42 protein-coding genes are annotated in these 43,860 nt (G+C 65.7%); 8 read left to right on the top strand and 34 right to left on the bottom strand.

All coding sequences use genetic code 11. From position 1 onward, the window contains the following. Nucleotides 1-281 precede the first annotated feature (281 nt). Entirely contained in the window at nucleotides 282-1,553 is a 1,272-nt protein-coding gene (locus tag GXP34_06685) for a type II restriction endonuclease (GenBank protein ID NOY55658.1), read from the top strand. Nucleotides 1,554-1,682: 129 nt separating this feature from the next. Here GXP34_06685 and GXP34_06680 read toward each other — a convergent pair whose 3' ends face one another. Together GXP34_06680 and GXP34_06675 are read right to left on the bottom strand one after the other, a co-directional pair. Continuing rightward, nucleotides 1,683-2,102 carry a PIN domain-containing protein gene (locus tag GXP34_06680; protein NOY55657.1) on the bottom strand — a complete coding sequence of 140 codons (420 nt, stop codon included), beginning with the start codon at nucleotides 2,100-2,102 and terminating at the stop codon, nucleotides 1,683-1,685. Next, nucleotides 2,099-2,329 carry a ribbon-helix-helix protein, CopG family gene (locus GXP34_06675; GenBank protein ID NOY55656.1) on the bottom strand — a complete coding sequence of 77 codons (231 nt, stop codon included), beginning with the start codon at nucleotides 2,327-2,329 and terminating at the stop codon, nucleotides 2,099-2,101. Before GXP34_06675 ends, GXP34_06680 begins: the two co-directional genes overlap by 4 nt. A gap of 164 nt (nucleotides 2,330-2,493) precedes the next feature. On the opposite strand from GXP34_06675, the gene GXP34_06670 reads away from it, so the two are divergent. Then, on the top strand, nucleotides 2,494-3,126 hold the full coding sequence (locus GXP34_06670; GenBank protein NOY55655.1) for a tyrosine-type recombinase/integrase: 633 nt from the start codon (nucleotides 2,494-2,496) through the stop codon (nucleotides 3,124-3,126). A 211-nt stretch (nucleotides 3,127-3,337) separates the two neighbouring features. Here GXP34_06670 and GXP34_06665 read toward each other — a convergent pair whose 3' ends face one another. The 8 genes from GXP34_06665 to GXP34_06630 form a co-directional block, all read right to left on the bottom strand. Beyond that, nucleotides 3,338-3,808, bottom strand: coding sequence for a MarR family transcriptional regulator (locus GXP34_06665; protein NOY55654.1), 471 nt, complete (start codon nucleotides 3,806-3,808; stop codon nucleotides 3,338-3,340). A gap of 140 nt (nucleotides 3,809-3,948) precedes the next feature. After that, on the bottom strand, nucleotides 3,949-4,761 hold the full coding sequence (locus GXP34_06660; GenBank protein ID NOY55653.1) for an HAD-IIA family hydrolase: 813 nt from the start codon (nucleotides 4,759-4,761) through the stop codon (nucleotides 3,949-3,951). Next, complete coding sequence (locus GXP34_06655) at nucleotides 4,754-6,199, bottom strand: aldehyde dehydrogenase (GenBank protein NOY55652.1); 1,446 nt, start codon at nucleotides 6,197-6,199, stop codon at nucleotides 4,754-4,756. Before GXP34_06655 ends, GXP34_06660 begins: the two co-directional genes overlap by 8 nt. Further along, complete coding sequence (locus GXP34_06650; GenBank protein ID NOY55651.1) at nucleotides 6,200-6,970, bottom strand: ABC transporter ATP-binding protein; 771 nt, start codon at nucleotides 6,968-6,970, stop codon at nucleotides 6,200-6,202. It abuts the gene before it with no gap. Continuing rightward, nucleotides 6,967-8,718 (bottom strand): ATP-binding cassette domain-containing protein, encoded by a 1,752-nt coding sequence (locus GXP34_06645; protein NOY55650.1) that lies wholly within the window; start codon nucleotides 8,716-8,718, stop codon nucleotides 6,967-6,969. Before GXP34_06645 ends, GXP34_06650 begins: the two co-directional genes overlap by 4 nt. Further along, complete coding sequence (locus GXP34_06640) at nucleotides 8,715-9,572, bottom strand: branched-chain amino acid ABC transporter permease (GenBank protein ID NOY55649.1); 858 nt, start codon at nucleotides 9,570-9,572, stop codon at nucleotides 8,715-8,717. Before GXP34_06640 ends, GXP34_06645 begins: the two co-directional genes overlap by 4 nt. A gap of 68 nt (nucleotides 9,573-9,640) precedes the next feature. Further along, nucleotides 9,641-10,924, bottom strand: coding sequence for an ABC transporter substrate-binding protein (locus GXP34_06635; GenBank protein NOY55648.1), 1,284 nt, complete (start codon nucleotides 10,922-10,924; stop codon nucleotides 9,641-9,643). Between the two features lie 138 nt (nucleotides 10,925-11,062). After that, nucleotides 11,063-12,781: a PEP-utilizing protein mobile subunit gene (locus GXP34_06630; protein ID NOY55647.1), complete on the bottom strand. Its 1,719-nt coding sequence runs from the start codon at nucleotides 12,779-12,781 to the stop codon at nucleotides 11,063-11,065. Nucleotides 12,782-12,882: 101 nt separating this feature from the next. On the opposite strand from GXP34_06630, the gene GXP34_06625 reads away from it, so the two are divergent. Continuing rightward, nucleotides 12,883-13,317 (top strand): VOC family protein, encoded by a 435-nt coding sequence (locus tag GXP34_06625; protein ID NOY55646.1) that lies wholly within the window; start codon nucleotides 12,883-12,885, stop codon nucleotides 13,315-13,317. Here GXP34_06625 and GXP34_06620 read toward each other — a convergent pair whose 3' ends face one another. The 13 genes from GXP34_06620 to GXP34_06560 form a co-directional block, all read right to left on the bottom strand. After that, nucleotides 13,318-14,136, bottom strand: coding sequence for an HAD hydrolase-like protein (locus tag GXP34_06620; protein NOY55645.1), 819 nt, complete (start codon nucleotides 14,134-14,136; stop codon nucleotides 13,318-13,320). It abuts the gene before it with no gap. Then, a complete protein-coding gene (locus GXP34_06615) occupies nucleotides 14,129-15,202 on the bottom strand; it encodes a pyruvate kinase (GenBank protein ID NOY55644.1) in 1,074 nt (357 codons plus the stop codon). Before GXP34_06615 ends, GXP34_06620 begins: the two co-directional genes overlap by 8 nt. Nucleotides 15,203-15,218: 16 nt before the next feature. Continuing rightward, nucleotides 15,219-16,022 carry an SDR family oxidoreductase gene (locus GXP34_06610; protein ID NOY55643.1) on the bottom strand — a complete coding sequence of 268 codons (804 nt, stop codon included), beginning with the start codon at nucleotides 16,020-16,022 and terminating at the stop codon, nucleotides 15,219-15,221. Beyond that, nucleotides 16,019-16,258: a hypothetical protein gene (locus GXP34_06605; protein ID NOY55642.1), complete on the bottom strand. Its 240-nt coding sequence runs from the start codon at nucleotides 16,256-16,258 to the stop codon at nucleotides 16,019-16,021. The genes GXP34_06610 and GXP34_06605 overlap by 4 nt, the downstream gene beginning before the upstream one ends. Continuing rightward, nucleotides 16,255-17,292 (bottom strand): thiamine pyrophosphate-dependent dehydrogenase E1 component subunit alpha, encoded by a 1,038-nt coding sequence (locus GXP34_06600; GenBank protein ID NOY55641.1) that lies wholly within the window; start codon nucleotides 17,290-17,292, stop codon nucleotides 16,255-16,257. The genes GXP34_06605 and GXP34_06600 overlap by 4 nt, the downstream gene beginning before the upstream one ends. Then, nucleotides 17,292-18,311: an alpha-ketoacid dehydrogenase subunit beta gene (locus tag GXP34_06595; protein NOY55640.1), complete on the bottom strand. Its 1,020-nt coding sequence runs from the start codon at nucleotides 18,309-18,311 to the stop codon at nucleotides 17,292-17,294. Before GXP34_06595 ends, GXP34_06600 begins: the two co-directional genes overlap by 1 nt. A 7-nt stretch (nucleotides 18,312-18,318) precedes the next feature. After that, complete coding sequence (locus tag GXP34_06590; GenBank protein NOY55639.1) at nucleotides 18,319-19,503, bottom strand: beta-lactamase family protein; 1,185 nt, start codon at nucleotides 19,501-19,503, stop codon at nucleotides 18,319-18,321. Between the two features lie 408 nt (nucleotides 19,504-19,911). Next, the gene (locus GXP34_06585) at nucleotides 19,912-20,853 is read right to left on the bottom strand and encodes a DNA-processing protein DprA (protein NOY55638.1); all 942 of its coding nucleotides are present in this window, start codon (nucleotides 20,851-20,853) and stop codon (nucleotides 19,912-19,914) included. 5 nt (nucleotides 20,854-20,858) lie between these two features. After that, on the bottom strand, nucleotides 20,859-22,922 hold the full coding sequence (locus tag GXP34_06580; GenBank protein NOY55637.1) for an ATP-dependent DNA helicase RecQ: 2,064 nt from the start codon (nucleotides 22,920-22,922) through the stop codon (nucleotides 20,859-20,861). A gap of 149 nt (nucleotides 22,923-23,071) precedes the next feature. Further along, a complete protein-coding gene (iolB, locus tag GXP34_06575) occupies nucleotides 23,072-23,941 on the bottom strand; it encodes a 5-deoxy-glucuronate isomerase (GenBank protein NOY55636.1) in 870 nt (289 codons plus the stop codon). Further along, nucleotides 23,904-24,251 (bottom strand): hypothetical protein, encoded by a 348-nt coding sequence (locus GXP34_06570; protein NOY55635.1) that lies wholly within the window; start codon nucleotides 24,249-24,251, stop codon nucleotides 23,904-23,906. The genes iolB and GXP34_06570 overlap by 38 nt, the downstream gene beginning before the upstream one ends. Beyond that, nucleotides 24,248-25,303 (bottom strand): 5-dehydro-2-deoxygluconokinase, encoded by a 1,056-nt coding sequence (gene iolC, locus GXP34_06565; GenBank protein NOY55634.1) that lies wholly within the window; start codon nucleotides 25,301-25,303, stop codon nucleotides 24,248-24,250. The genes GXP34_06570 and iolC overlap by 4 nt, the downstream gene beginning before the upstream one ends. Continuing rightward, entirely contained in the window at nucleotides 25,252-26,256 is a 1,005-nt protein-coding gene (locus tag GXP34_06560; GenBank protein NOY55633.1) for a TIM barrel protein, read from the bottom strand. The genes iolC and GXP34_06560 overlap by 52 nt, the downstream gene beginning before the upstream one ends. A gap of 512 nt (nucleotides 26,257-26,768) precedes the next feature. On the opposite strand from GXP34_06560, the gene iolD reads away from it, so the two are divergent. The 5 genes from iolD to GXP34_06535 all read left to right on the top strand — a co-directional run bounded on the left by iolD (nucleotide 26,769) and on the right by GXP34_06535 (nucleotide 32,419). After that, nucleotides 26,769-28,619, top strand: coding sequence for a 3D-(3,5/4)-trihydroxycyclohexane-1,2-dione acylhydrolase (decyclizing) (iolD, locus tag GXP34_06555; protein ID NOY55632.1), 1,851 nt, complete (start codon nucleotides 26,769-26,771; stop codon nucleotides 28,617-28,619). Nucleotides 28,620-28,751: 132 nt separating this feature from the next. Then, nucleotides 28,752-29,753, top strand: a complete 1,002-nt coding sequence (locus GXP34_06550) for a LacI family transcriptional regulator (GenBank protein NOY55631.1) — start codon at nucleotides 28,752-28,754, stop codon at nucleotides 29,751-29,753. 23 nt (nucleotides 29,754-29,776) lie between these two features. Beyond that, on the top strand, nucleotides 29,777-31,270 hold the full coding sequence (locus tag GXP34_06545) for a CoA-acylating methylmalonate-semialdehyde dehydrogenase (protein NOY55630.1): 1,494 nt from the start codon (nucleotides 29,777-29,779) through the stop codon (nucleotides 31,268-31,270). Nucleotides 31,271-31,296: 26 nt separating this feature from the next. After that, a complete protein-coding gene (locus GXP34_06540) occupies nucleotides 31,297-31,563 on the top strand; it encodes a hypothetical protein (protein NOY55629.1) in 267 nt (88 codons plus the stop codon). A gap of 25 nt (nucleotides 31,564-31,588) precedes the next feature. After that, nucleotides 31,589-32,419 (top strand): inositol monophosphatase, encoded by an 831-nt coding sequence (locus GXP34_06535; GenBank protein NOY55628.1) that lies wholly within the window; start codon nucleotides 31,589-31,591, stop codon nucleotides 32,417-32,419. A 100-nt stretch (nucleotides 32,420-32,519) separates the two neighbouring features. Here the strand turns inward: GXP34_06535 and GXP34_06530 are convergent, their stop codons facing one another. The 11 genes from GXP34_06530 to GXP34_06480 form a co-directional block, all read right to left on the bottom strand. Continuing rightward, nucleotides 32,520-33,551 (bottom strand): alpha-ketoacid dehydrogenase subunit beta, encoded by a 1,032-nt coding sequence (locus tag GXP34_06530; protein NOY55627.1) that lies wholly within the window; start codon nucleotides 33,549-33,551, stop codon nucleotides 32,520-32,522. 10 nt (nucleotides 33,552-33,561) lie between these two features. Then, on the bottom strand, nucleotides 33,562-34,482 hold the full coding sequence (locus GXP34_06525; GenBank protein ID NOY55626.1) for a thiamine pyrophosphate-dependent dehydrogenase E1 component subunit alpha: 921 nt from the start codon (nucleotides 34,480-34,482) through the stop codon (nucleotides 33,562-33,564). 129 nt (nucleotides 34,483-34,611) lie between these two features. Continuing rightward, on the bottom strand, nucleotides 34,612-35,379 hold the full coding sequence (locus tag GXP34_06520; GenBank protein NOY55625.1) for a hypothetical protein: 768 nt from the start codon (nucleotides 35,377-35,379) through the stop codon (nucleotides 34,612-34,614). Next, nucleotides 35,376-36,479 carry a hypothetical protein gene (locus tag GXP34_06515; protein NOY55624.1) on the bottom strand — a complete coding sequence of 368 codons (1,104 nt, stop codon included), beginning with the start codon at nucleotides 36,477-36,479 and terminating at the stop codon, nucleotides 35,376-35,378. The genes GXP34_06520 and GXP34_06515 overlap by 4 nt, the downstream gene beginning before the upstream one ends. A 13-nt stretch (nucleotides 36,480-36,492) precedes the next feature. Next, the gene (locus GXP34_06510) at nucleotides 36,493-37,458 is read right to left on the bottom strand and encodes a hypothetical protein (protein NOY55623.1); all 966 of its coding nucleotides are present in this window, start codon (nucleotides 37,456-37,458) and stop codon (nucleotides 36,493-36,495) included. Further along, nucleotides 37,455-38,567, bottom strand: coding sequence for an ABC transporter ATP-binding protein (locus GXP34_06505; protein NOY55622.1), 1,113 nt, complete (start codon nucleotides 38,565-38,567; stop codon nucleotides 37,455-37,457). The genes GXP34_06510 and GXP34_06505 overlap by 4 nt, the downstream gene beginning before the upstream one ends. After that, complete coding sequence (locus GXP34_06500; protein NOY55621.1) at nucleotides 38,564-39,448, bottom strand: ABC transporter permease subunit; 885 nt, start codon at nucleotides 39,446-39,448, stop codon at nucleotides 38,564-38,566. Before GXP34_06500 ends, GXP34_06505 begins: the two co-directional genes overlap by 4 nt. A gap of 4 nt (nucleotides 39,449-39,452) precedes the next feature. Continuing rightward, nucleotides 39,453-40,307: an ABC transporter permease subunit gene (locus GXP34_06495; protein ID NOY55620.1), complete on the bottom strand. Its 855-nt coding sequence runs from the start codon at nucleotides 40,305-40,307 to the stop codon at nucleotides 39,453-39,455. 96 nt (nucleotides 40,308-40,403) lie between these two features. Then, nucleotides 40,404-41,756, bottom strand: coding sequence for an ABC transporter substrate-binding protein (locus GXP34_06490; protein NOY55619.1), 1,353 nt, complete (start codon nucleotides 41,754-41,756; stop codon nucleotides 40,404-40,406). A 136-nt stretch (nucleotides 41,757-41,892) separates the two neighbouring features. Continuing rightward, nucleotides 41,893-43,341 carry a hypothetical protein gene (locus GXP34_06485; GenBank protein ID NOY55618.1) on the bottom strand — a complete coding sequence of 483 codons (1,449 nt, stop codon included), beginning with the start codon at nucleotides 43,339-43,341 and terminating at the stop codon, nucleotides 41,893-41,895. Beyond that, a partial coding sequence (locus GXP34_06480; protein NOY55617.1) for a dihydroxyacetone kinase subunit L occupies nucleotides 43,328-43,860 on the bottom strand: 533 nt, incomplete at its 5' end. The genes GXP34_06485 and GXP34_06480, both read right to left, overlap by 14 nt.

Below are 43,860 nucleotides of genomic sequence, written 5' to 3'. Positions count from 1 at the left end.
CCGTCCGAAGCCCGACGCTGCAAACCACCCAAGCGAAGACAGCGGCGACTGTCGCGACAAGATGCGACATACCCAGAGAGTGCCGCCGACACGGACCGGGAAAGCACGGCATCAAGGGCTCCGCCTTCTGCCACGACGAAGGACCCGGCACTCGAATGGATGGACACGTTCACGGTCATAAGGCGGACGGGCGGTGTACTCTCCGACTGGCATCTGCCATGCCATTTCATGGTTCGTAGAGGAGCAAGTTGAACGACCCGACCGACCCGCCACTCTCCGAGATCGACCCCCTTCGGCGTCTCCTCACTCGTTGGCGAGAGGACCCGCTGGGCACCTACCGCACCTGGTTCCTCTGGGAAGAGCGGCTGAAGAACTTCCGTTCCATCGGGCAGGGCATTTCCGCCGTGGTCGACGAGATCGAAGCAGGCACGTTCGGGAACGTCTACAAGGGCTCCTCGCTCGAAACGGTCGTGAAGTCCATCGCCGAACAGAGGCAGATCTTCCGGGGCGCCGACCACGCCTTCCTCTGGAAACCGAAACTACGTATCCCCGACATCTACGAGAATCGCGCGAACCAGCTCGCTTTCGGCCGGTTCCTCCAGACGTGCGCCTGCTGCTCCGGCGAGGAGTCGGAGGTCCTTGGGGCCATCCGGACCCTGGATCGCGCAGCGATCAAGGGTCTCGGTCCCGCCGCCTCCAACATCCTCTACTTTCTCCACCCGACCGTGGTCCCGCCTTTCAATACCGCGATCGTGAAGGGCTACAACGCCGTGACCGGGGCGAAAGTGAGGATGGGCCGCTGGGACGGGTACCTTGCCATGCGCCTCGGCATCCTGGAGCTGAATTCGAAGTACAGGGATCTTCTCTCCAACGACCTCGGGGCGATCGGCGGTTTCTTGTTCGATGTCGGCTCCGGGAGGTATCCGCCACCGCCGCGCGAGTTGGATGACGCGGCGCGTGCTCGATGGGAGGAGGACCTCGCCCGGGTCCGTGCCGAGTCGGACCGCGCCGACCGCGCGATTCAGGCCGCCCACGAGGAGGACCTCACCCATACCGAGATCCAGGGATGGCTACGGGATCTGGGGAAAGCCGTGGGATTCGACGTGTGGATCGCCGCCAACGACGTGAACCGTCACTACGACGGAGGGCGCCTGGCCGACGGCTGCCTCGAATGCCTCCCGAACGCGTTGGAGGAGACGCCGTCATTCGATGCGATCCGGCTGATCGACGTGCTCTGGGTCGACTCGACGACCGGCCGCGTCGTAGCCGCCTTCGAGGTCGAGCATACGACCTCGATCTACTCCGGGATCCTGCGGATGTCGGACCTGGCGCTCGGCCTGAAACACGACCGGCTGTCGCTGTTCCTGGTCGCCCCCGATTCCCGCGAGGCTGCAGCTCGGGACCAGTTGAAGCGTCCCGCCTTCAGCCACGTGGTCGATGTGTTGGACGTTCACTTCATCGCCTACAGCGAGCTGAAGAAGAACCGCGAGGCCATTGCCCGATTCGGACAGGGCATGAAACCGATCGAGGCGATCGCCCGCAGACCTTGGTGACGGGTGACCTCCGCGTCCTGCGCGGGTTCTCTGCCGCTGCTGCGACCACAGGTGCGGCGTCGATGGACAGCAACAGCCCGCGCCCATCGACACTCGATGACCGACATCACGATCTCCGGTGCAGCGGTTTCAAGCGTCGGCCGGCAGCAGCCGGAACGGCTTCCCCGCCCTGCCCGTCACCGTCCGGAACCGTCGGTGGTCCAGCGTGAGGATCCGATCGGTGTCGAACCGGTCGGCGAGCACAACCAACGAAGCATCCGTGAGGCCGAGACCAAGATCTGCGTACCGTGCGATCACCTCGCTCGCCGCAGCCACGTCGGCAGATCCGAAGGAGGCGAGCGTGTACGCGCCGGCAGCGACGTCGGCGAGCAGGCGCTGCTCGATGTCGACGCCGGCCCTGCCCGCAACGAAGTAGCCCAGCTCGGCCAAGACGAAGGGTGACAGCACAAGGGGACCGTCGGCTGCCTCGAGCGCAGCGCGGGCGCTCGCATGGTCCCGCTGGTCGGGGAACGGCGCGGCGAGCACACCGCTGGTTTCGAGGATGATCACGACCGCCCGAATCCCTCGGCGAGCAGCTCATCGACCCGTTCGGCGATCGTCGGATCGCCCAGCCCCGCCTCGGACAGGGGGACCGTCGGTCGGGGACGCTCCCGCATGGCCGGCGCGTCCGCCAACGCCTCGCGGATCACGTCGGCCTCGGTCCGCCGCTCCCGGCGAGCGACCTGCTCGAGGCGCCGCTTCAGATCCTCAGGGAGGTAGATCGTCGTATGTTTCATGCCATACGCTGTGCCATACCCATGCTGCGAGTGTCGGCCGCCCACGACGTGCCCCCGCGAACATACGCCCACACGATCGACCCACCGGTCTGGAGTTTCGCGATCTGGTGTCTACGGCCGACCGGCGCGGCGGTTCTGTCACACCCGTGCCATACCGTGTCGGCATGCGGTCCGAGTTCTCCCAACTGCGCAAAGGTCGGACGCCCGCCAACAAGGGCAAGACCTACCCGGCCGAGATCCTCACGCCCGACGAGATGCGGGCGCTCCTCGCCCAAATCCCGACGACCTCATCCCTGGGACTTCGCAACAGGGCACTGATCACGCTCCTCTACCGAACGGGCCTGCGTCACGCCGAAGCCCTCGACCTGCGGCCCAAGGACGTCGACCTCGCCGCAGGATCGGTCACCGTCCTTCACGGCAAGGGTGATCGTCGCCGAACCGTCGGCATCGACTCCGGTGGAGGCCGGATCGTCCAAGCGTGGCTCGAACGCCGGGCCTCACTCGGATTCGGAGCCGAGCAGACACTCTTCTGCACGTTGCAGGGGCGCCACCTGCACCATTCCTACCTGCGCACGCTCCTGTGCCGACTCGCCGAAGCCGCCGGAATCACCAAGCGGGTTCATCCGCACGGTTTCCGCCACACGCACGCCTACGAGCTGGCCATGGAAGGCGTCGAGATGCCGATCATTCAGCGTCAGCTCGGCCACGCGTCGCTCGCCACCACCGACCGGTACCTCAACCACATCGCCCCGAGACAGGTCATCGAGGCGATCAACAAACGAGAGTGGTCACCGTGACCGGCTGCACGCGGCACTTGGTCGGCACGCCCGTCTTGCCGGCGGCGAACCCTGCGCCCGCGAGACGCTCGGCCCCGCCCCTTCGTCTCATCAGTCGGTGTGTCCCGATCGCGTTGGGCCGGGGGCCAACCGAGCCGGACCGGCCGGCCTACGCAGTCTCGTGCAGCATCGGATGCTCACGCGTGCGGATGTCCGCCGCGTCGGTCCGAGGTCACACAGAAGTCGCGCGGGCGTTGTTTTCGGCCTCGATGAGTTTGTCGATGGCGTCGTAGAGGTTTGCCCACTCTTCCGGTTCGAGGGCTGCCTGTAACTGAACGTAGACGTCACGCACGAGCGGCACCACATCGTCTTTGAGCGCCCGCCCGCTCTCGGTCAGGCAAACGTGCACGCGTCGTCGGTCCTTGTGCGACCGCCGCCGTTCGACCCTGCCATCGCGCTCGAGCCGGTCGACGATCCCAACGAGCACCGTGGGCACGATGAGCGTTCGCTCGGCAATCGAGGTGAGGTTCTGGCCGTCCTCGTCCCACAGGACCCGGAGAACACGCCACTGGGGTTGGGTGATGTTGAACTTGGCGAAGATCTCCCGGAACGGGGGAAGGACCGCGTCCAGTGCCCGGTAGAACATCATCGGAACCGAGCGCTCGAAACCCCGCTCGAGTGGGTCATATTCTTGATTCATCATGGTGTGTTGATTATTCCTACTGTGATTGTTATTGCCACAATAATATTAGACCACAGGAACTACCAACACCGTCGCCGTCAACCGTCCCGGACGGCAGCCACACCGGCAGCCGAAACGGTGACGAGCACCGGCCGGATCTCTCACATCTCGACGTCGTCGAGCGTGCGTGCGACATACGTGGGCCCTCCTCCCCCCGTCATCGCCTGGGCCTGGTGGTCGCTGGAGGCACCGGTGAGCACCAGCAGCGAGTCCCAACCGTTGCTGTCTGCCATGACGATGTCGACCTCGATGGTGTCTCCGACCACCAGCACCGGATCGACGAGGTCGAGACGACGCTTGACGACATCGCTGAAGAGTCGACCCGGTTTCCCGGTGATCGTCACCGGCATGCCGGAGCCCTCCCGGAGTCGACGGACGATGCCGGCCGCTCCCGACACCAACCCGTTCGAGGTGGGCAACGATCCGACTCCCGACGTCGCGAAGACCGGAACCGCGTTGCTGATCAGGCCGACCGCAGCGGCGATCGACTCCCGGGAGGCTCCCGGCCACATTCCGACAACGAGTGCATCCGGATCGTGGATCGGCCCCGCGAGAAGGTCTCCGACCTGCACCCCCGCCCGGGAGAGTTGCGACCGGAACTCGTCTGAGCCGATGGCGGCCACCTTCTTCATCCCTCTGGAGCGGAGAACTTCCACCATCACGTCCACGGTGGTTATCAGTTCATCCGGTTTCGCTTCGACCTGGACCTGGTGGAGGACGTCCAAGCACCACTCCCGGGATCGATAGGACATGTTGGTGAGAAAGCCGACTCGATGCCCCGCTCGGCGCGCCTCCTCCACAAAGGCGGGGACGCCCGGAAGCGCCTTGCCGTCGATGTATACGGTGCCGTCGAGATCGAACAGGACGGTCCGGTAACGGCCGGCTCCGAGAAGTGCCACGGCGGACTCAGACAAACCGGGCACCGTGAACATTGATGACCTGAGTTCGCGTAAAGAATTCGACGGCGGTCTCGCCTTGCTCGGCCGGACCGAACCCGGAATCACCCCACCCGACGAAGGGAACGTGGGGGGCGACCCCGCCTGACGCATTCACATGGACCATGCCCGCCTCGAGGGAATCCGCCGCGGCGAGGGCATCGTCGATCTCGGGAGAGAACACGGCATGGGAGAGCCCGAACGGGGTGGCGTTGGCCAGTCGGAAGGCTTCGTCCCGAGTATCCGCCCGATACAGGCTCAAGACGGGACCGAAGATCTCCTCGCACGCCAGATCGTCGTCCGGATCCAGATTGGAGACAATCGCCGGCGCCACGAAATGGCCATGCTCCCAAACCTCGTCCTCGACCGTACGGTCCGCCGTGACGATCGTGGCACCTGCCCCCACCAGCCGCTCCAGCCCGGCGAGGACATCACGCCGGGCCGCGGCGCTCACCAGCGGGCCCATGTCGGAGTTCGGGTCCATCCCCGGTCCGACGCGCCACCTGCCGGCTTCTGCCACCAACGCGTCCTCGATTCCCGCGACCCGACCGGCGATGATGACACGCCGGATTCCGGTGCAGCGCTGACCCGATCCCGCCAGCGCTCCCTTGATGATCTCGGCCGCCACCTGGGCAACGTCGACGCCGTCGAACACGATCGCCGCGTTGTTCCCCCCCATCTCGAGCTGCACTCTGGTGTCGAGCCCGCCGAGGCGCGCTTGGATGGTGCGTCCGGCCGTGGTGGAACCGGTGAATGTCAACGCCTTGATACCGGGAGCACCGATGAGGCTCCCTGCCGCGGCCTTGCCGGAGGCCACCACCATGTTGAGTACACCGGGGGGAAGACCGGCGTCGTGGAACGCTTCTGTCAAGTTGATGGCGGTCAGGGGTGTCAGTGAAGAAGGCTTCCAGACGACGGTGTTGCCGTGGGCCAGCGCCGGCCCGATCTTCCATGCGGGAACCAGCATCGGGAAGTTGAACGGTGAGATCACCGCCACCGGTCCCACCGGTCGGCGCCGCGTCACGGTCAACGCCCCCGGCCGGATCGGAGCGAGCACCTCACCTTGGGCCCGGAGGGCTTGACCGGCGTGGTATTCGAGGGTGGCGGCGGACCGGATGACCTCTCCGCCGGCTTCGCGGAGCGTCTTGCCCTCCTCCGAGACCAGTTCGGCCGCGATCCTTTCCGCCCGTTCGCGCAGCAGCCGGGCGGCCGTCGACAGGTAGCCGGCGCGCTCCTGAGGGGACGTCACCTGCCAGGAGACCGCCGCCTGGGCGGCTGCGACCGCATTTCGGAGATCATCGGGCGATCCGGTCATGACCGTCGCGACGACAACACGAGCATCCGCGGGATCACGAATCTCGACCGGCGGCCCCGATCCCGCCCAGTCCCCGGCGATGAAGACACCTCGACGCTCCACTCACGCACCCCCAGTCGACCGGGACCCGACCCGACCCGAGTCGGCGTCGAAACCGGCATCGGCGGAGAGCGCCACCGGGGAGATTCCCAGGTAGGCGGTGTGGAGTATCTCCGGATGTTCGATGAGAGTTCGGCAGGGACCCTCGTACTCGATCGTGCCCTTGTTGAGGACGTACGCCCGATCGCCCACCTCGAGGGCCAGCGAGGCGAACTGCTCGACCAGGAGCACCGCCATGCCGTCGTCGGCCAGGCGGCGCACCGCCGCCATCAGCCGGAGCACGATAACCGGGGCAAGCCCGAAGGAGATCTCGTCGAGGAGCAGGACCCGGGGTTGCAGCGAGAGAGCTCGGGCGACAACCAGCATCTGCTGCTCGCCGCCGCTCAACAAACCGGCCGGAGTCCTCCGTCGATCGTGAAGCTCCGGAAACATCGCCAAGGCTTCGAGCGCCCGCCCTCGGGGAGCCGCCACCATGACGTTCTCTTCGGCGGTGAGGGCGGGAAAGACCGCTTTCCCCTGCTCGACATAGGCGAGTCCCAACCGGGCTCGCTGGTAGGGCCGGCTCTGGGTGATCTCGAGCCCGGACAGGGTCACCCGGCCCCCGGCCACCGGAATTGCCCCGGCGATCCCGTCGAGGGTGGTCGACTTGCCGGCACCGTTGTTCCCGAGGAGAACGGCGATCGATCCTTCGCACACTTCGAGCCCCACCCCCCGGACGACCGGGAATCCTCCCCGGTCCACGTGAAGATCCTCGACCCGGAGCAGAGCGCTCATGGCGCCACCCCGACTTTTCCGAGGAACGCGCTCATCACCTCGGGAGATGAGAAGACTTCCGCGGGTGGGCCCTGGGCGATCACCTTCCCGAAATCCAGCACGGTGACATAGTCACAGGCGGCGTGGACGACTTCCACATCGTGCTCGATCAGGAGAACGGAACAGCCGAACAGCTCCGGGAGCGAGGCAATGCTCCTGGCGAGCCGGGCCGATTCCGCCTCACCGAGACCCGCCGCCGGTTCGTCCAGGAGGACCAGTTTCGGACTTGCGACAAAACAGGCCGCGGCCTCCACCAGGCGGCGAGTCGGCATGTCGATCTCCTCGATACGCACCGATCGGCCGGGGCAGCCGAGCGCGTCGATGACCCGATCGAGGTCGGCGTCGGTGGCGCTCCCGTTCGAGCCGAGGCGAAGGTACTGCTCGACCGTCAGCCCCGGAATCGCCCTTCCCTGTTGAAACGTGCGTCGCAAACCGCTCCTCGCGCGGGAGTGTGCAGGGAGGCCATTCAGTGAGCGTCCCCCGAGCATGACCACACCGTGTTCGCCGCGAACGAACCCGGTCACTACATCGACCAGCGTAGATTTTCCCGCCCCGTTTGGCCCAATCAGGCCGACGACAGATTCGGCCGGCACGGTGAGGCTCACGCCGTCGAGTGCTCGCACCGCCCCGAACCTCACGCTCAGGCCCTCGATCGTCAGCTCCGGCGGCCGTGCCGCGCCGACCGGACCGTCCTGCACCGGCACGATGACACCGGCTGGTGCCGGCTCCCCGGCCACCGCCTCTTCCCGTGTTGCGGCACCTCGCCAGGTTCGCATGCGCCGGCGAAGCTGCCCGCTGATCCCGTCCCCTCCCCGGCGAAGAATATCGATGGCGCCGATGGCGAACAGGATCGGAACCACGTCCAGCGGAATGCTCCAGTTCCGGAAGAGCTCGGGAACGACTGTCGCGAACAACCCCGCCATGACCGCACCCTCGAGATAGTCGGCCCCGACCATGACTGCGACCGTGAAGATGACGAGCGAGTCGAGCACCTCGAAGCTCCGCAAGCTGACGGTGCCGTTCTGACCGACAAGGAGACCTCCGGCAACTCCGGCGATGAATGCCCCCACCGCGAAGGCGATCAGCTTGGAGAGGGGAACGTTCAAACCCAACGCCGCCGCCGCACGCTCGCTGTGGCGCACGGCACGCCAGGCGAGACCGACCGGCCTCTTCCGCATCGCGTTCAGGGCGACAAAGATCACGACCAGAACGGCCACCGCCAGCAGGAAGTACCCGTTCTCACTGGCGAACAGCTCGGGGCGTCGGACGGGTTGGTTGCTCAGCGATCCGGGGAACTCGATCTGGCGGAGCACCACCGTGCTCGCCACGGCGAAACTCATGGTGACGACGGCCAGGTGTATCCCCCGGAGACGAAGGGACAGCAGGCCGATCACCAACCCGACCGGCACCGCGGCGATTCCGCCGATCAACAACAAGGCCAGAAACGGGATCCCGGTATGAACGTTCAGCCACCCGATCGTCCAGGCTCCAATTGCCGCAAACGTGAGCTGGCAGAGTGATACCAGCCCGGCGCTGCCGTAGACCACGCCGACACTCGCCGCGACGAGCGCGCTGACCACCGCCCCGATGAACAGGTACGTCCAGAACTCCGGAAGCCAGATCACGAACCCGACGGCGGCCACTCCCAGGGCCAGGCCGATGGGATGCGTCGGCCGGATCGGCACGCGGGCAGACAGTGATCCGATCATCGAGCCTCATCCCAGATCGCCCGGCGCTGGGTCCACAGCAACAGCGCGACGATCACGACGAACGGAAGCGCGCTGCGGTACGTCGCGAGCGGCCTCACGCGTATCACCAGCGCCTCGAACACACCCAGGGTGATCCCACCGACGGCGATCCAGGTGAACGACCGGAAGCCACCTATCAGGGCAGCGGCGAACGCCGGAATCACGAGGAGACCGAGTGAGGTCATGTCCGCCTGCCGGGTCGGGGCCGCCAGGGTGAGGGCGAACGCCGCGACGAACCCGGAGAAGGCCCAGGCCCCGACGAGCAGGCCCCGCACCGGCACACCGAGACCCTCGGCCGTCGCCGCCCGAACGCTCAGTGCCTGGTACTTGAGGCCGAGACGGGTGCGAGTCAACACGGCGTTGATCCCAACCGCAAGCCCGAGGGCAAGAGCCGCCGACACGAGGTTCGAGGTCGGCAGGACGACACCTCCGACAGTGATGTTCGATCCTCCGAACAGCGGGGGAAAGGCCCGCGGTTGGTCTCCGAAGATACGAAACGCCACGGCGAACAGCCCGATCGCCATGGCGATCGTGACGACCGAACGCGAGATCTCGTCGTGGTCGGAGAAGAGAAAGGCTGCCACGACGCCCAGCAGCCCGGAAACGATGCCACCAACGATCATCCCGACGAGGACGGCCACCCCGAGACCGACGCCGGCGCCGTTGATCGCCACGACGGTGAACGCCCCGAAGGCACCGGTGACGGCGGCCGCAAAGTTGAGCGTGCCCGTCATCCGATACAGCAGGACGACGGTCACCCCGATGAGGGCATAGGCTCCCCCTGACGGAATGCCGGATATGGCAGCATCAAACATGCTGGAGCACTTCTCCGTGCCGGTCCGGGGAGGGCCGGTTCAACGCCGGCCCTCCCCGGTCCACCGGCTCAGGATTCATCCGGTAGTACGACGAACTCGTCGGTAACCGTCACCCACTCGCCATCGACGAGCTGAACGAACTTCGACGCGTAGTTCGGGTTGTGCTTCTCGGCATCGCCGAACACGAACGGAACGCCGAGCATCGGATGCTCGAACGGCTTCATCGTCAGCAACGCCTGCTCGATCTTGGAGCGTTGCGTCGCCGTGTCGTCGTCGGCGGTGATGCCGGCGCTCTCGATGACGTCGATCGCGATCAAGCCTGCCAGGTACCCGCCCTCGGCGAACGAGGTGAGCGGGACGTCCGCGGATTCCATGAGTCCGCGCCAATCGGCCAGTGCCGGAGAGTCGACCTCGGTGAACGGCTCGAACTCCGAGTTGGCGTACGTCGGTGTGGCCGGATTCGGGATGGCTTCGGCCACCCCCGACGTGTACGCCGACGTGAAGTGCACCGAATCGAACGTGGCGCCCTGGGTGGCCACGGCCTGGTCCCAGGCGATGGCGGTGAAGTCGAGGCCGCCTTCGAACACAGCCGTACAGCCGGTGTCCATGGCCTTGACCACATACGGAGTCAGGTCGTCGCCGGGCGGGTAGAGGTCGAGAGACGCCAGCGTCTTGCCGGTGATCGCCTCCCAACGGGCCACCGCGGCCGCTCGGGCTTCGGCGCCCGAGCCGGTGTCGAACTGGACGTAACAGATCTTGTCATGACCGAGGATCTCGGACGTGAAATAGAGCGATACCACCAGGCCCAGCCAGGGACCGGTGTTGACCGGGGCGATGTTCCGGGATGCAAAACACCCTTCGTCGACGCCGGTTCCCGGGATCGAGTAGACACCGTTCTCGGCGTAGTAGGCGCCGTCCACGATGCAATCGAGCAGGCTGGCACCCCCCGCCACGAGTACCACGCCGTCTTGGGACACGATCTTGCGAGCCGCCTGGGTGGCGATTGCCGGGTCGGCTGCGTCGTCCTCGATGATGTACTCGATGTCGAAGGCGCGTGCCGGATCATCGTTGTACCGATCGAATACCGCCGCAGCCGCCGCCGAGGCCTCCGGGAACGGAAACGGCCCGGTCAGGCTGTTGACGGAGCCGATCTTGACGGTCGGCAGCTCGACCGGCGCCGCAGCGGCCGTCTCGGCAGTCGATTCGGTAGTTGCGGCGGTGGTGTCGGTTGCGGCGGTGGTGTCGGTTGCGGCAGTGGTATCGGTGGATCCGGTGCTCTCGGCGGCTCCTCCGCAGGCCGCCGCCACCAGCACGAATACCAGCAGCAGAGCCCATTTCGCGGGTCGTTTCATGGCTCGCCTCCTCCAAGACGGGTACAACATGTATCTATCCTACACATATCACTGTCATGATGATGGTCCATATAGGAATCATTTTGTTTCGCCCACGAAATCGTCGCGAAAGATCTCATGTCACTGCCGGCGTATTCGTCAGGCGCGTTCGATGATCCGCACCACTCCGGCGGTGCCGTCGACTTCGACGAGATCACCATCACCGAGGGCCTGGGTCGCCACCGCACATCCGGTGACTGCCGGGATCCGGTACTCGCGACTGACGATGGCCGCGTGGGTCAGGCTTCCACCGGTGTCACAGACACAGCCGGCGATCTTTCCGAAGGCCGGAGTCCAGTTGGGGGACGTGGCCTCACACACGAGAACCTCTCCCTCCTCGATCCGATGGAGTTCCTGGGCGCTGTGGAGCACCCGCACCCTTCCCCGCACCTTGCCGGGGGCGGCGGGTATCCCGACCAGCTCCGAGACGTCGCTCCCGTCCGCATCCAGGGCGGCGAAGAAGGCGTCCCCCATGCCGTAGATCTCCGCCACCACCGGATCGGTGATGGTCTCGGGCACGGTGCCGAGTATCTTCGGCATCTCGGCCCGCTTGGCGATCGAATCGGCGTAGAACGTGCGGCGGGCCGCAACCAGATCCGCCAGCTCGCTCCACCGGCGTCGACCCGCCGCCAGCTCGTGCAGCTCCTGAACGAACAAATAGAACGCATCGTCGGGATCGGGAGCACCGGCGGCGGTGACCACCGCCATCGCCAGACGCCGGTAGGGAATGTGGGCGCGCAGGTCGATGTAGTAGTTGTGCTCTTCGTTCCACCAGACGAAGTTGACCGCCCGAACCGCGGCCAGGGCCCCGTCGAAGACCTCCCGCTCTTCGACGGTGAGCCGATCGCGCGTCTCCGCCACGAGCTGCTCACGCTCGGCGATCGTCGCTTCCCGCGCCGCGTCGAAGTCGAACCGTTCCTCGGCGCCGAGGAAGGTCTTGATCGTACCGAGCGGCGGGGTGGGATCCTCGATCCACGGGGCAAGCATCGGGTTGACGATGCCCTCGATCCGCCACCCGTCCCGCTGGAGGAACTCGTTGAACTCCGCCAGCCAGGTCGCGGCAGCCGGGTCCGCCTCGAGAGCCGCCTTCAGCTCTTCCGCCTCGTGCGCGGCGAAGATCGAATCGATCCCCTCCTCGCGGGCCCGGTCGGCGAGGTTCCACAACTCGCGGTCGACCGCCATGATCTTGGTGTCTTCGCCCTGGAGAAACGCCGGAGCCTGGCTGGCGTCGATCCCGAGCTCGGCGCACACCCCGAGGAAGCCGGCGTAGTTCGCCAGCAGCGGGTACATCAGCTCGAAGTGGATCTCCCATGCCCGCTCGAGGAAGTCGTATGCCTCAGTGAGGTAGGCGGCCAGCTCGGCGGGGTCGAGCGAGTCGACGTCGAGCGACTCGAACCGCTCCAGCCCGGCTTTCAGCTCCTCCACCGCCGCCGCCCAGTCGTCCGGAAAGGAGGCGATCATGGCGGGGATGGACTTCATCGCTCGCTTGGCTCGCTCACCGATGAGCCACGGAGAGGTGACGGGCACCTCGCTGGCATATGAGTGAACCCCGGCCATCCGTACCGTCAAGCCACGACCCGGTGGCAGCGGGATGCGCTCCGCAACGATCTGGGTGAGCTTGGCGCCCACCTCGAGGAGCCCGAAGGAGAGCGGGCAGAAACCGTAGGGATGATGGAAGTCGAGGATCCAGAACCCTGCTTCATCCTCCTTTCGGAACGGGCCGATCGCGTCAAAGACCTTGATACCTGGTTCGAGATCTCGCCACCCCGGGTACCACTCCGGATCAACAAACTCGTCGACGGGCACGACTTTCGGCATCCGCAGCCTCCTTCCGAGGGCTCTATCGACTACATGCCATAGTAATCATGTAGGATCATATCATTTCTATAGCAACACTGTCGGAAGGAAAGCAGAACACGATGGAATTCGAAGGCCCGTATCACATCGGGGTCGGAGTCGAGGATCTGGAAGCGGCCATGGCCGACCTCGAAGACTTCGGCATACGGTGGACGCCGATCCAAACCAGGAACCGACCGATGATGAGCCCCGACGGCCCCTTCGACGCCGAACTGCGCTTCGTCTACTCGCTCGAAGGCCCGCCCCACATCGAGCTGGTGGACGCCCCCGCCGGAGGCAAGCTGGCGCCCACGACCTGGCATCTCGGCTACTGGGTGCAGGATCTCCCCGCCGCCACCCGGCACATGGTCGATCGGGGGGCCACCGTCACCCTGCGTTACGAGGGCCCCGAAGACCGGCCCACGAGCTTCGTGTACGTCACGCTCCCGTCGGGAGTCACCCTCGAGCTCGTCGACGCGGCGCGACGCGACGCCCTCCGGGAGATGCTCGGAGCCTGATCACGCCTCGAGGGTGTCGGCCACCGCGGCCAGCCCGGCCGCGGTGAAGCGGGCCGTCGACGCGGCGATGCGCTCCGGCGTCCCCGCTCCGGTGGCGACCAGCAGACAGTCCCAGCCGTTGGCGTGCGCAAACACGAGATCGACATCGGGGTTGTCCCCGATCATCAAGAAGGGGCCTTCGCCCCCGAGCCGGTTCCCGACCGCGGCCACCATCGGCGGGTGCGGTTTGCCGCAGATCCGGACCCGGGCCCCGGGCACCATCTCCCGGAGTGCGGCGAGAAACGGTCCCCCGCCCGGACCGAGGCCGTCTGCCAGCGGAAAGTACCGCTCATCCGATGGGAAGAGGAGCTCCAGGCCGGCGTCGACCAGCCGGTAGATCCAGGTCAACGATTCGTAGGAGAACAACTGCTCTCCGGTGACCGCGTATACGATCGGCCCGGACACGCCGGTGAGTGGGAACTCCTCGGGCGCCGCGACGACGATCCCGGCCGCAGCCAGCGCCACCGGCAGGCCCGGTCCCCCCGCCGCCACCAGCGGTTGATTCGAGCCTTTGGCTTCCAAGGCGATGCTGTCGCCCGAATTCACGATGTCGTGGGGCTCGATCGACCACCCGGCCGCAGCCAGTTCGCCGACGACCTGCTCCTTCGGCCAGGAACCGTTGGTGACGAATACCAGCGGCACCCCGAGGTCGGCGACGATCTCGGCGAACCGCACCGCTCCGTCGAGGAGCCGGCCGCCCCGAAGCACGACACCGTCCAGATCACACAGGATGCCCCGATACCCGGCGATGTCGGCTCGGCCGATCGGGCGATCAACCATCCTCGGAACGGCTCAACACGGTACGGCGAGCGATCGAGGCGACATCGAAGCCCAGCCGAGCCCGGGACGGTGCCGGAGCGTGGACGGTCTCCGGCCGGGTCTGCACGATCACGACCGGCTCACCAACCCGCCGGTAGCGCCCGATCACCCATTCGACGTCGACCGGGTAGCCGTAGTGCGCCTCGATCTCGAGGACCGCGTCGACGATGGTGTCCAGTTCCTCCTCGTCCAGGACGCGCCGGTTCGCCAGGCGGCTCGGCATCGGCACCTGCACCACCCTCCCCTGGGAATAGTCGAAACTGGAGACCACGACCTTGGTGTGCTCCTGATAGGTGAGCACCCTCCGGTCGCTCTTGCCGATCTCGACATGATCCGGGGTCACCAAACCTTGAACGACCGCTTCGCCCCATCCCCAGTTCGCCTCGATGACCATCCTGTCGCGCTTGCCGCTGACCGGGTGGATCGAGAACGCCACTCCCGACGAGCGGGCGTGGATCAGCTCGATGATCCCCACGGCCATCGGACTCGACGCGTGGTCCAGGTCATGGTGCAACCGGTACGAGACGGCTCGACCGTTGTACAAGCTGGCCCAGCAGACCTTCACCGCGTCGAGAACGTCCCCGACGCCGCTCACTCCGAGAACCGTCTCGAACTGCCCGGCGAACGAGGCCTCTGCCCCGTCCTCACCGGTTGCGGAGCTGCGCACCGCCACCGGAACGTTGAGATCACGGCATTCATCCGACAACAGCTCGTACGCCTCCTCGACGGCGGCGCCGATGATGGGCGGGATCGGCGCCGCGTGGAACGCCCGGCGGATGGACTCGGCGGCCGCTTCCACCTGGTCGATATCATCGGGATCGTCAACCTCGCCGAGGAATCTCTCGATGGCGTTGCGAAGCCCCGTTTCGCGTATGAACTGCAGGTAGGCATGGGTGGTGAGCGCGAAACCCCTGGGAACCTTCACTCCCAGCGTCCGCAGAGACCCGAGCTTGGCGATCTTCGACCCGGCGACTCCCACCCCATCCTCGCCGAGGTCGGCGATCCAGACGATCAAGGCATCGGTCATGGGCGATTCCCCTCCTCTAGCCACCGGCATACCTCGCCGTTATGCCACCGTCGGGATGCAGCAGGGAGCCCGTCAGGTAGCGTGCGTCGTCGCTCGCCAGAAAGAGGACGGTGAGCGCAACGTCTTCGGGCTCTCCCAGTCGCCCGATCGGGATTCGTGACTTCCATTCGGTGAACCAGTCTTCGGCGACACCACCACGGAGCCGGGCGGCATCGTCCAGCATCGGCGTCCGAATATACCCGGGGCCGACGGCATTCACCCGCACTCCGTGAGGAGCGGTCTCGAGTGCCAGGGCCTTGGTCAGCATCCACACCGCAGCCTTCGATACCGAGTAGACCCCGGCAGTCGGGATCTTTGCGGCCACCGAGGCCAGCGTCACGATCGAACCGGGTCGTGAGGCATCGATCATCCGCCGGGCACCCTCACGGATGGTGAAGAACACGCCGTTGAGGTTGATGTCGAGAACGAACTGCCACTGTTCCGTATCCAGGTCCACCAGGGAGCCGAGACCGGCATGATCGGGGTGGCCGGCCACTCCCGCGGCAGCCACCACGCAATCGGGAACTCCGAGTTCGCCGGCGGCGGTCTCGAACACGTCACGGACCGCCTTCTCGTCGGCGACGTCGGCCAGGGCGATCAGCGCCCGCCGACCCGTCCGGCGTATGTCCTCGGCCACGGGCAGAGCCTGGGAATAGCGATCGGGGTGCTCGACCACCACGACGTCGGCACCCTCACGGGCCAAGAGCCGGGCGGTGGCGGCCCCGATGCCGGACCCACCTCCGGTGATCAGGGCGATGCGGCCTGTCATCCGATCACTCATGCGGCCTCGATCCTGACCAACGGGTCCCCCACCGTCAGCTCGTCATCGATCGCGGCAAGCAGCTCGACCACTTTCCCCGCCACGGGGGCGGGAAGCTCGCTCGTTGCCTTGTCGGTCTCGAGTTCGGCAAGCACCTGACCCACCTCGACGACGTCGCCGGGAGCGCAACACCACTCGAGGAGTACCGCCCGCTCGGCGAGTTCACCGAGCTTGGGCAGCTTGACGGTCACCATCATGCGTCCACCTCCTTCGGATACACGTAGCGGAACATCGCCGCGGTGTCCGGCTCGGGACTGGCGAATGCGAACTCCACCGCGGCTTCGACCCGCTGCTCGCCGCGGGCCCGGATCTCGTCGATGCCGGCAGCATCCAGCAGACCCTCGGTGACGAGTCGCTCACCCAGGATCGTGATCGGATCACGTGCCAGCCATTCCTCCAACTCGCCTTCGGGCCGGTAGACGGCCCGATCGGTGCGGTTGTGTCCCTGGTAGCGGTACGTCTTTGCCTCCACGAGCGTTGGACCGCCGCCTCGGCGAGCCCGGTCGATCGCCTCTTCGATGGCCGCGGCGACCGCATCGACGTCCTGACCATCCACATGGAGCCAGGGCATCGCATACGACTCGGCCCGCTTGGCGATGATGGTGATCGGCGTGGTCTTGTCATACCGCGAGTACTCGCCGTAATGGTTGTTCTCACACACGAACACCGCCGGCACTTTCCACACCGACGCCAGGTTGAGACCTTCGTGAAACGCCCCGATGTTGGCGGCACCGTCCCCGAACACCGAGATCGCCACGGCGTCGCTCCCCGTCACCTGAATGGCCATGGCGTTCCCGACGGTCACCGGGATGCCGGCGCCCATGAGGGTCACCGTGTACAGCAGGCCGATCGTCGTGTCGGTGAGATGGGCGGACCCACCGGTCCCGCCCACTGCGCCGTCGCTCTTCCCCATTATCTCGGCGATGATCGCCTCGGGTGACATCCCGAGAGCCATTCCCAGCCCATGGGCGCGGTGGGAGCCGACCACCAGGTCCGTCGGACGGGCCGCGGCCGCGATGCCGACGGCGACCGCTTCCTGCCCGTCACACGAGTGGGTGGTGCCCCAGGCGTGTCCCTCCGTCAGCAGGTCTCTGATGCGTTGCTCCACCAGGCGAATCTCGACCATACGCTCGTATCGGGCGACCCGGTCGGACCGCACCGCTTCCCTCCGCTCGAGGGCCGATGAACCATCGAACGTGCTGCTCGGCCCCGTCTTGGCGATGATGGCCATCAGCTCGCCTCCCCTCGCTCGGTTTGCCACCACAAGGGCGGCACCTGGTCGGTGTCGAGGAATCGCTCCACGGCCGGTCCCACCCAGGTCGGCGACGGGAAGTACATCTCGGTCTCGAGCCGCCGGGCGAAAGGAACCGGAACGTCCGGGCTGGTGATGCGGAAGATGGGTGCCCTCATCTCTCCGAACAGCTCGACGCCGACGGTTGCGGCCACGGTGTTGCTCCAGCCGCCGGTGTGGGGGCCTTCTTCCACGATCACGAGCCGGCCCGTCTTGCGCACCGATGTACAAACGAGATCCTCGTCCCACGGCCGGATCGACCGGAGGTCGATCACCTCCAGCGAGGCTGCCGATTCATCGGCCACCCGTGTCCCGACATCGACGGTCGGTCCGAGCGTGACCACGGTGGCGTCGCTCCCGGAGCGAACGACCTCGCCGCGGCCGAGGGGGATGATGGCGTCGTCTCCGGGCTCGAAGTCCTCTCGTTTCCCGTAGAGCATCTTTGGCTCGAGCATCACCACCGGAGCGTCATCGCGGATGGCGGCTCGTAACAACCCGTAGGCGGTCCGGGGGCTCGATACCGCCGCCACCTTCAGTCCCGGCGCCTGCAGGAACCAGGACTCCAGCGTGCGGGAGTGGGTCGCTCCCATGCCCCGACCGGATCCCACCGTGGTTCTGATGACCAGCGGGGCAGTGACCGATCCGTTGGAGAGGTAGTGCATGAACGCGCCCTGGGTGACGATCGGGTCCAGGGCCAGCCCGATGAAGTCGACGAACATGATCTCGGCCACCGGCCGCAGCCCGGCGGCGGCGGCTCCGACGGCCGCTCCGGCGATCGCCAGCTCCGAGATCGGGGTGTTTCGCACCCGCATGGGACCGAACTCGTCGAGCAGTCCCACGCTCGTCTTGAAGACGCCGCCGGCCTCGGCCACGTCTTCCCCGAACACGACCACGGACGGGTCGGCTCGCATCTCGTCGGCCAACGCCCGGGCGATGGCCTGGTTCATCCGCATCTTCATGGTCGGTTCACCTCTCGGCCTCCAGGCTTTCGTAGACGGCATCCACCAGGGCCCGCGACCGTTCGTCCGTGTCGAGCGCCGGAACCATCTGGGTCATCACATATGCGAAGCTCACCCCGGCTCGAGGGTCGGCGAATCCGACCGACCCTCCCATTCCGGGATGACCGAAAGCGTTTGGGTTGGGACCGAACCGCCCGATCGGCTCGGCCTGGAGCATGTATCCCAGGGCGTAGCGCCGGTCCTTCATGAGCACCTCATCGTAGGCTTCCACCCGAACCCGGGTGTGTTCGGTGATCGAGTCTTCGGACACGATCCGAACCCCGTCGAGGGAACCGCCGGCCACGAGCATGGCGTACATGCGGGCAACGCTCCGGGCGTCGGTGACCATGTTGCCGGCGGGTATCTCCGCCTGCAGGAAGAGCGGGCTGTTGGCCACTTCGGCGACGTGATCGAGCCCGCCGCTCGGGCCGACCATGAGGGCGCGCGCGGTAACCGTTTCCGGGCTCAGCACCCGGGCGAGCAGCTCGGCCTCTTCGGGGTCGGAGGGGGGAAGCGGCGCGATGAGATGGCCGACCCGATCAGTGATCTCCGCCGGTATCCCGAGCCAGGTGTCCATTCCGAGCGGCCGGGCGATCTCGGTGGCGAACACGTCTCCGATCGGACGCCCCGTCACCCGTCGCACCACTTCACCGATGAGCCACCCGAAGGTGATGGCGTGATACCCGGGCCGCGATCCCGGCTCCCATTCGGGGGCTGCCGCGGCGAGTCGGGAGACGATCTCTTCACGACGATCCCACCCCTCGGGCGAGTCGTGGGTGACGATCTCCTGGTAGTCGGGGACCGAGGGCAGACCGGCGGTGTGGGTCAGAACATGCTCGAGGGTGATCGTCGACTTGCCGTTGACCCCGAACTCCGGCCAGTAGGCCGCCACAGGCCGATCCACCGCCAGGACGCCGCGATCGCACAGGAGTTGGACCACCAGCGCCACCGCTCCCTTGGATGTGGAGAAGACGGGCACGACGGTGTCCTCGGCCCAACGCTCACCCGGCCGGGCCTCACCACCCCAGAGGTCGACGACCAGCCGGCCATGGCGGTACAGCGCCACCGCTGCGCCTTTCTCGATGCCATCCCTGAGGTGCCGAGCGAACACCTCGGATACCGGCTCGAACCCGGGTGCGACGAAGCCTCCCATTACTGCTCGCTTCCGGTCACTGCCACCTCATCACCTGTCATCGACGATCATAGGGTCTTACAACGATGATTGCACTATAGATAATGAGTATCAGAAATGCTGTGATGGGATCGCCTCCACGGCACACATGTGAGGAATCCCGCGCAGCCCACGGCGTGAGGCGGGCGGGAAGACATGGACCTGCTTCACAGGTGACCCTCCCGGCAACTCCGCACCCCAGGCGGCCACGTCGCTCGATCAACGAGGGTCGAGCCTCCCCCGTTCCGAACGCCGATCATCACCCGGCCCGAGCCGATCGCCGCAGGCAGGACGGCCGCATCGAACGGGTCGACGGCTCCACCGACCTTTCGGGCGCCATGGCATCATGACCGAACGGCAGGATTCCCGCATCGCCCACGTGTCGGAGGTTCACTCGAGCATCGACATCTGCGCGGGCGGTTCCGGAGTGTCGGCATCAACGAGGTCACAGAGCTCCCCCACGGCCCGAATCGGCTCGGCACCACGCTCCTGCAGCGCCGCGTTGCCCGGCCCCTCGCCGCCGCCGCGCCACACCGCCACCCTCCCGTAGCCGGACCGCAGGGCCTCGCTCGCACCCTCCCACGTGCCACCGCGCCCCCTGTCTGCGGCCACGACCACCGTCAGCTTCGCGAGGGCGTAGATCAGCTTGTTGCGGGCCACCGCGGCGCCGGCACCGAACCCTGCACCGGGGTGCTGGTGGGTGATCAGGCAGATCCGGCCGCTGTCGAGCGCACGCAGCGTATCGGGCTTTCGGATCCGGCCCGCCAGGGAGTCCGCGAGGACGCCGACGACCGAACCGCCGGCCTCGAACGCCGCAGCCATCGCCAACCGGTCGACGCCTCTCGCGCCACCCGAGATGACCGTCCGCCCCGCCCGGGCGGCCTCTTCGGCCAGCCTCCCGGCGACGCCGGCGCCGTCCTCGTCCACGTTGCGGGACCCGACGATTCCGACCCCGTCGCGCTCGAGAAGCGTCCGGTCGCCGACCACGAACAGCACCGGTGGAGCCTGGGTGCCCAACTTCGACCTGTACCGGTCCGGATAGGCGGCGTCCTCGATCGTGACCGGTCGGATCCCCTTGCCCGCCAGCGTGTCGATCTCGACAACGACGGCGACGGTGTCCTCGATGAGCACGCGGATCCGTTCGGCGAGCTCCTCGGGGATCGCGGCCTTGCCGATCGCGTCGACGTCGGAGCGAAACAGGTCCCCGGGGCGCAACCCGGCATCCTGTAGGGCCTGCACGAGACGACGCCACAGCGCCGGCGGCAAGGCGGGACGGTCCCGCCGACCGAGCGACGATGCCAAGACCACGGCGGCCTTGGCATCCTCGGTCATCGTCATCAACGTGCCCCCGAAGTGTCCACGAGAGCCACAGGGTAGACCGGGCCGGAACCGGCGTGCAGAAGCCGGGCCCCGACCGCGGTGAAGGTCCAGCGCGTATCGACCGTGTCGTCGAACAGCAGCACCGGATCGGCACGTACCTGTGTCACTTCGAAGGCGTGCAGCACGTTGCGGGCCTGCTGGAAACTGTTGCGCATCGTCTTCTGCAGCGGTGTCTCCACGACCTTTCTCACGGCGGGCACCGCCGGAAGGCCCAGCCTGGCGGCCAGGCGGAGGGCGAAGTCGGCGACCGGGCCCCCACCTCCGAATGCCGGCACCCAGGTGAGCCACGCCGGAGCCGGATCCATATCCCAACCGTCCACCATCGCCGCGAGCGCCTCGACGAGATCGTCGGAGAACCGCCGGTCCTTGTCCTTGTCCGAGCGCGCCATTCGAGCCCAGCCCGGGTCACCCCACACCGACAGGACCCGTCCCTCCTCCAGCGTTTCGCGCAGCCCGTCCGCCCCGTCGATCTTGGGCGGCCACCGCTTGCGGGGCGGAATCGGAAGACCGATACGATCGAGGAACCGGAGCGCCTCGGATCGAAGCTCCGCCGGGATGTCCTCCGGCAGTGGACTGCCCGCGCAGTTCGCGCACCGGCCGCACGGTTCGGCGGATGCATCGTCGAGCCGGCGTCGCAGGAACTGCATGAGACACCGGTCGGTCGACGCGTACTCCACCATGGCTTCCTGCTCGGCGCGCCGCGCCGCCGTCACACCGGCGATGCGCTCGACCGGATACGTCCAGCGAGACGCCGACCGGTACCACCTGCTTGCCTCCTGATAGACGGCGCCTTCGACCTCGAGGATCTTCAGCAGGCCCGCAAGGCGGGTGCGCTGCACGTTGACGACGCTCTCGAGGTTCGTCAGCGTGGCACCGCCCGCCCCACCGAGATGCGTGAGCACCGCATCCACGTCCTCGGCGCCGGGGAAGGCGACACGGATGAAGTAGTCCTGAATGTCCCGGTCCTCCTCGCCGGTGAGCAGCACCCCGTACGCCGTGTCGACGGCGCGCCCGGCCCGTCCGACCTGCTGGTAGTACGCGACCGGTGAGCCCGGCGACTGATAGTGGATGACAAAGCGGATGTTGGGGTTGTCGTATCCCATCCCGAGAGCCGAAGTGGCGACGACCACGTCCAGCGTTCCATGCCGGAGCCGATCCTCGATGGCGAGGCGCGCCTCATCGTCCGAGCGGCTCGTGTACGTGGCCGCCTCGATGCCCCTGCCGACCAGCCAGCGGCCCACACGCTCGGCGTCCCGGATCGTGAGGCAGTAGACGATGCCTGAACCCTCCAGACGCGGGATCGTCGCAGCGAGCCATGCGAGCCGGTCGGCCCGATCGGGAAGGGCGATGATCTGGAGCATGAGGCTCTCGCGGTCGAGCCCTCCACGAATCTCGACCAGGTCCCCTCCAAGCTGCAGCTTCACGTCCTCGACGACACGGTCGTTCGCAGTGGCGGTCGTACCCAGAACCGCAACGTTGTGCGGCAGCGAAGCCACCACCTTCCCCAGCCGCCGGTAGTCGGGACGGAAGTCATGGCCCCAGTCGGAGATGCAGTGGACCTCGTCGACGACGAGCAGCCCGAGGTCGCGAGCCAGCCGGGGAAGGGCTTCGCTACGGAACGTCGGATTGTTCAGCCGTTCCGGTGAGATGAGCAGCAGATCGATCGTGCCGTCGGAGATGGCCGAGTAGACCCGATCCCACTCGTCTCGATTCGACGAGTTCACCGTCTCGCTCCTCAGCTCCAGTGCGTCGGCCATCTCGAGTTGGTTGCGCATCAGAGCCAACAGAGGCGACACGATGACGGTGGGGCCGCTCCCCGATTCGCGCAGCAGCTTCGTCGCTATCAGGTAGACGGCACTCTTCCCCCAGCCGGTTCGCTGCACGACGAGCGTCTTCCTGCGGTCGGCGACGACGGCGCGAATCGCCTCCCACTGGCCGGGGCGAAACGTGGCCCCGTCACCGACAAGGCGGGCGAGCACGGCCAGCGCCCGGTCCCGCAGCTCCTGGATCTCTTCGGTCATGGCGTCAACCTACCCATGGTGAGAGACAGATTCGCGAACGGTCTCTCACCGATCTCCGCCGGCATCGGGATGCAGAAGATCTCTCACACCGATTCTGCCCTCCTGCGCTCGACGGGAGGGCATGGCGGAGGTCCCGTTTCTTCATTCCATCAGAGGTTTCGAGCAGGTTCGGCGCCGGTCATCGGGAGACGCGGGTCCGCCGGAAGTCGCTCCAGGGCGTCGCGGACCCATGCATGCCGGGGGTCGTCACAGAATCGCCATGCGCGTTCCGGAGATGGGCCCGCCATCACGTTGAGGTAGTACATGTGGTGCCGTGGAGCGGCCGCAGCCGGACCGTGAAAACCCCGTGGGACGAGATACACGTCGCCATCGTGCACCTTCAGCGTGTCGTCGATCTCGCCGTCGCCGGTGTAACAGCTGAAGAACCCGAACCCGCTCTCGCCGTCGATACGGAAGTAGTAGATCTCCTCGAGTTCGATCTCCGCCTCGTTCGTCCGGTCGTGCCTGTGCGGTGGATACGACGACCAGCCACCTTCAGGCGTCAGCACTTCCACGGCGATGAGCTTGTCGGCATCGGCTACGTCTGCGCTGAGGAAGTTGTTGATCTGGCGAGTCCCGGCGCCCCCTCCCCTCACCTCGATCCGGACGTCCTGAGCGGCGACTCGATACGGGTCGATGCGCCGGGTGGCCTCGGCGGTACAAAGAGCGACCTCGCACGGCCCGCGCGTGGTCATCCGCAGGTCGGTATCGATCGGCACATAGGCGAAATCGGTGACCGCGGCGAACACACCGGCTCTCCCATCGAGGTGGAAGGAGCGCGACTCCACCTCGACCGTCAACCCACCGGAGAGCGGAAGTATCGCCATCTCGGTGGTCCCGGTGGTCAACTCGTGTGTCGTGTCGGCCGCCAGGCGCAAGACACGCAGGCCCGAGTACCGCCACCCTGCCCGGGTTGCGGTGATCTCCACCGTGTTCGTCTCGCTACCACTGGATTCTGCCGGATAGAAACGTCTGGCCATGTCGTCCTCCTTCAAGTAATCGGACCGCACGTTCGACGGCAGTCGGGACATCGTCACCCTTGGGATCGAGCAGAGCCCCTCCCTCGACAAGGCCACACACGAGCGGGATTCGCAGGGCCTGCCGCCGGCCCTCGCGCGTGACGTCGGGGTCATTCTCCGGCTCGGCACCGAGGACGGCGGGAACGGTCGTTGCCGCCATGACCCGCTCGACGGTGCCGGCTCCACGGCGTGCCGCCATCGTGTCGGCGACCGTACCGCGCTGCCCCGAGGGGACGTGCACCAGACGATCGAAGGTTCCATCACAGATCACGACGCATGCTCCCTTCGGTCGGCGACACGTGCCCCACGGCACGTGTCGATGCGAGATGCGACATCATCCATCAACGCTCGCACCTGTCGTTCGGTCGGCATTGCGTCGGCACAGGCCAGTTGTGTCGCCACGTAGGCGCCCGCCGCGTTGGCGAAATGCAGTATCGAGACGGCGTCCCAGCCAAGCAGCAGTCCGTGACACAGGGCACCGCCGAACGCGTCGCCGGCTCCCAACCCGTTCACGACGTCGATATCGAGGGGGGCGACCCGTTCGGTGCCCTCGGACGACATGATGAGGACTCCGGCGGGACCCATCTTGACGACGGCAAGTTCGAGCCCCAGATCGAGCAGTCGTGCCGCCTGCTCCTCCGGCGTACCGGGTCCGACGGCGACCGCGCATTCTTCCTGATTGCCCACCGCCGCCGAGGCCAGACCCAGGGCGATTCGCTGATACCTCCCGGCATCTTCGAGCGAAGACCAGAAACCCGCTCGATAGTCGAGGTCGTGGACCGTGTGTCGCCTGCGTCCGCGCTCTTCCAGAGCCGCGAACGTGGCAGACCGGCTCGGCTCATCGGACAGCCCGATTCCGGTGGTCCAAAGAATGTCGGCGCGCCGGATCGCATCGAGATCGAGATCCTGGGCCGCAATGTTCATGTCCGGCGCTTTCGGCTCCCGGTAGAAGAGGAGTGGGAAGTGATCAGGCGGGTAGATCTCCGGGAACACGAGCGGGGTGCGGAGCACGGGGTCGGTGCCAACGTACCTGTCGTCCACCCCAAAGCCGCGCAGGGCGACCCGCACATACTCACCGAATCCGTCGTCTCCGACGCGAGTGATCACCGCGCAACGGTGACCGTAGCGTGACGCGGCGACGGCAACGTTCGTCGGGCTCCCGCCGAGGAACTTGTCGAAGGATGTGACCTCCGACAGCGGTAACGCGATCTCCGACGGGTACAGGTCGACACCGACACGGCCGATCGTCAGCAGCTCGAAGGAACTGTCAGTCACCCGGAACGACCCTCGATATCCGGCTCCAACCGGTCCTCTCCCGAACATGGCATCTCCCCCACGAGGCGGTGCGCATCCTCTCGGTGGCACCCGGGGGAGCTCCCGCGTGGAACTCGCAGGCCGCCTGCAAGATCTTCCAAGAATGCGAAACTTCGCGCCGCGGCACGGATCGGGCCCTCACCGGATTCGGGCTCGGCCTCCAGCACCACATCTTGCTCGATAACGTACCAGCCCCCGTAGCCCTGCGCCTCGAGTGTCTCGACCAAACCCCGAATGTCCACACTGCCGTCGCCAAGCGGAAGGAACAGGCCGTCGATCACGGCCTGACGAAACGCCAAGGCGCCGGAGCGAACCTGCCGCGCCAGGTCCTCGTCGAGATCCTTGAGGTGGACGTGAGCCACCCGGCCGGCGGCGGCCTTCGCGACGGCAACGGGATCGGCCCCGGCCAGAGCGAGATGTCCCGTGTCGATGCACAGATCCACCCGAGATCGGTCGAGCACACGCTCGACGTGATCCTGGCCCACGACCGCCATACCCCAGTGCGGGTGGAGCACCGTCCTCAACCCGTGCCCCGAGGCAATCTGGGCGGCGCGATCGAGACTGGTCAGAAGCGTGTCCCATTCGGCCTCGGTCAGGTCTATCTGGCGATCGTAACCAGGATGAAGCGAGTCGGGCGCGAGCACCATGACCGAGGCACCCGTGCCGGCGAGGGTCGCGGCTGCTCGATCTATGTTGGCAAGGCTTTCGGAAACCAACTCGGGCCGATAGAGCACCGCCGGCACGAAGCCGCCTATGAGCGCAAGGCCGAAACGATCCAGCAGCGCCCGCAGCTCGCCTGCGTCTCCGGGGAGGTACCCCTCGGGGCCCAGCTCGGTGGCAGACAGGCCGACCTGCCGCATCTCGGAGAGGACACGTTCCCGGTCCATGAGATGGCCCCAGCCGGGAGACCCGTCCACGCCCCACGTGATCGGCGCACCGCCGACACGGCTCAGCAACGTCATGCCGCCTCCTCCCGGGTCACCAGGATGGCGCAAACACCCGACCGGCACCCCGGATCGTCGGCGTCGACCGCACCGACGCATCCCGTGCCGATGATGCCCACTTTCACCCTGGGCTTCCCTCTCTCCCAAACCGGTTGAATCCATTGGAACGTTCCAACCATCCAACGCTATACTTGCGCCAAGTCGATGTCAAAGCGTTGCCGAGAAGCGCCTCCGGTCTCGCCGGCTGCACGGGACAGCCCCGTTGTTCCAGGCGATGGGAGCACGTATGTACCACCCGAGGTTCCAACAGACCCTGCCATCACACGTCGTTGCGCGCCCATCGCCGGATGGCGAGGATGCCGTCGTGACGCGCCGCGGATGCGCTCGCATGTGCAGTCCTGCAAGTCGCGATCATCGGGTGCCGGCAACCACGTACGCGAGAAGCGGCCACCCGTGTCCGGATCGTTCCAGAAGGCCGGCAGTGCAAGGCTCCCTACGATCGGTACGCAGCTCATGAGCAAGGAGTGACGATGCAGATACGACTCACCACGGGGCAGGCAATCGTGCGCTGGCTGATTGCGCAGCGAACCGAGATCGACGGTGTGGAGGTACCCGTCTTCCCCGGTGTGTTCGGGATCTTCGGCCACGGGAATGTGGTGTCCCTCGCCGAGGCGCTTGCCCGGGTCCAGGATGAGCTGCCGACCTGGCGAGGACACAACGAACAATCCATGGCGCTGGCCGCCGTCGCGTTCGCCAAGGCGAAGCGGCGGCGCCAGATCATGATCGCCACCTCGTCGGTGGGCCCGGGATCGACCAACATGGTGACCGCCGCCGCGGTCGCTCACGCCAACCGGCTGCCGCTCCTGCTGATCAGCGGCGATACGTTCCAACATCGCATCGTGGACCCCGTCCTGCAACAGATCGAGCAGTTCGGCAGCCCCTCGACAACGGTGAGTGACGCGTTTCGGACGGTTACCCGCTTCTGGGACCGTATCACTCGCCCGGAACAGATCATCCAGACCCTGCCCCAGGCACTGGCCATCATGCTCGATCCGGCCGAGTGTGGACCGGCGTACATCGGGTTGCCCCAGGACATTGCCGCCGAGGCGTACGACTTCCCCGTGCAGTTCTTCGACGAGACTCACCACTACATTCGCCGCCCCGGCCCCGATGCCCGCGATATCGAGGCCGCCGCGACGGTGCTCGCCGCGGCGGACAAGCCACTGCTCATCGCCGGAGGAGGCGTCCACTACTCCGGCGCAGTGGATGAGCTCACGGCCTTTGCGGTCACCCGGGGGATCCCGGTGGTAGAGACGGTGGCGGGCAAATCGACACTCGTGTACGACCATCCGAACTTCGCCGGCCCGATCGGAGTCACCGGAAGCACCTCGGCCAATGCGCTCGCCGCCGATGCCGACGTGGTCGTGGCGGTGGGAACCCGCCTCCAAGACTTCACCACGGGATCATGGACGGCGTTCAAGAACCCGCGGATGCATCTGGTGTCGATCAACGTCGGACGATTCGATGCCACCAAGCACCATGCGATATCGGTTGTCGGCGATGCCCGAGCATCGCTCGAAGCGCTCGATGAGGCCCTCGGCGCCTATCGCGCCCCCACCGAGTGGCTACGGCGCGCCGGCGACGAGCGCCGCGACTGGTACGACTACCTCGACGGCTATGTCGCCCGCGACTTCGACGTGCCGACATACGCTCAGGTCATACGGGCGATCAACGACCTGGCCGGCGACACCGATTACCAGGTGGCCGCCGCCGGAGGCCTTCCTGGCGAGATCAACATGGGATGGCGAGCGAAATCGGTCGGTTCCTTCGACGTGGAGTACGGCTACTCGTGCATGGGATACGAGATCGCCGGCGCCTGGGGAGCAAAGATGGCGCTGCCCGAGCGCGAGGTCATCTCCTGGGTCGGCGACGGTTCCTACCTCATGATGAACTCGGATATCCACTCGACCGTCGCGACCGGCCACAAGGTGATCTTCATCGTCTGTGACAACGGCGGCTTCGCAGTCATCAATCGACTTCAGGTGAACACGGGCGGCGAAGAGTTCAACAACCTTCTGCAGCACACGAGAAGGGTCGACGACACCCGCGTCGATTTCGTCAAACATGCCGAATCGCTGGGTGCCATCGCCGAGAAGGTCACGGGAATCGGCGAGCTACGAGCAGCTTTCCGCCGGGCCAAGGCGGCGGACCGAAGCTACGTCATCGTGATCGACACCCACCCGTACGAATGGACCGAGGGCGGCGCCTGGTGGGAGGTGGGTGTTCCAGAGGTGTCCGAACGCGATCAAGTGCTCGTGGCGCGAGCCGAGTGGGACGCCGAGCGCAAGCACCAGAGCGTCGGGATCTGGGGCAGACCGTGAGCGGTGATCCGGAACCGGCCCATTCACCGACAAGATCGTGCCGGTCTTGGAAGTACCCCCCACCGTCGGTCGGTGTGCGGACCAGGCAAGTCTTGGAACGTTCCAATCCGACCCAGCTATCATAATGGCCAAATGAAACGCCCAACAATCCTGGATGTCGCCGACGAAGCCGGCGTGTCGAAGTCACTGGTCTCTCTCGTCATGAGGGGTTCGGGCCGGGTCAGCCCATCGAGTCGGAAAGCAGTGCTGGAGGCGGCAAAGAAACTCGGGTATCTCCCCAATGCGGCAGCGCGCACGATGGTGCGGCAACGCTCCAATGTCATCGGTGCGATGGTTTCGAATCTCCACAACCCGTTCTTCACCGACGTGATCGCCGGCATCGACGTGGCGGTCATGGACGCCGGGTATCGCTCGATCCTGACCACCGGCAACCGCATATCGGAACGGGAGCGTCTTGCGGTCGAAACGCTGCTCGAGCTGCGGGCGGACGGCCTGATCCTGGTTTCACCCGCCCTCCACAGGGAGTACGTCATCGAGGTGTCACACTCGGTTCCAACGGTCGTCGTGGGCAAGGCGACGAGAGCGTCTACGGTCGACAGTGTCACCAACGACGACCGCCGTGGTGCCGAGATGGTCGTGGACCACCTCGTGGAACTCGGACACCGCCGCATCGCACATATCGACGGCGGTTTCGGTGCCGGCGCCCGGCCCCGCCGGACCGGCTACACGCGTGCCATGCGACGGCATGGGCTCGAGAGCGAGATCCGATCGGTGCGCGGCGGCTTCACCGAAGAAGGCGGCAGCACCGGGATGCGAACCCTCCTCGCCGAAGGCACCCGACCGACCGCCGTCTTCGTCGCCAACGACCTTGCAGCGATCGGTGTGCTCGAAGTACTCGACGCCGAGGGGCTGGACGTCCCGGGCGACATCTCGGTCGCCGGCTACGACAACACCGACCTTGCGGCCAGTCACCGAATGGACTTGACGACGGTGGATCAGCCCCGACACGACATGGGGCGCATGGCCGCCGGGCTCATCTTCGAGAAGATAGGGGAAGAACGCACGACCGCCCGCCACGTTGTCCTCTCACCAAAGCTGGTTGTACGAGAGTCGACCGGTCCACCGTCTCTTTGACGACAGCGATCGGAGCAGAAACCATGAAACTCATCAACGCCTGGATCGACGGAGGCTCTGTCACCACGACGCCGAGTCGCACGGGCCCGGTCTTCAACCCGGCAACGGGCATCCAAACCGCGGAGGTGGCGATGGCGTCCGGCGACGACGTCGCTCTTGCGGTCGCCGCGGCGAAACGCGCCTACGAGCCCTGGAGCAACTCGTCGCTGACACGCCGCCAGAACATCATGTTCGCCTTTCGCGAGCTCGTGGCAGAGAACCGGCACGAGCTGGCAAGGGCGCTGACCGCCGAGCACGGCAAGACGGTCGACGACGCCCTCGGTGAAGTGCAACGGGGACTCGAGATCATCGAGTTCGCCTGCAACATCGCCCACCTGCTCAAGGGCGACTACTCCGAACAGGTATCGACCGGAGTCGATACCTACATGATTCGACAGCCCCTGGGAGTCGTGGCCGGAATCACCCCGTTCAACTTTCCTGTCATGGTCCCGATGTGGATGTACCCCATCGCGATCGCCTGCGGGAACACCTTCGTGCTCAAGCCGTCGGAGAAGGACCCGTCGACGTCGCTGATGGTCGCCGAGCTGCTCGCCGAAGCGGGATTGCCGAACGGCGTGTTCAACGTCGTTCACGGCGACAAGGAGGCTGTCGACGCCCTGCTGACACATCCCGACGTCACGGCGATCTCCTTTGTCGGTTCAACACCGATCGCTCGCTACATCCACACGACCGGAACCGCCAACGGCAAGCGTGTCCAGGCCCTCGGTGGTGCGAAGAACCACATGATCGTGCTGCCCGACGCGGATATGGACCTGGCGGCCGATGCTGCGGTGTCCGCGGGTTTCGGCTCGGCCGGAGAGCGATGCATGGCGATCTCCGTCGTGGTCGCCGTGGGTAGTGCCGCCGATGTCCTGCTCCCGAAGATCCGGGAGAGGATCGCCGAACTGAAGATCGGTCCCGGTGACGAGGAAGGCGCCCAGATGGGACCGCTCGTAACTCGTCAGCATCTCGACAAGGTGGCGTCCTACGTCGCGGCCGGCGAGTCGGAGGGGGCAACCCTTGTCGTCGACGGACGTGATCTGCAGGTGAGAGGGTCCGAAGACGGGTTCTTCATCGGTCCGAGCCTCTTCGACAATGTCACGACCGACATGTCCATCTACACCGACGAGATCTTCGGGCCGGTCCTCTCGGTGGTGCGGGTCGATCACTACGAAGATGCGATCAGGCTCATCAACGACAATCCCTACGGGAACGGCACCGCGATCTTCACCAACGACGGTGGAGCGGCACGCAAGTTCCAGAACGAGATCCAGGTCGGGATGGTCGGCATCAACGTTCCTATCCCCGTGCCGCTGTCGTTCTACAGCTTTGGGGGTTGGAAGGACTCGATCTTCGGCTCGCACGCCATCTACGGCCCCGAAGGTGTCCACTTCTACACGCGGCCCAAGGTCGTCATCACCCGCTGGCCGGACCCGATCCACCGCGGCGTGGATCTCGGCTTCCCCCAGCACGACTGAGTCGATGACAGCAAGGAGCGAGCAACATGCTCGAGACCACCCACAAGAGTCATCCACGCGAGACGGCCGGCATCTGCCCGGCAGATTCCGGGAATGGCTCGTGCCCCGTAGAAGAGCTGCACGACCGGATGCCCGTCGTGCGCATGGCGCATGACGGGGACACGACGACCGCCGAAACACTCGATGCCCGCGGGGCCGGCCTCCGCACGGCACACGGTTTCGTCGCTTCAACCCGCGAGTCGATCCGGGTCATCCGTGAACGCTTCATGCTTCCCACCCCGTATGTGAGATAACCCGCGCAGTCAGGAGCCCAACAGCATGGTTGCCGACACCATCGAGCGACACGGCTTTGCAGAGGAGCTGGCCGTCGACGCCGGACGGTTGGCGTTGTCCTATCGGGGCCGGGACGATTTGGACGTCCGGTCGAAAGGTGTCCTCGACTGGGTGACCGAAGCCGACCTCGCGACCGAGCGTCTGATCCGGCGCCGGATCGCCCAAACCTTCCCGCATGACCGCGTCCTCGGGGAAGAAGGCGGCGACGTCGCCCCTCACACCGAAGCGGCACACGCCACATGGGTCGTAGATCCTATCGACGGCACGACCTGTTTCGTTTCGGGTCTGCCGAGCTGGTGTGTCTCGATTGCCTGTCTCGACGAGTCCGGCCATCCGTTCCTGGGCGTCGTACACGATCCCGGTGGAGCCGAGACGTTCTCGGCACTGGAAGGTCACGGGCTCACCATCAACGGTCACGGCGTCTCGGTCCCCGACAAAGGGATCACCGACGGGCTGGTCGGCGTGGGACATCCGCGCAACGCATCGGACGAGCCCACCCTGACGTTTCTCCACAGGCTCTTCGCCGCAGGGGGTCTGTTCTACAACTCGGGATCGGCCGCGCTCGCTCTCGCGTACGTCGCCGCCGGACGGCTGGTCGGATTCTTCGAATCGGACCTTCGCGCATGGGACGCTCTGGCAGGCGAGGTTCTCGTTCGTGAGGCGGGTGGCTGGTCGACCAGCTTCGTGCGCGACGGATCGCTGACCAACGGCAAGCCTGTGCTCGCGGCGAACCGGGGTGCCGCCGACGCACTCCGGGATCTGGCCGCGGACCTCCTCGAGGGGCACGGTCGCCCCGACCCGCACTGCGGACGGTGAATCCGCTGCCGGCGCGCCACCTGGCGTACCGACCGCCCGGGTCCAACTTGGCCGCAACCGCAGCTTGTTGCGTCGCGTCCCGCGTACGCGGGGTCCCCCGTCAGCTACCGGTCGTCTCGAGCCCGCTTCGCACCGCCGCCACCACGCGGGCCGCATCGGGGACGTACGCGTCCTCGAGCGGTGGGCTGAACGGGACGGGGGCGTGGGCACCGGTCACCATCCGGATGGGGCCGCGGAGAGCGTCGAAGGCGGACTCGGCCACGAGCGCAGCGATGTCCGTGGCGAGCGAGCAGCGTGGGTGCGACTCGTCCACCACGACCAGGCGTCCGGTCTTCTCCACCGAACTCAGGATGGTCTGCTCGTCGAGCGGGGAGTACGTGCGCGGGTCGATCACCTCGGCTTCGATACCTTCCGACGCGAGTACCTTTGCCGCGTCCAGAGCCGTGTGCACCATCTTCTGAACGCCGACGATCGTGACGTCGCTCCCCGAGCGGACGATCCGTGCCACTCCGAAGGGGATCGTGTAGGGCTCCTCCGGGACCGGTTCGTCGTACATGTAGAGACGCTTGTGCTCGATGAAGATGACCGGATCGGGGTCACGAATCGCGGCGATGAGCAGCCCCTTGGCGTCGGCGGCGGTCGAAGGTGCCACCACCTTGAGACCGGGAACGTGGGTGTAGAGCGAGTAGAGGGTCTGAGAGTGCTCTGCGGCCGCTCGAAACCCGGCGCCGGCGACGGTTCGCACGACCAGGGGGACAGACACCTTTCCCCCGTACACGTACCGAAGCTTGGCCGCATGGTTGAGAAGCTGGTCGAACGACGTCCCGATGAAGTCGACGTACATGATCTCGACCACCGGTCGAAGTCCCGCGATGGCGGCTCCGATCGCCGCTCCGACGAAACCCGTCTCTGCGATGGCGGTGTCCATCACCCGGTTGCGCCCGAACCGAGGGAGGAGGCCCTTGGTGACTCCGAACGGTCCGCCCCAGGCGTCGGCGGCTTCCGGATAGGTGTCGTCGCGTCCTGCTCCTCCGGCGATGTCCTCACCCATCAGAATCACCCTGTCATCGGCTGCCATCTCTTGCCGCAGTGCCTCGTTGATGGCATCTTTGATGTTGAGTCTTCGTGTCACGAGCTGCTCCTCATGCAGTAGGGGTGTACACGTCGGCGGTGACCTGGGTCAGATCCGGCCAGGGTGCACGTTCGGCTGCGTCGAACGCCGCGGCAACCTCCTCGGCGACCGTGCGCTCGATGGTGTCCAGAACGGTGGAGTCGACTCGGCCTGCCACGGATGCCCGGAACCTGAGCAACGGATCCCGATCACGCCACCAGGCCACCTCCTTCGGAGGCTTGTACGTCTGTGTGTCGCCCTCGTACTGTCCGCCATAGCGGTAGGTCATCGCCTCGATGAGACTCGGGCCCTCCCCGCCGCGGGCACGTGCGATCGCCTCCTCCCCGGCCTCCCGTACGGAGAAGACATCCATGCCGTCGACCTGCACCGAAGGGATGCCGTACGGCGCGGTCATCGCCGCCACCGATCCGGCAAGGAGGTGGTAGTCCACGGCGGTGGTCTCCGCGTAGAGGTTGTTCTCGCAGACGAAGATCACAGGACACTGAAAGAGACCTGCGAAATCGAGAGCCTCGTGCCATGCCCCCTGGTGGACCGCACCGTCGCCGAAGAATGCCACCGCCACCGAATCTCGACCGAGATACCGTGATGCGAGGGCCGCTCCGGTGGCGATGGGCAGACCTCCGGCAACGATGCCCATGCCGCCGATCATCCCCCGGGTCTGGTCCGCGACGTGCATCGAACCGCCTTTCCCACCACACACTCCGGTTGCCTTGCCGTAGATCTCTCCAGCGATCGCGTCGAGTGGGATGTCGCGGGCGATGGCGTGGCCGTGGTTGCGGTAGGTGGAGGTGAACCAGTCGTCCTCGCGAAGGAGCGGGATGATCCCGCACGCGACGGCTTCCTGCCCGGCGTAGGTGTGCAGGTATCCGTCGACCAGCTTGGCCTCGGCGACAGCACTCACCCGCGCCTCGAAGATCCGGATACGGACCATACGTTCCCACAACCCGGTGAGGGTGTCACTCCCAAGTGTCATCATGTATCTCTCCCCTGTGCGGTAGTCGCCGCCGGCGTGCCATGAGAGGCCCGCCGCAGCGATTCGTGTTGGTGATGGGCGGTCATGTCAGAGGGCCTGAACGAGATCCAGAGCGACCTCGAAGACCGCCTCGTTGGCGTCGTCGAGCCTTCGTTGTGCGGCCGGTTCGAGCGGATCGAGGAAGCTGCGCCCTTGGAGCAGCTCGTCCCACACGACGAGCATCGACACGGCCGGCATGTCGAAGTATCGGGAGACGGCCAACGTCGTGGCCGTTTCCATGTCCACCGAGAGGTACCCGGCATCGTGCCAGGCCTCGACCATCGCTCCGCTCTGGGCGAAGATGGAGAACCACGTCAAGTTCGTACCCTTGTGAACGGTGTGGCCCCGTGTCGTGAGCAGCGAACGTGCCCGATCGCTCCATTCGGGGTTCGCCGGTGTGTGGTCTCCGGCACCGTAGATCCGGGCGATGCCCTCCTGACACGCGGCCTTGTCCGGCACGACGACGTCTCCGGGTTGCAGCACGCCTTGCAGACCACCACAGGTTCCGATCTGTATCGCGAGGCGTGCACCGAGAGCCCCGAAGAGGTGCACCACCTCGACGGTTCGGGGTGCCCCGTAGGCGCAGCAGTAGACGACGGGCCGATCTCGCCATCGCCCGAGGAACATGTCGGGAAACGTCAGTTCACGGACGCCGTCGAGTGCGCCGAGCCTCCAGCGGGTTCGCTGCTCGCGCCACCACGAGCCCTCGCTGATGACGGCAATGGGCAGATCGTCATCGGGGAGCTGGAGGGCGTGCTGCCACGCATCGGGACTCATGTCCAGGATGGACCGTGCGGCGGACACGCCATCACTCATCGCGAGGCACGCTCGAGTCTGCGGAAGAAATCACGGAATATCGCGTCCCGATCGATGCCATGCGCCTCTCGCATCGGCCACTGCGACCCGGGCCTGGGTGACCAGCAGAGGTCGTCGTCGAGCGTCGGGGTCGGGATCACCGTGGTCGGTACCCATGTCGGCTCGATGAGCCAGGCCAGCGTGATCATGTCCCAGATCACCCAGGTTCGACCGAAGTGATCGCGGATTCCACGCTGCGCATAGATGGGATTGTCGACATAGAGATGGTGGAGGTAGTCACCTATCGCGCCACGTCCGCGAACCCATCTCTCCATTTCGGGAAGCGAGATCCGCAGTTGGGCCCCGATGTAGTAGCCCGGGAAGTAGACGAGCGGCACGCCGCTGTCGAACAGGAGTCGGGAAGCCGGAATGTCCTGCACGAAGTTGAGAGAGTGGGCGTTGGACTGCGGGCACCACGTCGGGTAGCCCGATGTCCAGAGAACCACGATCTTCTTGATGATCTCCGGCGCCTTGAGGATGGCGGACGCCACGTTGGTGACACAACCGATCGCAACGACGTACAGCGGATCGTCGCCGGGCGCCATGGCGAGTTCGATGAGCCGGTCGACCGCCGGGCTGTCGAGCGGCTCGTCCACAGACGGCAGATAGCCGTCCGACCCCCGAAACACCTTGCCCTCCGACGCCACGCCGGTCCGTTCGAACACCCGGAGTATCTCTTCGTAGCTGAGCTGCATACCTTCGTCGGGGCCGACGAACTCGAGCCGGTGAGGGTCGATGCCCGCCTCCCGCAGGCCGAGGACCCAGCTGCTGTAGGAGTCGATCAAGGCGCTTTCGGCCTCGGTCGTCTGCTGTTTGCCGTCGATGAGGGCCGCCGCCTCGAGGAGACCGTCACGAAGGTGCCTGAACGAGTATGGCTCCGCGAGCACCGCTTCTATCTCGAGCCGATCCGGGGACTGCAGCGCCCAGGCGATCGCAAACTGATCGTCGATCTCGTTCGCGGCATCCGTGTCGATGACGACACGGACCCGACCGGTCGGCGGCTCGAGGAACCGCGAGCGCAGCTCCGCCGGAACCTCGGGGAACACCGTCTTCATGGTCATTCGCTCCTCTTTCTCATCGCCTGTCGTTGGGTTTGCTGCTCACCGAAGACCCCTCGAACCGCGCTGTCCACGGTGTTGCGTGCCCCACGGCGATGTCGGTGAGATGTCGAAACCGTCGCTTCGCCTCGCGCGTTGCGTCGTCGGCGCCGGACCGGGTGCCGGCCACGAGGTCTTTCCATACGGTGCGCCCTGCCACGTATCCCGATGCGCCCGCCCCGCATGCGACCTCGAGTTGCCGTCCAAAGGTCTCGAAATCCTCGCCCGCCGACAGCAGCGTCCACGGCTTCGGGCTCGCGTCCGTGAGTTCGAGGCACGCGTCCCGCCATTCGTGTTCGTCCGACGACCCATCGATAGGAAACTCGAGTTTGAGAACGTCGACGCCCAGGGCGCCGATCTTGCGAGCCGCCTGAACGACGACCGAACGACGATCGGCCTGCAACGCGTGCGGCGTAAGCGGCTCCGCGAACAACGGAAGGCCGAGGCGTTCGCAGTCGGCCACAAGGCTCGATACGAATTCGTGCACGGCATCGGACGGCGAGAACGGGTCGTACAGGAACGAGCACTTGATCGCCGTTGCTCCAGACCTCGCGGCGCGAGCAACGTTCCAGTCCTCGAAGAGTCTTGGTGCGTTGTCGAGGGATGCATAGTCGCCGTCTTCCAGGGCGACCAGCAATCCGGTATCGCCGGGCAGCACATTCCCATCGATGATCGGGCCGAGGCCGAGAACGGGATCGATCAGCACGCCTGACGCAAGATCCGCGATCGAGTCGACGAGCCGAACCTTGATGGAGATCAGTTCCTGGCGCGTCATGGAGGCGGGATCGTGAGGACGGACGATCGACGAGAGTGCCCCTATGTGGTCGATCGCAAGGATCGCAAACACCTTCTCAGGCGTGGACATCACCTGGAGACCTCTTCGTTTCCCGAGCGGCAGGCCGCCTCGCGCATCGGGTTTGGCGCCTTCGAGTGTGACCGTCACATCGAGACCGATTTCTCGTCTGCGAAGGAAGTGGGGACCTCCTGGTCACCATCGACGGCGCTCGAGTCGTCCTCCACGATCCAGATGTGCTCGCGTGGGAGACAGAGATGGATTCTGTCTCCCTCGTCGACCCGGAGTGTCGCCGGACCCTGAACGTGCCATGTCGAGCCACCGATCTCCACGACGAGCTGTGTGAAGGATCCCATATAGATGAGTGAGGTCACCGTGGCCGGGACGACGTTGTTCCGACCGGTTTCACCCGTGACCAATTGAACTTCTTCGGGTCGGACCGTCAACACGACCGGCCCGTTTCCTGCCGGCACCTTGGATGAATCGACCTCGATGGCGCCCACCTCGGTGTGCACCGTCGAACCCGTGCGACGTCCTCTGAGGAAGTTGGTGTTGCGAAAGAAGTGGGCCACACCGATCGTTCGGGGACAACGGAAGAACGCATCGGGCGCACCAACCTGCTGGAGGACTCCGTCGAACATGAGGGCGACCCGATCGGCCAGCATCACCGCCTCCTCCTGGTCATGGGTGACGAAGATGGCGGTGATCCCCAGTTCGCGTTGTATGGAGCGAATGAGCTGACGCATCGTGATGCGCAGGTTGGCGTCGAGGTTCGCCAACGGCTCGTCGAGCAGGAGGACCTCGGGACCGACCACAAGAGCCCGGGCGAGCGCGACCCGCTGCTGCTGACCGCCCGACAACTCATGGGCCTTGCGCGTCTCCAGCCCGGGAAGCTCGACGAGTTCGAGCATCTCGCTCACCCGTCTGGCGATCTCGGCCTTGTCGACACCGGCCATCTTCAAGCCGAACCCGACGTTCTGGGCCACATTCATCGTCGGAAACAGGAGATGCTTCTGGAACATCAGTACGGCGCCGCGCCGCTCGGTCGGCACTCCGAGCACCGACCTGCCACCAAAGAGGACGTCACCCGACGTTGGCCGGATGAGCCCGGTGATCATGCGCAGTGTGGTCGTCTTCCCACACCCGGACGGACCGAGGAACGCCACCATCTCACCCGATTCGATGTCGAGATTGAGTTCTTGGACGGCAACGTGGTCACCGAATCTGCGAGAGAGCTGCCGAAGTGAAACGTCTGTCATAACTTTCCAAAACCTCCCATAACAGTGGACTCACGGCTGAGCTGACGCGACGTCATCACGAGCACGGCGACCGCTGGAGCGATAAAGACGAGGCTGATGGCCGCCGCGGTTGCATGGTTCCCCCCACTCAGGAACGGGAACAACACGAGCGGAAGCGTGATGAACGTGCCACCTCCGATCAGCAACGTCGTGACGTACTGACCCCACGAGATCAGGAAGGTGAACATGGAGGCCACCAACAGACCCGACGAGATCGCCGGCAGCGTCACATGGCGGAACACGCGCAACTTGCTTGCTCCCAGGGTTCGTGCGGTCTCTTCGAGGGCAGTGCCGTAGTTGGCGAAGACACTCGCCATGACGAGCACGAAATACGGGATCGCCGGTATCAGGTGCACGAGCGCCACACCGAACAGCGTCTCGGTCAGCCGAAGTCGGATGAAGATCTGGTGGATTCCCATCGTCGCCACGAGCGTCGGCACGATGATCGGCATGAGCAGCAGCCATTCGACGAGCGACTTTCCCCGAAACTCATGCTGTCCCAGCGCCCGCGAGGCCGGAAGCCCCACGGCAATCGACATGATCGTCACGAGCGCACCGACCTTGCTGCTGTTCCAGAGGCCCTCCAGAACTCGAGAGGAGTCGTTGGCGACGTAGGTCCAGGCCCTCATGCCCCACTCGGTCGGGAGCAGGTTGGGAAAGTTCCATCGAAATGCGAAGGACCACACGACGAGCGTTCCCATCGGGAGGACCACGATCAGGGCGATCGAGGCGACCGTGAGCCGGCGCACCCATCGTGTGGCCATCGACGGTGCCTCTGCGGGATCGACGTAGCTTTGCGGTTCGGCCGGCGGCGCCTCTGGGGACTTCGTGTCGAGTGTCACAGGATCACCTCACCGCATATCGGGCGAGGCGCCGGTAGGCCACGAGCAGTAATACCGCGACGACGGCGAGGATGATGCTGATCGCCATCGCCTCGGGTCTCAGCGCGAGATCGGGGTCCTGGTACTGGCGGTACGCGACCACGGGAAGCGTGGCCGGAAAACGCACACCCAGCAACAGCGGGATCTCGTAGTTGCCGAAGGTGAAGGCGAAGATGATGATCGATGTCGACAGGATCCCGGGCATGATGAGCGGCAGCAGCACCGAGAAGAAGCGCTGTCGCGCGTTGGCGCCGAGAGTTCGGGCCAGCTCCTCGTACTGCGGGCCGACACTCTGGAGAATCGCCAGTACGACGAGTCCGATGAACGGAACCTCTTTCCATAGAAACGTCAGCACGATGCTGATCCCGGCCCTGTCGAAAACGAGGGCCGGAAAGTCCGCAGGGACATTGATCAGACCGAGGGCGGCCAAGAAGCGGGCTATCAGCCCGCTCTGTGTGACGAGAAGGACGATCCCGCTCGCGGCAACGAGATGGGGAACCGGAAGCGGCACCTGAAACAGGAATGTTGCGACTCGGCTCCCGGCGAATTTCTGTCGGAGCACGAGGGTGAATCCCACCGCCAGCACACTCGACAGCACGGTGGTCACGGCGGCGATGCGGAAGGTCAGCCAAAGCGATTGGAGGAAGTTCTTGTCGGTGAACACCGAGAAGTAGTAGCGGAGCGTGAAATCATGCAGGCCGATCGCCGGAAAGTAGCCGAGGCTCTGTCCGAATCCGACCAGGAGACCACCCCCGAACAGCAGCACCACGAGACCGAGAGCCGGCGTCAACATCAACGGGATTCTGAGCCCATCTTTCACACGTTGGATGGTGTGTGGCCCGTTCAATCTGTCTCGTCTCCCTCGGGTTGGGGTGGGGGCGCGCCCGACGCGAGCGCGCCCCCACCGATTGGCGTGTTATTTCTCGAGGACGTTCTTGATCCAGCCCGCCTCCATGGCCGTCACCCAGTCACCGGCCGGCTCGGGCAGGGCGTGTGCGGTCAGCACAGAGGCCGGGAGCGTGGCGATACCGGTGCCGTATGACGCGAGGATCTCCTGATCCTTGGCCGGCCACGTCGTCGGATCGGTCGGGATCAGCCATCCCCACTGGTCCGGGTCCGCCATGATCAGCTGGAACTCCGGCGAGATGATGTAGTTGGCGAGGACCATCGCTCCAGCCGGATTGGGTGCGTTGAACGGGATCGTCACATAGTTGTTGTTGGAGAGGGTTCCCGTATCGAACACGAAAGTCCTGATCGATTCCGGGTAGCTCCCGTCTGCGATCTTCGTCGACGCACGCGCCGGGTTGTAGGTCATGTTGAAGTGGATCTCCTGGTTGGCCAAGAGATCCTGCATGGCCGCGGACTCCGGGTATGTCTCGCCGTTCCGCCACAGATTCGGCTCGAGACCGTTCAGGTACTCCCACACCTTGGGCGCATACTGATCGAACACGGACTGGTCGAACGCTCCGAGGAACGGTTCTGGACCACCGGCCACCCAGTAGAAGACCTGGCGGACGAACACGCTCCCCGTGAAGTCGGGTATCGCCGGATAGGTGAATCCACCGGGATTCGCCTCGACCCAGGCTTGGAGCTTCTCGAACGTGGTCGGTGCCTCGGACACGAAGTCCGTGTCGTACTCGAACACGAACTGGGCGTGACCCCACGGCGATTCGAGACCGTCGACCGGTTCACCGAAGTCGTTGGCGATCGCCGGATCGTCCCACGGGACGTACTTTGCGTTCGGCAGCGACTCCGCCCACGACCCGTACAGCAGCCCCGCACTCTTGAGCGTGCGGAAGTTCTCGCCATTGATCCAGATGAGGTCGACGGTGCCGTTGGTGTCGACACCCGCAGCGGCCTCATCGAGCACCTTGTTCACCGCGTCGGCGGTGTCCGTGATCGGCACGCGGTTCAGCGTGAGGTTGTAGCGCTCCTTGAGGACCTTGCCGATGTCGTTGTCGACGTCCGCGTTGAGCTTGTCGTTGCCACCCCACATGAACCAGTTCACCGTGGTGCCGTCGGCAGCCGCCAGCACCTCTTCCCATGTGGAGAATCCGGGAACGTCGATCGGCTCGCCGGATGGAGCCGTGGTCGTTTCGGCGGGCGCCGCAGTGGTTGTGACGTCATTGCCGCCCGATGTCGTAGTCGTTTGGCTGACCGCCGGAGCCGTCGTGGTGGCCGTCTCGCTGCTGGTACCGCACGCGGCGACCACGAGAGCAAAGGCGATCACCATCAGCAGGATTTTCCCGCCACTCTTGTGATGTATCATGTATTTCTCCTCCTTGCTACCAAGCTGGAGTGGTCCCGATCTCCCGGCAATTTCACCGCTTGGATCGGGGCTATGTCTGTGAGACCCTGTTGTCTCTTTCTCGGCTGTTAGACCGATAATCGACCTCCCTTCACCGTCAGACGTTCACCCCCTGTCGTTGTAGGTAAACCTTGTGAGCGACCCGGTCGACGGTTCTCATGCCGAGCCAAGCTGCAACTTCGAGCAGCTCGTCTGTGAGGTCACCCTGGGCGACGGCGTAGTGGTGCTCGTGCCCACCGACCATCAGAGTGTTCACGAGGTCGACGAGCTCGGTCGGTTCGCCGTTGAGCTCGAATCCGGTGAACCAGCCCCGGGTGCCGTCGAAACCCTTGACGTCGCGCTCCTCGATTCGGGCACGAACCACCAGTAACTCCGAGGCATCGTCACCGACGTAGGCGATCGTGGCATCCTGAGCCGCAAACACCTGATCGCCGGCGACGCCGTACGTCACCGACGACTTGCGGCCGAGGGTCGGATGGTCGACCCAGCGGATGCCGTCGGCGTCGGCGAAATGCCGGGGAGCGACTCCACAATGCCACATGAGCATCGATTCCGCCGCCGGATCCAATGCCGTCATGTCCAGCAGGGTCGACGACCCGGGGTTGTCGCTCAGCTCATTGAGCAGCAGCATCGAAAGCGCCCCGGGGACGTCGCCTTCACAGGACACGGGGAAACCGTCCTCGGATCCGAGCCAGCCATAGGCCATGCAGGGCGCAATGGCCATGATGTCCTGGAACTTCGGCCAGCACTGGACGGCGAGGGCCGCATACCCGTTCCTTCGCGCGAACTCCTTGAGCGCCAGGTACAACCTCGCACCCCGCTCCATGAAGTCGTCGCTCGTCAGCACCTCGGACGCCGCGGCGGCGAGTTCGGCGACAACGGTCCGGGCTTCGTCCCTGTCAATGGTGGCGGTGAGATCGACGATCTCCGAGAAGTCGTGAGCGACGACACGGGTGCCAAGGCGTGCGCTCACGGCTTCTTCATCGAAGTTCATGTTGTAGAAGCCGGGAGAGTTCCCCCCTATCCAACCGACCCGAGCCGTCGACATCGCCTTGATGGCACGGAGGGCTCGAACGGTGATCTCGAAGCGGCGAACGAACCGGTCATCGTCCACATGCCCGAAGAACCACTTGTACACCGGCCCTTGCGCACCCAGGTAGCGCCGGATGATCGATGTGTAATGGTTCACCGCAACAAGGGAGTGGATCTCGATCGGCCCCTCCTGATGAGGGTCCGGAGTTCCCCAGACGCCGACGCGAGGCACCACCGAGGCCAGCGGAGGGAGCAGTTCTCCCGAGGCCACCGTGGCACACTGGATCAGGAGATAGTCGATGTCTCCTGCCCTCAGCTCACCGGCGGCCTGCTCGGCGAGGGCGATGTCGGTCACTGGTCGCCGGATCGGTACGAGATCGAAGTCGAGGCGCTCCGACAGCGTCGTGAGACCGTCGATCGCCCGTTCGTACTGGTTGTACTCCTCGCCGAAGTACGAGGTGAATGCGACACCCACGTAGCCGATTCTCAGGCGTGGTCGGTCAGAGAGATTCACGTTCACCCTCTTCCTCGGTCCCGGCCGCAGCCGCCCACGCCTCGATGATCAACGCAACCGTGGTGGCTCCCGGATCCTGTATGCCAACCGACTTGCCTTCCGCATAGCGGGCGCGACCCAGCGAGGCGACCATCGTCGTGGTGGATGCCGCACCGCGGCGTGCCGCTGCTGCAACCCTGTCGAGTGCGGCGCCGATCGGGATATCGGCGATGGCGGCGGCTCGGCCGGCCCCGGCTGCCGGTAACAGGGCATCCATCATGGTCTTGTCGCCGGCGTGTGCGTTGCCACGCCGTGCGACCATCTCGGTACCTGCCTCGATGGCATCGGCGAGCTGTGCCGTACCGATCGTGGAATGACCGGCACAACTGAGAGCGGCAGACCGGAAGAAACTTCCGAACAGCGCCCCTGCAGCACCGCCCATCTCCTCGAAGAACGAGCCCGCAACCACCGACAGGACGTTCGTAGGCGTGGGATCTTCGAGTCGAGCCACCGCACGTCGGGCATGCCGAAGCGCCGTTG

The sequence above is a fragment of the Actinomycetota bacterium genome (genome assembly GCA_013152275.1).
Classification (GTDB): Bacteria; Actinomycetota; Acidimicrobiia; order Spongiisociales; family UBA4744; genus BMS3Bbin01.
This window is presented reverse-complemented; position numbering and strand designations above follow the sequence as displayed.

What these genes read in the sequence shown, in the direction of transcription:
- GXP34_06675 (NOY55656.1), bottom strand. Translation starts at nt 2,329, where the DNA reads ATGAAACATACGACGATCTACCTCCCTGAGGATCTGAAGCGGCGCCTC.
- GXP34_06670 (NOY55655.1), top strand. Translation starts at nt 2,494, where the DNA reads ATGCGGTCCGAGTTCTCCCAACTGCGCAAAGGTCGGACGCCCGCCAAC.
- GXP34_06665 (NOY55654.1), bottom strand. Translation starts at nt 3,808, where the DNA reads ATGATGAATCAAGAATATGACCCACTCGAGCGGGGTTTCGAGCGCTCG.
- GXP34_06650 (NOY55651.1), bottom strand. Translation starts at nt 6,970, where the DNA reads ATGAGCGCTCTGCTCCGGGTCGAGGATCTTCACGTGGACCGGGGAGGA.
- GXP34_06645 (NOY55650.1), bottom strand. Translation starts at nt 8,718, where the DNA reads ATGATCGGATCACTGTCTGCCCGCGTGCCGATCCGGCCGACGCATCCC.
- GXP34_06640 (NOY55649.1), bottom strand. Translation starts at nt 9,572, where the DNA reads ATGTTTGATGCTGCCATATCCGGCATTCCGTCAGGGGGAGCCTATGCC.
- GXP34_06635 (NOY55648.1), bottom strand. Translation starts at nt 10,924, where the DNA reads ATGAAACGACCCGCGAAATGGGCTCTGCTGCTGGTATTCGTGCTGGTG.
- GXP34_06630 (NOY55647.1), bottom strand. Translation starts at nt 12,781, where the DNA reads ATGCCGAAAGTCGTGCCCGTCGACGAGTTTGTTGATCCGGAGTGGTAC.
- GXP34_06625 (NOY55646.1), top strand. Translation starts at nt 12,883, where the DNA reads ATGGAATTCGAAGGCCCGTATCACATCGGGGTCGGAGTCGAGGATCTG.
- GXP34_06620 (NOY55645.1), bottom strand. Translation starts at nt 14,136, where the DNA reads ATGGTTGATCGCCCGATCGGCCGAGCCGACATCGCCGGGTATCGGGGC.
- GXP34_06615 (NOY55644.1), bottom strand. Translation starts at nt 15,202, where the DNA reads ATGACCGATGCCTTGATCGTCTGGATCGCCGACCTCGGCGAGGATGGG.
- GXP34_06610 (NOY55643.1), bottom strand. Translation starts at nt 16,022, where the DNA reads ATGAGTGATCGGATGACAGGCCGCATCGCCCTGATCACCGGAGGTGGG.
- GXP34_06605 (NOY55642.1), bottom strand. Translation starts at nt 16,258, where the DNA reads ATGATGGTGACCGTCAAGCTGCCCAAGCTCGGTGAACTCGCCGAGCGG.
- GXP34_06600 (NOY55641.1), bottom strand. Translation starts at nt 17,292, where the DNA reads ATGGCCATCATCGCCAAGACGGGGCCGAGCAGCACGTTCGATGGTTCA.
- GXP34_06595 (NOY55640.1), bottom strand. Translation starts at nt 18,311, where the DNA reads ATGAAGATGCGGATGAACCAGGCCATCGCCCGGGCGTTGGCCGACGAG.
- GXP34_06590 (NOY55639.1), bottom strand. Translation starts at nt 19,503, where the DNA reads ATGGGAGGCTTCGTCGCACCCGGGTTCGAGCCGGTATCCGAGGTGTTC.
- GXP34_06585 (NOY55638.1), bottom strand. Translation starts at nt 20,853, where the DNA reads ATGACCGAGGATGCCAAGGCCGCCGTGGTCTTGGCATCGTCGCTCGGT.
- GXP34_06580 (NOY55637.1), bottom strand. Translation starts at nt 22,922, where the DNA reads ATGACCGAAGAGATCCAGGAGCTGCGGGACCGGGCGCTGGCCGTGCTC.
- iolB (NOY55636.1), bottom strand. Translation starts at nt 23,941, where the DNA reads ATGGCCAGACGTTTCTATCCGGCAGAATCCAGTGGTAGCGAGACGAAC.
- iolC (NOY55634.1), bottom strand. Translation starts at nt 25,303, where the DNA reads ATGTTCGGGAGAGGACCGGTTGGAGCCGGATATCGAGGGTCGTTCCGG.
- GXP34_06560 (NOY55633.1), bottom strand. Translation starts at nt 26,256, where the DNA reads ATGACGTTGCTGAGCCGTGTCGGCGGTGCGCCGATCACGTGGGGCGTG.
- iolD (NOY55632.1), top strand. Translation starts at nt 26,769, where the DNA reads ATGCAGATACGACTCACCACGGGGCAGGCAATCGTGCGCTGGCTGATT.
- GXP34_06550 (NOY55631.1), top strand. Translation starts at nt 28,752, where the DNA reads ATGAAACGCCCAACAATCCTGGATGTCGCCGACGAAGCCGGCGTGTCG.
- GXP34_06545 (NOY55630.1), top strand. Translation starts at nt 29,777, where the DNA reads ATGAAACTCATCAACGCCTGGATCGACGGAGGCTCTGTCACCACGACG.
- GXP34_06540 (NOY55629.1), top strand. Translation starts at nt 31,297, where the DNA reads ATGCTCGAGACCACCCACAAGAGTCATCCACGCGAGACGGCCGGCATC.
- GXP34_06535 (NOY55628.1), top strand. Translation starts at nt 31,589, where the DNA reads ATGGTTGCCGACACCATCGAGCGACACGGCTTTGCAGAGGAGCTGGCC.
- GXP34_06525 (NOY55626.1), bottom strand. Translation starts at nt 34,482, where the DNA reads ATGGTCCGTATCCGGATCTTCGAGGCGCGGGTGAGTGCTGTCGCCGAG.
- GXP34_06520 (NOY55625.1), bottom strand. Translation starts at nt 35,379, where the DNA reads ATGAGTGATGGCGTGTCCGCCGCACGGTCCATCCTGGACATGAGTCCC.
- GXP34_06515 (NOY55624.1), bottom strand. Translation starts at nt 36,479, where the DNA reads ATGACCATGAAGACGGTGTTCCCCGAGGTTCCGGCGGAGCTGCGCTCG.
- GXP34_06505 (NOY55622.1), bottom strand. Translation starts at nt 38,567, where the DNA reads ATGACAGACGTTTCACTTCGGCAGCTCTCTCGCAGATTCGGTGACCAC.
- GXP34_06490 (NOY55619.1), bottom strand. Translation starts at nt 41,756, where the DNA reads ATGATACATCACAAGAGTGGCGGGAAAATCCTGCTGATGGTGATCGCC.